This is a genomic window from Streptomyces sp. R11 (assembly GCF_041051905.1).
GTDB lineage: Bacteria > Actinomycetota > Actinomycetes > Streptomycetales > Streptomycetaceae > Streptomyces.
The window spans coordinates 5,625,802-5,681,420 of record NZ_CP163432.1; the positions used below are offsets into that span (position 1 = coordinate 5,625,802).

The 55,619-nt window shown below is 70.9% G+C and carries 55 protein-coding genes, 1 pseudogene and 1 riboswitch (2 of these 57 only partly in view); of the genes and pseudogenes, 29 read left to right on the forward strand and 27 right to left on the reverse strand.

Annotation, left to right across the window (positions count from 1 at the left end):
- Nucleotides 1-1,064 carry the 5' portion of a DUF3533 domain-containing protein gene (locus tag AB5J55_RS26130; protein ID WP_369272970.1) on the reverse strand. The gene continues 220 nt to the left of window position 1, outside the view, so 1,064 of the gene's 1,284 nt are visible here — the first part of the coding sequence; the start codon lies at nt 1,062-1,064; the stop codon falls past the left edge of the window.
- A 350-nt stretch (nt 1,065-1,414) separates the two neighbouring features.
- Here AB5J55_RS26130 and AB5J55_RS26135 point away from each other — a divergent pair, with 350 nt between their 5' ends.
- From AB5J55_RS26135 to AB5J55_RS26155, 5 genes are all read left to right on the forward strand, one after another.
- Complete coding sequence (locus AB5J55_RS26135) at nt 1,415-2,941, forward strand: aldehyde dehydrogenase family protein (protein ID WP_369272971.1); 1,527 nt, start codon at nt 1,415-1,417, stop codon at nt 2,939-2,941.
- A gap of 62 nt (nt 2,942-3,003) precedes the next feature.
- Nucleotides 3,004-4,533, forward strand: coding sequence for a GMC family oxidoreductase (locus tag AB5J55_RS26140; protein WP_369272972.1), 1,530 nt, complete (start codon nt 3,004-3,006; stop codon nt 4,531-4,533).
- Nucleotides 4,533-5,657: a glycine betaine/L-proline ABC transporter ATP-binding protein gene (locus AB5J55_RS26145; protein WP_369272973.1), complete on the forward strand. Its 1,125-nt coding sequence runs from the start codon at nt 4,533-4,535 to the stop codon at nt 5,655-5,657. Before AB5J55_RS26140 ends, AB5J55_RS26145 begins: the two co-directional genes overlap by 1 nt.
- Nucleotides 5,657-7,606: an ABC transporter permease gene (locus AB5J55_RS26150; protein ID WP_369272974.1), complete on the forward strand. Its 1,950-nt coding sequence runs from the start codon at nt 5,657-5,659 to the stop codon at nt 7,604-7,606. Before AB5J55_RS26145 ends, AB5J55_RS26150 begins: the two co-directional genes overlap by 1 nt.
- A gap of 58 nt (nt 7,607-7,664) precedes the next feature.
- The gene (locus AB5J55_RS26155) at nt 7,665-8,594 is read left to right on the forward strand and encodes an ABC transporter substrate-binding protein (RefSeq protein WP_369276296.1); all 930 of its coding nucleotides are present in this window, start codon (nt 7,665-7,667) and stop codon (nt 8,592-8,594) included.
- 3 nt (nt 8,595-8,597) lie between these two features.
- Here the strand turns inward: AB5J55_RS26155 and AB5J55_RS26160 are convergent, their stop codons facing one another.
- The 3 genes from AB5J55_RS26160 to AB5J55_RS26170 are packed head-to-tail and all read right to left on the reverse strand — an operon-like array spanning nt 8,598 to nt 10,380.
- Nucleotides 8,598-9,335, reverse strand: coding sequence for an isocitrate lyase/phosphoenolpyruvate mutase family protein (locus tag AB5J55_RS26160; protein ID WP_369276297.1), 738 nt, complete (start codon nt 9,333-9,335; stop codon nt 8,598-8,600).
- 20 nt (nt 9,336-9,355) lie between these two features.
- Nucleotides 9,356-9,796, reverse strand: coding sequence for a carboxymuconolactone decarboxylase family protein (locus AB5J55_RS26165; RefSeq protein ID WP_369276298.1), 441 nt, complete (start codon nt 9,794-9,796; stop codon nt 9,356-9,358).
- A 29-nt stretch (nt 9,797-9,825) separates the two neighbouring features.
- Nucleotides 9,826-10,380, reverse strand: coding sequence for a carboxymuconolactone decarboxylase family protein (locus AB5J55_RS26170; RefSeq protein ID WP_369272975.1), 555 nt, complete (start codon nt 10,378-10,380; stop codon nt 9,826-9,828).
- 47 nt (nt 10,381-10,427) lie between these two features.
- Here AB5J55_RS26170 and AB5J55_RS26175 point away from each other — a divergent pair, with 47 nt between their 5' ends.
- Nucleotides 10,428-11,936, forward strand: coding sequence for a PLP-dependent aminotransferase family protein (locus AB5J55_RS26175; RefSeq protein ID WP_369272976.1), 1,509 nt, complete (start codon nt 10,428-10,430; stop codon nt 11,934-11,936).
- Nucleotides 11,937-12,156: 220 nt separating this feature from the next.
- Here the strand turns inward: AB5J55_RS26175 and AB5J55_RS26180 are convergent.
- A pseudogene (locus AB5J55_RS26180) lies at nt 12,157-13,012 on the reverse strand (hypothetical protein).
- Nucleotides 13,013-13,190: 178 nt separating this feature from the next.
- Here AB5J55_RS26180 and AB5J55_RS26185 point away from each other — a divergent pair.
- From AB5J55_RS26185 to AB5J55_RS26195, 3 genes are all read left to right on the forward strand, one after another.
- On the forward strand, nt 13,191-13,553 hold the full coding sequence (locus AB5J55_RS26185) for a hypothetical protein (RefSeq protein WP_369272977.1): 363 nt from the start codon (nt 13,191-13,193) through the stop codon (nt 13,551-13,553).
- A 16-nt stretch (nt 13,554-13,569) separates the two neighbouring features.
- Nucleotides 13,570-14,772: a glutathionylspermidine synthase family protein gene (locus AB5J55_RS26190; RefSeq protein ID WP_369272978.1), complete on the forward strand. Its 1,203-nt coding sequence runs from the start codon at nt 13,570-13,572 to the stop codon at nt 14,770-14,772.
- 113 nt (nt 14,773-14,885) lie between these two features.
- Nucleotides 14,886-15,758: an alpha/beta fold hydrolase gene (locus AB5J55_RS26195; RefSeq protein ID WP_369272979.1), complete on the forward strand. Its 873-nt coding sequence runs from the start codon at nt 14,886-14,888 to the stop codon at nt 15,756-15,758.
- 24 nt (nt 15,759-15,782) lie between these two features.
- Here the strand turns inward: AB5J55_RS26195 and rocD are convergent, their stop codons facing one another.
- Nucleotides 15,783-16,997 carry an ornithine--oxo-acid transaminase gene (rocD, locus tag AB5J55_RS26200; protein WP_369272980.1) on the reverse strand — a complete coding sequence of 405 codons (1,215 nt, stop codon included), beginning with the start codon at nt 16,995-16,997 and terminating at the stop codon, nt 15,783-15,785.
- A gap of 162 nt (nt 16,998-17,159) precedes the next feature.
- Nucleotides 17,160-17,262, forward strand: a riboswitch (ZMP/ZTP riboswitch).
- A gap of 31 nt (nt 17,263-17,293) precedes the next feature.
- Between rocD and AB5J55_RS26205 the strand changes: the two genes are divergently transcribed.
- Complete coding sequence (locus AB5J55_RS26205) at nt 17,294-18,742, forward strand: glycine hydroxymethyltransferase (protein ID WP_369272981.1); 1,449 nt, start codon at nt 17,294-17,296, stop codon at nt 18,740-18,742.
- Between the two features lie 27 nt (nt 18,743-18,769).
- Here the strand turns inward: AB5J55_RS26205 and AB5J55_RS26210 are convergent, their stop codons facing one another.
- On the reverse strand, nt 18,770-19,426 hold the full coding sequence (locus AB5J55_RS26210) for a hypothetical protein (RefSeq protein WP_369276299.1): 657 nt from the start codon (nt 19,424-19,426) through the stop codon (nt 18,770-18,772).
- Nucleotides 19,427-19,458: 32 nt separating this feature from the next.
- Here AB5J55_RS26210 and AB5J55_RS26215 point away from each other — a divergent pair, with 32 nt between their 5' ends.
- Nucleotides 19,459-19,581, forward strand: coding sequence for a hypothetical protein (locus AB5J55_RS26215; RefSeq protein WP_369272982.1), 123 nt, complete (start codon nt 19,459-19,461; stop codon nt 19,579-19,581).
- Nucleotides 19,582-19,648: 67 nt separating this feature from the next.
- Here the strand turns inward: AB5J55_RS26215 and AB5J55_RS26220 are convergent, their stop codons facing one another.
- The 3 genes from AB5J55_RS26220 to AB5J55_RS26230 form a co-directional block, all read right to left on the reverse strand.
- Nucleotides 19,649-20,356 (reverse strand): hypothetical protein, encoded by a 708-nt coding sequence (locus tag AB5J55_RS26220; protein ID WP_369272983.1) that lies wholly within the window; start codon nt 20,354-20,356, stop codon nt 19,649-19,651.
- Nucleotides 20,357-20,812: 456 nt separating this feature from the next.
- A complete protein-coding gene (locus tag AB5J55_RS26225) occupies nt 20,813-21,814 on the reverse strand; it encodes a hypothetical protein (protein ID WP_369272984.1) in 1,002 nt (333 codons plus the stop codon).
- The gene (locus tag AB5J55_RS26230) at nt 21,801-22,361 is read right to left on the reverse strand and encodes an RNA polymerase sigma factor (protein ID WP_369272985.1); all 561 of its coding nucleotides are present in this window, start codon (nt 22,359-22,361) and stop codon (nt 21,801-21,803) included. The genes AB5J55_RS26225 and AB5J55_RS26230 overlap by 14 nt, the downstream gene beginning before the upstream one ends.
- 142 nt (nt 22,362-22,503) lie before the next feature.
- On the opposite strand from AB5J55_RS26230, the gene trpS reads away from it, so the two are divergent.
- Together trpS and AB5J55_RS26240 are read left to right on the forward strand one after the other, a co-directional pair.
- Nucleotides 22,504-23,517, forward strand: a complete 1,014-nt coding sequence (trpS, locus tag AB5J55_RS26235; protein WP_369272986.1) for a tryptophan--tRNA ligase — start codon at nt 22,504-22,506, stop codon at nt 23,515-23,517.
- A gap of 211 nt (nt 23,518-23,728) precedes the next feature.
- The gene (locus tag AB5J55_RS26240; RefSeq protein WP_369272987.1) at nt 23,729-24,307 is read left to right on the forward strand and encodes a 2'-5' RNA ligase family protein; all 579 of its coding nucleotides are present in this window, start codon (nt 23,729-23,731) and stop codon (nt 24,305-24,307) included.
- A gap of 323 nt (nt 24,308-24,630) precedes the next feature.
- Here AB5J55_RS26240 and AB5J55_RS26245 read toward each other — a convergent pair whose 3' ends face one another.
- Both AB5J55_RS26245 and AB5J55_RS26250 read right to left on the reverse strand, forming a co-directional pair.
- Entirely contained in the window at nt 24,631-25,386 is a 756-nt protein-coding gene (locus tag AB5J55_RS26245; RefSeq protein ID WP_369272988.1) for a decaprenylphospho-beta-D-erythro-pentofuranosid-2-ulose 2-reductase, read from the reverse strand.
- A 79-nt stretch (nt 25,387-25,465) separates the two neighbouring features.
- Nucleotides 25,466-26,821: an FAD-binding protein gene (locus AB5J55_RS26250; RefSeq protein ID WP_369272989.1), complete on the reverse strand. Its 1,356-nt coding sequence runs from the start codon at nt 26,819-26,821 to the stop codon at nt 25,466-25,468.
- 133 nt (nt 26,822-26,954) lie between these two features.
- Between AB5J55_RS26250 and AB5J55_RS26255 the strand changes: the two genes are divergently transcribed.
- The 4 genes from AB5J55_RS26255 (at nt 26,955) to AB5J55_RS26270 (ending at nt 30,077) form a co-directional block, all read left to right on the forward strand.
- Nucleotides 26,955-27,491: a phosphatase PAP2 family protein gene (locus AB5J55_RS26255; RefSeq protein WP_369272990.1), complete on the forward strand. Its 537-nt coding sequence runs from the start codon at nt 26,955-26,957 to the stop codon at nt 27,489-27,491.
- Entirely contained in the window at nt 27,484-28,476 is a 993-nt protein-coding gene (locus AB5J55_RS26260) for a decaprenyl-phosphate phosphoribosyltransferase (protein WP_369272991.1), read from the forward strand. The genes AB5J55_RS26255 and AB5J55_RS26260 overlap by 8 nt, the downstream gene beginning before the upstream one ends.
- Before the next feature lie 219 nt (nt 28,477-28,695).
- Nucleotides 28,696-29,121, forward strand: a complete 426-nt coding sequence (locus AB5J55_RS26265; RefSeq protein WP_369276300.1) for a GtrA family protein — start codon at nt 28,696-28,698, stop codon at nt 29,119-29,121.
- Nucleotides 29,109-30,077, forward strand: coding sequence for a YihY/virulence factor BrkB family protein (locus AB5J55_RS26270; protein ID WP_369272992.1), 969 nt, complete (start codon nt 29,109-29,111; stop codon nt 30,075-30,077). The genes AB5J55_RS26265 and AB5J55_RS26270 overlap by 13 nt, the downstream gene beginning before the upstream one ends.
- Here the strand turns inward: AB5J55_RS26270 and AB5J55_RS26275 are convergent.
- Complete coding sequence (locus AB5J55_RS26275; protein ID WP_369272993.1) at nt 30,025-31,311, reverse strand: D-alanyl-D-alanine carboxypeptidase family protein; 1,287 nt, start codon at nt 31,309-31,311, stop codon at nt 30,025-30,027. The two genes, AB5J55_RS26270 and AB5J55_RS26275, sit on opposite strands and share 53 nt — an antisense overlap.
- A 91-nt stretch (nt 31,312-31,402) precedes the next feature.
- Between AB5J55_RS26275 and AB5J55_RS26280 the strand changes: the two genes are divergently transcribed.
- From AB5J55_RS26280 to AB5J55_RS26295, 4 genes are all read left to right on the forward strand, one after another.
- A complete protein-coding gene (locus tag AB5J55_RS26280) occupies nt 31,403-31,642 on the forward strand; it encodes an SCO4848 family membrane protein (protein ID WP_062702372.1) in 240 nt (79 codons plus the stop codon).
- A gap of 57 nt (nt 31,643-31,699) precedes the next feature.
- Nucleotides 31,700-33,217: a metallophosphoesterase gene (locus AB5J55_RS26285; protein WP_369272994.1), complete on the forward strand. Its 1,518-nt coding sequence runs from the start codon at nt 31,700-31,702 to the stop codon at nt 33,215-33,217.
- Between the two features lie 237 nt (nt 33,218-33,454).
- Nucleotides 33,455-35,014: an ABC transporter substrate-binding protein gene (locus tag AB5J55_RS26290; protein WP_369272995.1), complete on the forward strand. Its 1,560-nt coding sequence runs from the start codon at nt 33,455-33,457 to the stop codon at nt 35,012-35,014.
- A gap of 151 nt (nt 35,015-35,165) precedes the next feature.
- The gene (locus AB5J55_RS26295) at nt 35,166-35,573 is read left to right on the forward strand and encodes an ATP-binding protein (protein WP_369272996.1); all 408 of its coding nucleotides are present in this window, start codon (nt 35,166-35,168) and stop codon (nt 35,571-35,573) included.
- Nucleotides 35,574-35,629: 56 nt separating this feature from the next.
- Here AB5J55_RS26295 and AB5J55_RS26300 read toward each other — a convergent pair whose 3' ends face one another.
- Together AB5J55_RS26300 and AB5J55_RS26305 are read right to left on the reverse strand one after the other, a co-directional pair.
- Nucleotides 35,630-37,087 (reverse strand): ATP-binding protein, encoded by a 1,458-nt coding sequence (locus tag AB5J55_RS26300; RefSeq protein WP_369272997.1) that lies wholly within the window; start codon nt 37,085-37,087, stop codon nt 35,630-35,632.
- Nucleotides 37,084-37,809, reverse strand: coding sequence for a response regulator transcription factor (locus tag AB5J55_RS26305; protein WP_369272998.1), 726 nt, complete (start codon nt 37,807-37,809; stop codon nt 37,084-37,086). The genes AB5J55_RS26300 and AB5J55_RS26305 overlap by 4 nt, the downstream gene beginning before the upstream one ends.
- Nucleotides 37,810-37,974: 165 nt before the next feature.
- Between AB5J55_RS26305 and AB5J55_RS26310 the strand changes: the two genes are divergently transcribed.
- The gene (locus tag AB5J55_RS26310) at nt 37,975-40,419 is read left to right on the forward strand and encodes an MMPL family transporter (protein WP_369276301.1); all 2,445 of its coding nucleotides are present in this window, start codon (nt 37,975-37,977) and stop codon (nt 40,417-40,419) included.
- A gap of 18 nt (nt 40,420-40,437) precedes the next feature.
- On the opposite strand, the gene AB5J55_RS26315 is transcribed toward AB5J55_RS26310, so the two are convergent.
- The 5 genes from AB5J55_RS26315 to AB5J55_RS26335 all read right to left on the reverse strand — a co-directional run bounded on the left by AB5J55_RS26315 (nt 40,438) and on the right by AB5J55_RS26335 (nt 43,961).
- Nucleotides 40,438-41,223 carry a TetR/AcrR family transcriptional regulator gene (locus AB5J55_RS26315; protein WP_369272999.1) on the reverse strand — a complete coding sequence of 262 codons (786 nt, stop codon included), beginning with the start codon at nt 41,221-41,223 and terminating at the stop codon, nt 40,438-40,440.
- Between the two features lie 35 nt (nt 41,224-41,258).
- The gene (locus AB5J55_RS26320; protein ID WP_369273000.1) at nt 41,259-42,275 is read right to left on the reverse strand and encodes a serine protease; all 1,017 of its coding nucleotides are present in this window, start codon (nt 42,273-42,275) and stop codon (nt 41,259-41,261) included.
- 196 nt (nt 42,276-42,471) lie between these two features.
- Nucleotides 42,472-42,972: a thiol-disulfide oxidoreductase DCC family protein gene (locus tag AB5J55_RS26325; protein WP_369273001.1), complete on the reverse strand. Its 501-nt coding sequence runs from the start codon at nt 42,970-42,972 to the stop codon at nt 42,472-42,474.
- 37 nt (nt 42,973-43,009) lie between these two features.
- Nucleotides 43,010-43,417: a hypothetical protein gene (locus tag AB5J55_RS26330; protein WP_369273002.1), complete on the reverse strand. Its 408-nt coding sequence runs from the start codon at nt 43,415-43,417 to the stop codon at nt 43,010-43,012.
- A 133-nt stretch (nt 43,418-43,550) separates the two neighbouring features.
- Nucleotides 43,551-43,961, reverse strand: coding sequence for a VOC family protein (locus tag AB5J55_RS26335; protein ID WP_369273003.1), 411 nt, complete (start codon nt 43,959-43,961; stop codon nt 43,551-43,553).
- A gap of 68 nt (nt 43,962-44,029) precedes the next feature.
- Between AB5J55_RS26335 and AB5J55_RS26340 the strand changes: the two genes are divergently transcribed.
- Complete coding sequence (locus AB5J55_RS26340) at nt 44,030-44,422, forward strand: hypothetical protein (protein ID WP_369273004.1); 393 nt, start codon at nt 44,030-44,032, stop codon at nt 44,420-44,422.
- A gap of 166 nt (nt 44,423-44,588) precedes the next feature.
- On the opposite strand, the gene AB5J55_RS26345 is transcribed toward AB5J55_RS26340, so the two are convergent.
- From AB5J55_RS26345 to AB5J55_RS26365, 5 genes are all read right to left on the reverse strand, one after another.
- Complete coding sequence (locus AB5J55_RS26345; RefSeq protein ID WP_369273005.1) at nt 44,589-45,350, reverse strand: succinate dehydrogenase iron-sulfur subunit; 762 nt, start codon at nt 45,348-45,350, stop codon at nt 44,589-44,591.
- Complete coding sequence (sdhA, locus tag AB5J55_RS26350) at nt 45,350-47,104, reverse strand: succinate dehydrogenase flavoprotein subunit (protein ID WP_369273006.1); 1,755 nt, start codon at nt 47,102-47,104, stop codon at nt 45,350-45,352. Before sdhA ends, AB5J55_RS26345 begins: the two co-directional genes overlap by 1 nt.
- 22 nt (nt 47,105-47,126) lie before the next feature.
- Nucleotides 47,127-47,609 carry a succinate dehydrogenase hydrophobic membrane anchor subunit gene (locus AB5J55_RS26355; RefSeq protein WP_328879757.1) on the reverse strand — a complete coding sequence of 161 codons (483 nt, stop codon included), beginning with the start codon at nt 47,607-47,609 and terminating at the stop codon, nt 47,127-47,129.
- 5 nt (nt 47,610-47,614) lie between these two features.
- Nucleotides 47,615-47,995, reverse strand: a complete 381-nt coding sequence (gene sdhC, locus AB5J55_RS26360) for a succinate dehydrogenase, cytochrome b556 subunit (RefSeq protein WP_079052045.1) — start codon at nt 47,993-47,995, stop codon at nt 47,615-47,617.
- Between the two features lie 253 nt (nt 47,996-48,248).
- Nucleotides 48,249-48,788, reverse strand: a complete 540-nt coding sequence (locus AB5J55_RS26365) for a 2-oxo-4-hydroxy-4-carboxy-5-ureidoimidazoline decarboxylase (protein ID WP_369273007.1) — start codon at nt 48,786-48,788, stop codon at nt 48,249-48,251.
- Between the two features lie 226 nt (nt 48,789-49,014).
- On the opposite strand from AB5J55_RS26365, the gene AB5J55_RS26370 reads away from it, so the two are divergent.
- The 3 genes from AB5J55_RS26370 to AB5J55_RS26380 all read left to right on the forward strand — a co-directional run bounded on the left by AB5J55_RS26370 (nt 49,015) and on the right by AB5J55_RS26380 (nt 51,956).
- On the forward strand, nt 49,015-50,625 hold the full coding sequence (locus tag AB5J55_RS26370; RefSeq protein ID WP_369276302.1) for a glycoside hydrolase family 20 protein: 1,611 nt from the start codon (nt 49,015-49,017) through the stop codon (nt 50,623-50,625).
- A gap of 89 nt (nt 50,626-50,714) precedes the next feature.
- Nucleotides 50,715-51,218: a hypothetical protein gene (locus AB5J55_RS26375; protein ID WP_369273008.1), complete on the forward strand. Its 504-nt coding sequence runs from the start codon at nt 50,715-50,717 to the stop codon at nt 51,216-51,218.
- 117 nt (nt 51,219-51,335) lie between these two features.
- Entirely contained in the window at nt 51,336-51,956 is a 621-nt protein-coding gene (locus AB5J55_RS26380; protein ID WP_369273009.1) for a hypothetical protein, read from the forward strand.
- A gap of 160 nt (nt 51,957-52,116) precedes the next feature.
- On the opposite strand, the gene AB5J55_RS26385 is transcribed toward AB5J55_RS26380, so the two are convergent.
- The gene (locus tag AB5J55_RS26385) at nt 52,117-52,578 is read right to left on the reverse strand and encodes a DUF1877 family protein (RefSeq protein ID WP_369273010.1); all 462 of its coding nucleotides are present in this window, start codon (nt 52,576-52,578) and stop codon (nt 52,117-52,119) included.
- Nucleotides 52,579-52,744: 166 nt separating this feature from the next.
- Between AB5J55_RS26385 and AB5J55_RS26390 the strand changes: the two genes are divergently transcribed.
- A complete protein-coding gene (locus tag AB5J55_RS26390; protein ID WP_369273011.1) occupies nt 52,745-53,128 on the forward strand; it encodes a hypothetical protein in 384 nt (127 codons plus the stop codon).
- A 69-nt stretch (nt 53,129-53,197) separates the two neighbouring features.
- Here the strand turns inward: AB5J55_RS26390 and AB5J55_RS26395 are convergent, their stop codons facing one another.
- Nucleotides 53,198-54,082 carry a septum formation family protein gene (locus AB5J55_RS26395; protein ID WP_369273012.1) on the reverse strand — a complete coding sequence of 295 codons (885 nt, stop codon included), beginning with the start codon at nt 54,080-54,082 and terminating at the stop codon, nt 53,198-53,200.
- Nucleotides 54,083-54,335: 253 nt separating this feature from the next.
- Here AB5J55_RS26395 and AB5J55_RS26400 point away from each other — a divergent pair, with 253 nt between their 5' ends.
- Nucleotides 54,336-54,953 (forward strand): RNA polymerase sigma factor, encoded by a 618-nt coding sequence (locus tag AB5J55_RS26400; protein ID WP_369273013.1) that lies wholly within the window; start codon nt 54,336-54,338, stop codon nt 54,951-54,953.
- Between the two features lie 254 nt (nt 54,954-55,207).
- Nucleotides 55,208-55,619, forward strand: partial view of a hypothetical protein gene (locus AB5J55_RS26405; RefSeq protein ID WP_369273014.1) — the 5' portion only. Its footprint extends 350 nt past the window's final position; 412 of the gene's 762 nt are visible here — the first part of the coding sequence; its start codon is at nt 55,208-55,210; its stop codon lies beyond the right edge, outside the window.

The following is a 55,619-nucleotide window of genomic DNA, read 5'->3' on the forward strand; positions in this document are numbered from 1 at the left end:
ACCGCCTGGAGGGGGATCGTCGCGCCCGAGGACGGCAGGGCCAGGGCGATGAACACGAACATGGACACCACCTGGCCGATTCCGCCGAAGGCCGCGTTGATGGCCTGCACGCCGAGGCCCACGGCCAGGCTGGCGCAGTACGAGAAGACCCACAGCAACGGCAGATGCGACGCGTCCATGCCCAGGATCGCGACCGTGGCGAGCATCGTCAGGCTGGTGGTGATCACAGCGATGCCGGCAGCCATGATCATTTTCAGCAGCAGCGTCTGCGTACGGCTGATCGGGACCGTCGGGCGTCGCGAGTGCCAGGGCCCGATCTCGTTGTCGGTGTAGCCCAGGCCGGCGTCGACACCGTTGTTGATGATGTTCCCGCCCACGAACGCGGTGAGCACCAGGAGCAGCGTGTAGTAGAAGGCGGTCAGTCCCAGGCCGCTGTGGCGGCCGATCGGGTGGCCCACCCGGGTGGTGACGGTGACCGGGTCGGCCAGGAGAGCGCGCAGCGTCGCGTCGGCGCCGCCAGCCCTTGCCCGGTCGGTCAGCTGACGACCGATCGTCAGGGAGCTCTGGTGAGCGGCGCGTTGGGAGATCTGGTTGGCCAGGGACGAACCGAGGCTTCCCAGACCGGGGTTGGTGAGGATGGTGAGGGTGGGGCGCGCCGTGGCGCGGGAGGTCGTCAGAGCCGCCACCGACGAGGTGAAGTCGGCCGGGATGACGAGGGCGCCGTAGATCTTGCCCGCCGCCAACTGCTCCTGCATCTGGGCCTGGTTCAGTCTGCGCCACTGCACCGCCTTCGCCGGAGTCGCCGCGATGACCTCCCGGCTCAACTGCGCCCCCACCGGCTGCCGCTGTCCCGGCAGAGGTGGGCCCTCGTCCGAATCGACCAAGGCGATCGGCAGATCACGCAGGCTGTCGTTCGGATTGACGATGCCGCCCATGTAGAGCAGCGACAGGAACAGCGCCACCAGCGCGGACAGGACGGTCGGTACAAGCCAGAGCTTTCCGTGCCGCGCGACGACGACTGCGCGTGCCTGCGCCGGCTGCTGCCCGGACCCCGCTGATGTCATGGCACTCCGTCCGGCTCCGATCCCACGTCGCGCCGGCCTCGCCGTGATGTCGACGGTCGGACCGCGGCCGCGCGCCAGGGTCGCAGCTCATCCCGGGAACGGCGCCGGCACCGGGGCGCTGCCGGCGACGATAGCTCCGCCGCTGCGGCCTTCCGCCACGACACGCTGCGTCGGAAAGGGGGAGGAGTCGGCCACCTTTTGTCGTATTTGTTCGCATCTTCCGTGACGCAGCGCACTTTCGACCGCGGATCGCGCATGCATTCGGAGGTCGGGGGCAGGCGCACTCGGTCCCGTGAGTGACACGTGTGTGACACAGGGGCTCTGAACAGGAACGGAAGGCAACACCGATCATGGCGGACAGTACGGAACTCCAGGCGCGCGGCACCCTCCACGTGGGAGGAGAGTGGCGGGCGGCTGTCTCCGGCGCGACGCGCGAGATCCTCGACCCCGCGGACGCCACGCCGTTCGCCGTGGTCGCCGAGGGCGACGAGAAGGACACCGATCTGGCGGTGGCGGCAGCCCACCGCGCCTTCGACGGCGGTCAGGGGGAGTGGCCGCGCACGCCCGTCGCCGAGCGCTCCGCCCTGCTGCGCCGCGTCGCCGACCTGCTGACGCGCGACCGCGAGAAGCTCGGCCTGCTGGAGAGCCGCGACGCCGGCAAGACCGTCGAGGAGGGCCGGGTCGACATCGACTGCGTCGCCGACGCCTTCCGCTACTTCGCCGACCTCGTCGCCGCCGAGGCCCCGGGCCGGGTCGTCGACGCGGGCTCGCCCGACCTGCACAGCGTCGTCGTCCATGAGCCGGTCGGTGTCTGTGCGCTGATCACCCCCTGGAACTACCCTCTCCTCCAGGCTAGTTGGAAGATCGCCCCGGCCCTCGCCGCCGGGAACACCTTCGTCGTCAAGCCCAGCGAGATCACCCCGCTGACGACCATCGCCCTGATCGAGCTGCTCGTCGAGGCGGGCCTGCCGGCCGGGGTCGCCAACATCGTGACCGGACCCGGCCACTCCGTCGGCGCCCGGCTCGCCGAGCACCCCGACGTCGACCTCGTCTCCTTCACCGGTGGCCTGGTCAGCGGCACGAAGGTGGCCCAGGCCGCGGCGCCCTCCGTCAAGAAGGTCGCCCTCGAACTCGGCGGCAAGAACCCCAACGTCGTCTTCGCCGACGCCTGCGCCACCGACGAGGCCTTCGACACCGCCGTCGACCAGGCCCTCAACGCCGCCTTCATCCACAGCGGCCAGGTCTGCTCGGCCGGCGGCCGCCTCATCATCGAGGAGTCCGTCAGGGACCGCTTCGTCGCCGAACTCGCCCGCAGGGCAGGCCGGATCCGGCTCGGCCGCGGCACCGCCGACGGCGTCGAGTGCGGACCGCTCGTCTCCGAGCAGCAGCGCGCCAAGGTCGAGGCGTACGTCGACTCCGCACTCAAGGAGGGCGCGGTGCTGCGCTCCGGCGGCAGGCGGCCCGAACCGTCCCCGGAGCGCCCGGCGAACGGCTACTTCTACGAGCCGACCGTCCTCGACCACTGCCACCGCGAGATGCGCGTAGTGCGCGAGGAGGTCTTCGGCCCGGTCCTCACCGTCGAGACCTTCCGCACGGAGGACGAGGCGATCGCCCTCGCCAACGACACCGAGTACGGCCTCGCCGGCGCCGTCTGGACCGCCGACGCGGGCCGCGCCCGTCGGGTCGCCGGCCGGCTGCGGCACGGCACCGTCTGGATCAACGACTTCCACCCCTACCTCCCGCAGGCGGAGTGGGGCGGCTTCGGCAAGAGCGGTGTGGGCCGCGAACTCGGCCCCGCCGGACTCGCCGAGTACCGCGAGAGCAAGCACGTCTACCAGAACCTCGCGCCGAAGCCGGTCCGCTGGTTCGCCGGCTGACCGGTCCGGTCCCGTCCCCTCAACCCCGTAAGACCTCGCACGCCCCTGGAGCCACCCCCACCATGTCCCAGAGCACCCATGTCTACGACTACGTCGTGATCGGCGGCGGCACGGCCGGCTCGGTCATCGCCTCCCGCCTCACCGAGAACCCCGACGTCACGGTCGCCGTGATCGAGGGCGGACCCAGCGACGTCGGCCGCGACGACGTCCTCACGCTGCGCCGCTGGATGGGCCTGCTCGGCGGCGAGCTGGACTACGACTACCCGACCACCGAGCAGCCACGCGGCAACTCGCACATCCGGCACAGCCGGGCCCGCGTCCTCGGCGGGTGTTCGAGCCACAACACCCTCATAGCCTTCAAGCCGCTGCCGTCCGACTGGGACGAGTGGGAGGAGGCCGGCGCCACGGGCTGGGGCGCGGTGCCGATGGAGGCGTACTACGCCCGGCTGAAGAACAACGTCGTCCCGGTCGACGAGAAGGACCGCAACGCCATCGCCCGCGACTTCGTCGACGCCGCCCAGGGCGCACTCGGCGTCCCACGCGTCGAGGGCTTCAACAAGCAGCCCTTCACCGAGGGCGTCGGCTTCTTCGACCTCGCCTACCACCCCGAGAACAACAAGCGTTCGTCGGCGTCGGTGGCGTATCTGCACCCGGTGATGGACGAGCGCGAGAACCTGACGATCCTGCTGGAGACCTGGGCGTACAAGCTGGAGCTCGACGGCACCCGCGCCGAGGGCGTCCACGTGCGCACCAAGGACGGCGAGGAACTCCTCGTCCGCGCCCGGCGCGAGGTCGTCCTGTGCGCCGGCGCCGTCGACTCGCCGCGGCTGCTGATGCATTCCGGCATCGGTCCCAAGGAGGACCTCACCGAGCTGGGCATCCCGGTGGTCCACGACCTGCCGGGCGTCGGCGAGAACCTGCTCGACCACCCCGAGTCGGTGATCGTCTGGGAGACCGAGGGCCCGATCCCGGACAACTCCGCGATGGACTCCGACGCGGGCCTGTTCGTCCGCCGCGACCCCGAACACCAGGGTCCGGACCTGATGTTCCACTTCTACCAGATCCCGTTCACGGACAACCCGGAGCGACTGGGCTACAAGCGGCCGGAGTTCGGGGTGTCCATGACGCCGAACATCCCCAAGCCGAAGAGCCGCGGCCGGCTCTACCTCACCAGCGCCGACCCGGCCGTGAAGCCCGCGCTCGACTTCCGCTACTTCACCGACGAGGACGACTACGACGGCCGCACCCTCGTCGACGGCATCCGCATCGCCCGCGAGATCGCCAAGACCGAACCGCTGGCGAACTGGCTCAAGCGCGAGGTGTGCCCCGGCCCGGACGTCACGGGCGACGAGGAGCTGAGCGAGTACGCCCGCAAGGTCGCGCACACCGTGTACCACCCGGCCGGTACCTGCCGTATGGGCGCCGCCGACGACGAACTGGCCGTGGTGGACCCGCAGTTGCGGATCCGCGGCCTGGACGGAATTCGTATCGCCGACGCCTCCGTCTTCCCGACCATGACCGCCGTGAACCCGATGATCGGAGTGCTCATGGTCGGGGAGAAGGCCGTCGACCTGATGGGAAGTGAGGCGTGATGAGTACTGCGACGCCCGAGAACGTGACGAGTACGACGACTGCTACGACTGCGGCGACGGCCGAGGACACGCCGGTCTTCTCCGTCGAGGGCCTGTGGAAGGTCTTCGGCTCGAAGGCGCACCGCGTCCCCGCCGACCCGGAGCTGGCCTCGCTCGCGCCCGCCGAGCTGCGCGAGCGAACCGGCTGCACGGCGGCGGTGCGGGACGTGTCCTTCGACGTGCGCAAGGGCGAGGTCTTCGTCGTCATGGGCCTGTCCGGCTCCGGCAAGTCCACGCTGGTGCGCTGTCTGACCCGGCTCATCGAGCCGACGGCGGGCTCCATAGCCATCGACGGCGAGGACGTCCGCGCCATGGACAAGACCCGGCTGCGCGAACTGCGCCGCCACCGCGCCGCGATGGTCTTCCAGCACTTCGGCCTGCTGCCGCACCGCACGGTCCTGGACAACGTGGCGTACGGCCTGGAGATCCAGGGCGTCGGCAAGGCGGAGCGCCGTGAGCGGGCCGCCGAGGTGGTGGCCAAGGTCGGCCTGGAGGGCATGGAGCACCGCAGGCCGGGCCAGCTGTCCGGGGGGCAGCGTCAGCGCGTGGGCCTGGCGCGGGCGCTGGCGGTGGACCCGGAGGTGCTGCTCTTCGACGAGCCGTTCAGTGCGCTGGACCCGCTGATCCGTCGGGACATGCAGGAGGAGGTCGTGCGCCTGCACCGCGAGGAGGGCCGCACGATGGTCTTCATCACCCATGACCTCAGCGAGGCCCTGAAGCTCGGCGACCGCATCGCCCTGATGCGCGACGGGAGCGTCGTCCAGCTGGGCACGCCGGAGGAGATCGTGGGCTCCCCGGCCGACGACTACGTCCGCGAGTTCGTCCGGGACGTCCCGCGCGAGCAGGTCATGACCGTACGTTCGGCCATGCGGGCCGCGTCGGCGGACGAGACCGGAAACGGCCCGGCGATCGCGCCGGACGCGACGGTGTCCGAGGCGATCGAGGCCGTGGCGCGCACCGGTTCCCCGGCCCGCGTCATGGAAGGCGGACGATGCCTGGGCGTCGTCGACCACGAGCGGCTTCTCGGTGTCGTGGCGGGGACGCAGCAGGGTGCGGGCGTGGAGAAGAGTAAGGAGGTGGCTTGATGGCCGCCGTCACAGCCGCCGCCCCCAGGGCCACCGCGCCCGGCTTCCTCAAACGCCCGGTCGTCCGCAAGCTCCTGCTGCTGGCGCTCGTCGCCGCGATCCTCGTCCCGCTGGCGAACGCCCGCTGGGCGAGCGGCACCTGGCCCTCCGCGCTCACCGTCGACTTCTCCGAGCCGCTCACCAGGACCAGCGACTGGATCATCGACAACCGGGACAGCCACCCGCTGTTCCTCTACTTCTTCGGCCACATCAGCAACGCGGTCGTGATCTGCGTACGCGCCGTGTACCTGGTGCTGCTCGCCGCCGGCTGGGCCGGCGTCACGGCCGCCGCGTCCCTGATCGCCTGGCGCGTCGCGGGCCTGCGGCTCGCCACCGGCACGGCTGCCGCGTTCCTGGCCTGCGGGTTCCTCGGCATGTGGATCCCGACCATGCAGACCCTCGCGCTGATGATCGTGGCGGTCCTCGCCTCGGTCGTCGTGGGCATGCTGCTGGGTCTCGCCGCCGGGCTGTCCGACCGTATGGACCGGGTCCTGCGTCCCGTCCTGGACACCATGCAGGTGCTCCCGGCCTTCGCCTACCTGCTCCCCGTCGTCCTGGTCTTCGGCATCGGTGTGCCCGCGGCCGTCCTGGCCACCGTCGTCTACGCCGCCCCGCCGATGGCCCGCCTCACCGCCCTCGGCCTGCGCGGCGCCGACAAGGAGGTGCTGGAAGCCGTCGAGTCGCTGGGCGCCACCGCACGGCAGCGCCTGCTGACCGCCCGCATCCCGCTGGCCCGCAAGGAACTCCTGCTCGGTCTCAACCAGACGATCATGATGGCGCTGTCGATGGCGGTCATCGCCTCCGTCATCGGCGCCGGCGGCCTCGGTGACCGCGTCTACCAGGCGCTGGCCTCGGTCGACGTCGGCGCGGCGCTCGCGGCCGGCATCCCGATCGTGCTCCTCGCCGTCGTACTGGACCGGGTGACCTGCGCGGCCGGGGAGAGCCTCGGTGACGAGCCCCAGCCGAACGGCCGGGCGCGCTGGCTGTACGCCCTGGTCGCCGCCGTCGCCGTAGCCGTCGCCGGACGTCTCCTGGGCCGCCTCGACTGGCCCGACGCCTGGACCCTGAACATCGCCGAGCCGGTCAACCGCGCCGTCGACTGGATGACCGCCCACCTCTACTCCGGCGTCCCCGTGATCGGCGGCACCGCCGACTGGGCGGCCCACTTCACCACCTGGGTCCTCGACCCCGTTCGCGACGGCCTGCAGTGGCTGCCCTGGTGGTCGGTCCTGCTGATCGTCGCCACCCTCGCCTGGCTGATCGGCACCTGGCGCACCGCGCTGACCGCCGTGCTCGCCATGGCCGCGATCGGCGTACTGGGCGTGTGGGGGCCGTCGCTCGACACCCTCTCCCAGGTCCTCGCGGCCGTCGCCGTCACGCTGGTCCTGGGCTTCGCGACCGGCATCGCGGCGGCCCGCAGTGACCGCTTCGAACGCCTGCTGCGGCCTGTCCTGGACGTCTTCCAGACGATGCCGCAGTTCGTGTACCTGATCCCGGTGGTCGCGCTGTTCGGCGTCGGCCGCGCACCCGCGGTCGCCGCAGCCGTCGTCTACGCCCTGCCCGCCGTGGTCCGCATCACCACCCAGGGCCTGCGCCAGGTCGACCCGGCCGCCCTGGAGTCGTCCCGCTCACTCGGCGCGACCCCGGCCCAGCAGCTGCGGCAGGTCCAGCTCCCGCTCGCCCGCCCGGCGTTGCTGCTCGCCGTCAACCAGGGCGTGGTCCTGGTCCTCGCCGTCGTCATCATCGGCGGTCTGGTCGGCGGTGGCGCGCTCGGCTACGACGTCGTCTTCGGCCTCGCACAGGGCGACCTCGCGACCGGTCTGGTGGCCGGCGCGGCGATCGTCTGCCTGGGCCTGATGCTGGACCGCGTGACCCAGCCGACTGGACGCCGCGCGAAGAAGGGAGCGTGACATGCGACTTCGTACGCGTAGTACCCGTGCGTTTCGTACGACTGCCGTGGTGGCCGGCATGTCCTCGCTGGCCCTGCTGACCCTGACCGGCTGCGGCGCCGCCGACATGACCAAGCAGGCCTCGCCGTTCGCCAACGCGCAGGGCGCCAGGACCGTGACGCTGTCCGTCCAGTCCTGGGTCGGCGCGCAGGCCAACGTGGCCGTCGTGCAGTACCTGCTGGAGAAGAAGCTCGACTATCGCGTCGACACCGTCCAGATCGACGAGGTGCCCGCCTGGGACGCCCTCAGCCAGGGCCGGGTCGACGCGCTCCTGGAGGACTGGGGCCACCCGGAGGAGGAGCAGCGGTACGTCAAGGACAAGAAGACGATCGTGCCCGGCGGCGACCTCGGGGTCACGGGGCACATCGGCTGGTACGTCCCGACGTACTTCGCCAAGCAGCACCCGGACGTCACCGACTGGAAGAACCTCAACAAGTACGCCGAGCAGATGCGCACCGCCGAGAGCGGCGGCAAGGGCCAGCTGATGGACGGCTCGCCCTCCTACGTCACCAACGACAAGGCGCTGGTGAAGAATCTCGACCTGGACTACCAGGTCGTGTTCGCCGGTTCGGAGGCCGCGCAGATCACGCAGATCAACCAGTTCGCCAAGGAGAAGAAGCCCTTCCTGACGTACTGGTACTCGCCGCAGTGGCTGTTCAAGAAGGTCCCGATGACCGAGGTGAAGCTGCCGGCGTACAAGGAGGGCTGCGACGCGGACCCGGAGAAGGTCGCCTGCGCCTATCCGCACACCCCGCTGCAGAAGTACCTCAACGCCGACTTCTCCAAGAACGGCGGCGAGGCGGCGGCCCTGCTGAAGAAGTTCAAGTGGACGACCGAGGACCAGAACGAGGTCTCCCTGATGATCGCCGACCAGAAGCTGTCGCCCGAGGAGGCGGCGAAGAAGTGGGTGGACAGCCACGAGTCCACATGGAAGGCGTGGCTGTCCTGACGTTCACGTGGTGAGGTCGGCGGCGATGCCGCGCAGCGCCTGAGTGGCGGTGCGGTGGAGTCCCGGCCCGAACGTGATGCGGGTGGCCCCGAGTTCGCCGAGTTCGGCGGGCGAGGGGCCGCCGGTCACGGTGCCGTGCACGTTGATCGGCCCCTGGATGCCGGACCGCAGCAGTGGCAGTACGTTCACGGGGGCGCCGATCGGATAGACGCAGTCGGCGCCGGCGGCGACGTACCGGGCGGCGCGCTCGATGGCCTGTTCGGCGGCCTGCTTGGGGTCGGCGTCCTGGCCCGCCCGGATGAACGTGTCGATCCTGGCGTTGACGAAGAGCCGGTCGGCGGCGGCGTGCCGCACCTCGGCGAGCCACTCGGCGTGCCGGCGCGGATCCTTCAGGACCCCGCCCTCGGAGTCCTCCAAGTTGCACCCCACGGCCCCGGTCTCCAGCAGCCTTTCCACCAGCTCCTTCGGCGCGATCCCGTACCCGCCCTCGATGTCCGCCGACACCGGCACGCCGACCGCCCGCACGATCCGCGCGACCGCCGCGAACATCTCGTCGGCCGGGGTCCGCCCGTCCTCGTGACCGAGGGAGGCGGCGATCCCCGCACTCGGCGTGGCGAGCGCTGGGAAACCCGCCTCGACGAAGACGCGGGCGCTGGCGGCGTCCCAGGGACCGGGCAGGACCAGCGGGTCGCCGGGGGAGCGGCGCCGGTGCAGTGCGCGTAAGGCGTCGACCTTGCTCACGGTTTCCGTCCGTCGTTCGGTCACGTCGGGTATCCCCCTGGTGGAATGCGGCGGGCGACCATCACCCGGTTCCAGTTGTTGATGGCGACGACCAGCCCGATGAGATGGGCGAGTTCGGAGTCGTCGAAGTGCGCGGCGGCCCGCTCGTACACATCGTCGGGCACGAAGCCGTCCGTGAGGACCGTGACCGCCTCGGTCAGCGCGAGCGCGGCCCGCTCCCGCTCGTCGTAGACGTCCTCGGCCTCCTCCCAGGCGGCCAGCAGATCGAGCTGCCGCTCGCTCACGCCGCACTTGCGGGCGATCGTGAGATGCATGTCCAGGCAGAAGGCGCAGTGGTTGAGCTGCGAGGCCCGGATCACGACGAGCTCGGCGAGCGCGGGGTCGCCGAGCCCTTTCTTCGCGGTGGCGCTGAGGGAGGACATGGCCTGCCCGACCGCTGGGTCGAGAAACCGGGTCCGGATCGTTCGGGCCGTTCGGGCCGTTCGGGCCGTCACTTGTGCCCGCCCGCGTGCTGTGCGGGATGGTGGTGGCCGGGCGCCATGCGGAAGGTCACGCCGAACCGGTTCCAGGCGTTGATCACTGCGATCGCCGAGATCAACTGAGCCAGCTCGGCCGCCTCGAAGTGCTTGGCGGCCCGCTCGTACACCTCGTCCGGCACGAAGCCGTCCGTCAGGACCGTCACCGCCTCGGTCAGCTCCAGGGCGGCGACCTCCTTCTCGGTGTAGAAGTGCCGCGACTCGTCCCAGGCACTGAGCTGGATGATCCGCTCGACGCTCTCACCCGCCGCGAGCGCGTCCTTGCTGTGCATGTCGACGCAGAACGCGCAGTGGTTGATCTGCGACGCACGGATCTTCACCAGCTCGTACAGCCTGTGGTCGAGGCCCTGCTTGGCGGCGGTGTCGAGCCGGATCATCGCCTTGTAGACGTCGGGGGCGAGCAGGGCCCACTGCAGGCGGGCGGGGCGTTCGGGGGCGTACTCGATCGTCGAGGCTGAGGTCGAGGTGCTGGTAGCGGTCGAGGTCGTGGTCGTGTCTGTCGTCGTCATGATCTCGACCCTAGGAGCGAAGCAGCCCAGGAGTATGGTCCACTTCCATGCCGAAACCTTGGGCCACTCTGGGCGTCGACCTCCACCTGGAACCGGCGGGAGGGGGCCTGCGCCGGGGCCTGACAGCCGCCCTGCGCGAAGCGGTCCGCACCGGCCGCCTCGCCCCGGGCACCCGCCTGCCCTCCTCCCGCTCCCTCGCCGCCGACCTGGGCATCGCCCGCAACACGGTCGCCGAGGCCTACGCCGAACTGGTCGCGGAGGGCTGGCTCACCGCCCGCCAGGGGTCGGGCACGAGGGTGGCCGACCGGGAGGTGATCCCGCCGGGGGACGGGGTGACGGCATCCGGCGCCACGACCGCGGCCGGCGCCAGGTCGGCATCCGGCGGGGCCACCGCGCCCGGCGCCGGCACCGCACCCCGCGCCATCGCCCCACCTCACGCCCCCGCCCGACCCTCCACGGGTCCCCGTCCGGAGCGCCCCCGCCCCGCCTACGACCTGGTCCCAGGCACCCCCGACCTCTCCGCGTTCCCCCGCACGGAGTGGCTCAAGGCGGCCCGCCGCGCGTTCCTCGCCGCCCCGAACCATGCCCTCGGCTACGGCGACCCGCGCGGCCGTGTCGAGCTGCGTACCGCCCTCGCCGGCTACCTCTCCCGAGCCCGCGGGGTACGCGCCGACCCCGATCACATCATCGTGTGCGCCGGGTTCGCACACGGCCTGCACCTGCTCGCCACCGTGCTACGGGCGCGCGGGCTGAAGACGGTGGCCGTGGAGTCGTACGGCCTGCCACCGCACTGGAGGCAGCTGACGAGAGCGGGTCTGTCCACGACCCCGCTGCCCTTCGACGAACTGGGCACGAACCCGGGCCGGTTGAGCGATGAGGGGGCGGTCCTCCTCACCCCCGCCCACCAGTTCCCGATGGGCGTGCCCCTGCACCGCGACCGCCGGGCGACGGTGGTCGACTGGGCGCGCCGCACCGGCGGTGTGGTCCTGGAGGACGACTACGACGGCGAGTTCCGCTACGACCGCCAGCCCGTCGGCGCACTTCAGGGCCTGGATCCCGACCGCGTCGTCTACCTCGGCACGGCCAGCAAGTCCCTCGCCCCCGGCCTGCGCCTGGGCTGGATGGTGTTGCCGCCGACCTTGCTGGAGGAGGTGACGGAGGCGAAGGGAGGCGTGGACACCTGCGGCACCCCGGACCAGCTGACCCTGGCGGAGTTCCTCACCTCCGGCGCCTACGACCGCCACGTCCGCGCCGCCCGCCTGCGCTACCGCCGCCGCAGAGACGCCCTGGTCCGCACCCTCGCCACCTACGCCCCCCACCTAGAGGTCACCGGCATCGCCGCCGGCCTCCACGCCGTCCTCCGCCTCCCACCCGGCACGGAACAGTCCGTCACCCAGGCGGCAACCTGGCAGGGCCTGGCCCTCCACGGCCTGACGGCCTACCGCCACGAGTCGGCCACGGTTCCGCCGCTGGACGCCTTGGTCGTGGGATACGGGACACCGCCGGACCATGCGTGGGCGGGGGCGTTGGAGGCGTTGGGGAGGGTGTTGCCGTGAGGGGGTGCGGGCGTGGCGCCTGTTCTGCGGGGCCGGGGCTTGCACGGCCCCTTCTCGGCGCCGGTCCAGGCACTTCAGCCCGTCCGGCGTTTGAGGACGAGGCCGTTCAGGCCGATGGCGGGGGTCTGGGGGCGGCAGCCCCCAGGTCTGGGGTCGAAGGGCCGGGAGCCCCTTCAAGGACGGGAAGGGTAGGGGCGGCGGGGGCGCAGCCAACGGCCCCTCAGTCGGCCACCCGAGCCTCCCCCTCCTCGCCGGAGGCAACCGGCGCCTCTCCGAACCGCGCCAACGCCAACGCCCCCACCACCGACACCACAAACCCCAGCACCGCCAGCCAGGCCAACCCCTCCCGCGTACGATCCCCCAACCACACCACCCCCACCAGCGCCGGCCCAACCGTCTCCCCGATCACCATCGCCGCCGTCGCAGTCGTCACAGACCCCCGCTGCAACGCCGACGTCAATGCCAGAAACGCAGCCCCGCCCCCCAACAACAGCGCATACGTCGCCGGGTTGGCCAACAGCTCCGGCACAGCCACCGAGTCGATCAACCGCACCGCCACCTCGACCACCCCGAACCCGAACCCCGCGGCCAACCCCAGCACCAACCCCCGCCCCCGCTCCGGCAACCGCCCACCCGCCAGCCCGATCCCAGCACACCCCCAGAGCCACCCCGAGCATCGCGAACCTGAGCGCGTCCGACCCCTCCCGATCCCCCTCCGCCCCCGAAGCGAGCCCGAGCATCGCGAGCCCGGCACACACCACCACCACCGCGGCCCACTCGCTGCGCCGCAACCGCACCCGCAGCAACCGCGCCGCGACGACCGCCGTCACCGCGAGACTGGACGCCAGCGCCGCCCCGACGGCGTAGATGGGAAGCGACCGCAGGGCGACGACCTGCAAGCCGAACCCCAGCCCGTCCAGGGCCAGCCCGGCCAGATAGCGCCACTGCCGAAGCGCCCGCAGCAGCACCCCCGCCTCGCCGCCCCGGCCGCCCTGCGCACTCGCCGCCCGCGCGGCCATCGCCTGCAGGACGGTGGCCGTACCGAAACAGACCGCCGCACCCAGCGCACACACCATCCCAAACAGCACAAAGCGACTGTAGGTGAGCAACGAATGGGCAGCCCCCCGACAGCTCCATACGAAACGATCTCTAGGCTGTCCGCCGGACGAGGAACAACCGGACCATCAGATTCAGTCGGTCGGTCAGCTTCATCGGAACCATCGCGGACCATCGGGCACATCGGGGGAGACACACATGGCGGAAACACGACGCAGGCTGCGCTCCAGCACCGTCGTCCTCGGCGGCATGGGCGTCATAGCCGCGGCCCTCACCTCCTGCGGCTCGGATCCGGACCGCCGCTGCGTCGACCGCGACAGCTACACCTACGAGGGCTACAAGGTCGTCGCGGACAAGAACTGCAAGTCCGGTACGGGTTCGAGCACCTCGTACGGCAAGAGCGGCACGGGCGGCAAGAAGAAGACCGGCAGCGCGGACGCCGCCTGGTACTACGACGCCGACGTCTCCGGCGGCCGCGCCGACTACGGCACCTTCAGCCGCAGCGAGGCCGTCGACCGCGGCGGATTCGGCTGCTCGGGCTCAGGCAGCAGCGGCGGCTGAGCAGGACCCGTAGACGATGGAGCGCCGCACGACCACCCCCCGCCCCGGCTGGCAGCAGACCGTCGAGGAGCAGGGGCTCGTCTATCCCCTCACCCGCCACCCCGACAACTCCCTGCGCCCGTACTGGGACGAGAGCGCCTACTACGTCTTCTCCCTGGCGGAGGTCGAGGCGCTGGAGGAGGTCGTCGAAGAACTGCACCACATGTGCCTGACGGCGGCCGAGCACATCGTCGCGGAGAACCGCTTCGCCGACCTCGGCATGACCGACCCGCGCATCGTGCACGCGGTCACCGACGCCTGGCACCGACGCGCCGAACTCCCCTCCGTCTACGGCCGCTTCGACCTGCGCTACGACGGCACCGGCCCGGCGAAACTCCTGGAGTACAACGCCGACACCCCCACGTCCCTCGTCGAGGCGGCCTCGCCCCAGTGGTTCTGGATGGAGGAACGCTTCCCCGGTGCCGACCAGTGGAACTCCCTCCACGAACGCCTCGTCGCCGCCTGGAAGAAGCAGTCCGCCCTGCTCCCGCCCGGCAGCCCCCTGTACTTCGCGTACTCCTCCGCCGACGAACTCGGCGAGGACATGATGACCGTCGCCTATCTGAAGGAGACCGCGGAGCAGGCGGGGCTGGACACCGGCTGGATCTCCATGGAGGAGATCGGCTGGGACCGCCTGTCCGGCCGCTTCGTCGACACCCGACTGCGCTTCATCCGCAGCTGCTTCAAGCTCTACCCCTGGGAGTGGCTCACCACCGACCGCTTCGCCGACCACGTCCTCGGCACCCTGGACAACGGCGGCGGCACCGGCTCGACCCTGTGGATCGAGCCCGCCTGGAAGATGCTCCTCAGCAACAAGGCCCTCCTCGCCATCCTCTGGGAGCTCTACCCGGACCACCCGAACCTGCTCGCCGCCCATCTCGACGGGCCACGGGAGCTGGCGAGGACGACGGGCTACGTCGCCAAGCCCCTGCTGGGCCGGGAAGGCGCCGGGGTGACCGTGCACGAGCCGACGTCCTCGAACACCACCGGAGCCGACCCCGTCGTCCGCGAAGCACCTTGCTGCTACCAGCAGTTGGCCCCCCTCCCCGCCTTCGACGGCAATCACGTCGTCCTCGGCGCGTGGGTCGTCGAGGGCGAGTCGGCGGGCCTGGGCATCCGCGAGTCGTCCGGCCTGATCACGGACGAGTACGCGCGCTTCCTTCCGCACGTGATCCTCTGAAAGCGCCGGCCGGCGCACCAAGCCCAGGAGCCTGAGGACGGCATGACCGACCGGGAGCGGCAGCGGCGGTGATGCGATACGATACGTATCGTCTCGCACTCCAAGGGGGCCACATGGAACATGTCATCGACGCAGAACCCGGCATCCACCTCTGGGCAGAAGACCGCGGCGCCCCCGACGCGCCCCCGCTCCTGCTGATCATGGGCGCACAGGCCTCCGGCCTCGGCTGGCCGGACGAGCTGGTCGACCTCCTCGCCGCACAGCACCGCGTCATCCGCTACGACCATCGCGACACCGGCCGCTCCACCTGGGCATTCGACAGCCACCCCTACCCCCTCACAACCCTCGCCGACGACGCCCTCGCGGTCCTGGACGGACTTGGCGTCGCACGTGCCCATGTCGTCGGCATGTCACTGGGCGGCATGCTCACCCAGCTCCTGATCGCCGATCACCCCGACCGCCTGTTCAGTGCGACCCTGATCGGCACGGGGGCCCTCAGCGACGTCCCGTACCTCCACCCGGACGGCACCCGCACCCCGCCGCAGGAACTCCCCGGCGTCGACCCCCGCATCATCGAACTGTGGTCCCAGCCGTGGACGGACCAGGGCCAGGAGGCAGAGCTGGACCGGCGGGTCGAACACTGGCGGGCCCTGTCCGGCGACCAACTCCCCTTCGACACGGACTACTTCCGCACCCTGGAACGCAAGGTCATCGCCCACACCGGCCACCACAGGCCAGGCGACGCCCATGCCCGCGCCGACACCTCCGGCATGCTCCGCACCGAGCAGCTCGCCCGGACCACCGTCCCCACCCTCGTCATCTCAGCCCCCGCCGAACCCGTCTACCCCCTCCCGCACGCCCACCACCTGACCCAGACGATCCACGGTGCCGACCTCGTGGAGCTCCCCGGCATGGCCCACTCCCTTCCGCCGGAGATCCACAAGCCCCTCGCCCGCGCGATCCTCGACCACACCGCACACAGCTGAAGCCGGACGGCCGCCGACGCCGGTTCACATCCCGAGCACACCCCGCAACTGGCCGAGCCCCCAGTCCAGATCCTCCTTCCCGATCACCAGCGGCGGCGCGATGCGGATCGTCGCGCCATGGGTGTCCTTCACCAGCACACCCCGTTCCATCAGCTTCTCCGACACCTCCCGCCCCGTGCCGTACATCCGGGCGATGTCGACCCCCGCCCACAGCCCGCGTCCCCGCACCGCCGTCACCCGCCCCGTCCCGGCCAACAGGCCCAGCTCCCGGAGCAGATGCGCGCCGAGCTGCGTCGCCCGCTCCTGGAACTCGCCCGTCCGCAGCATCGCGATCACCTCCAGCGCCACCGCACAGGCCAGCGGATTCCCGCCGAACGTCGACCCGTGCTCCCCGGGCCGGAAAACGCCGAGCACATCGGCCGACGACACCACCGCCGACACCGGCACGACCCCGCCCCCGAGCGCCTTCCCGAGCACATACACATCCGGCACCACCCCCTCGTGCTCGCACGCGAACGTCCGCCCCGTGCGCCCCAGCCCCGACTGGATCTCGTCCGCCATGAACAGCACGTTCCGCTCCCGCGTCAGCTCCCGCACCGCCGGCAGATAGCCGGCCGGCGGCACGAGCACCCCCGCCTCGCCCTGGATCGGCTCCAGCAACACCGCCACCGTGTTCTCCGTCAACGCCTCCCGCATCGCCGTCAGATCCCCGTACGGCACGATCTCGAAGCCCGGCGTGTACGGCCCGAAGTCCGCCCGCGCCTCCGGGTCGGTGGAGAAGCTGATGATCGTCGTCGTACGGCCGTGGAAGTTGTTGCCCGCGACGACGACCTTCGCCATCTCCGCCGGCACCCCCTTGACCCGGTAACCCCACTTCCGGGCGGTCTTCACCGCCGTCTCCACCGCCTCCGCCCCGGTGTTCATCGGCAGCACCATCTCCATCCCGCACAGCTCGGCGAGCTGCTCGCAGAACGCGGCGAACCGGTCGTGATGAAACGCCCGCGACGTCAGCGTCACCCGCTCCAGCTGCGCCTTCGCAGCGTCCAGGATCCGCCGGTTGCCGTGCCCGAAGTTGAGCGCCGAATACCCGGCCAGCAGATCCAGATACCGCCGCCCCTCCACATCCGTCATCCACGCCCCGTCCGCCGTCGCCACCACGACCGGCAGCGGGTGGTAGTTGTGGGCGCTGTGCGCGTCGACCGCGGCGATCAGGGATTCGGTGGTGCTCGACGTACTCACGGGGCTCTCCGTTTCCGCCGCCACGAGGGCTCGCGCTCCGCCAGTCACGAGGCTCGTGGCCACTGTCCATTTCTGGCCGTTCGAGTGCTTTGCGGCCCCTTCCTATCGTTGCTCGCATGGCGGACGCGGGACCATGCCGCGTCGGCGCGCCCGGTAGGCTGATCGACGGGCCGTGACTGGCGCGCTGGGATGGGACCGACCATCGGGGAGCGGCCCACTGGACCTCGTCGTCCAGTACCGAGTGCCGTGCGCCTGGGCCGAACCGTGAACGCTGCACACGACGTCCGGAGGTCCCCATGCCAGCCGAGCCCCTTTCCACCGAGTCCACCGCCTTCCGCTCCGCCCTCGACGTGATCCGCGCCGTTGAGCCGCGCGTGGCCGACGCCATCGGCCAGGAGGTCGCCGACCAGCGCGAGATGCTCAAGCTGATCGCCTCCGAGAACTACGCCTCCCCGGCCACCCTCCTGGCGATGGGCAACTGGTTCAGCGACAAGTACGCCGAGGGCACAGTCGGCCGCCGCTTCTACGCCGGCTGCCGCAACGTCGACACCGTCGAGTCCCTCGCCGCCGAGCACGCCCGCGAGCTCTTCGGCGCCCGCCACGCCTACGTCCAGCCCCACTCCGGCATCGACGCCAACCTCGTCGCCTTCTGGGCCGTCCTCGCCGCCCGCGTCGAGGCCCCCGCCCTGGAGAAGGCCGGTGTCCGCCAGGTCAACGACCTCACCGAGGCCGACTGGGCCGAGCTCCGCCAGGCCTTCGGCAACCAGCGCATGCTCGGCATGTCCCTGGACGCCGGCGGCCACCTCACCCACGGCTTCCGCCCGAACATCTCCGGCAAGATGTTCAACCAGCGCTCCTACGGCACCGACCCCGCCACGGGCCTGATCGACTACGAGGCCCTGCGTGCCTCCGCCCGCGAGTTCAAGCCGCTGATCATCGTCGCCGGCTACTCCGCCTACCCCCGTCTCGTGAACTTCCGGATCATGCGCGAAATCGCCGACGAGGTCGGCGCCACGCTCATGGTCGACATGGCCCACTTCGCGGGTCTCGTCGCCGGCAAGGTCCTCACCGGCGACTTCGACCCGATCCCGCACGCCCAGATCGTCACCACCACCACCCACAAGTCGCTGCGCGGCCCGCGCGGCGGCATGGTCCTGTGCGACGACTCACTCAAGGACCAGGTCGACCGCGGCTGCCCGATGGTTCTCGGCGGCCCGCTCCCGCATGTCATGGCCGCCAAGGCCGTCGCCCTGGCCGAGGCCCGCCAGGAGTCCTTCCGCGACTACGCCCAGCGCATCGTGGACAACTCCCGGGCGCTGGCCGAAGGCCTGATGCGCCGCGGCGCGACCCTCGTGACCGGCGGCACCGACAACCACCTCAACCTGATCGACGTCGCGTCCTCCTACGGCCTCACCGGCCGCCAGGCCGAGGCCGCGCTCCTCGAGTCCGGCATCGTCACCAACCGCAACGCCATCCCGGCCGACCCCAACGGCGCCTGGTACACCTCCGGCATCCGCATCGGCACCCCCGCGCTCACCACCCGTGGCCTGGGCACCGCGGAGATGGACGAGGTCGCCGCCCTCATCGACCGCGTCCTCACCACCACCGAGCCCGGCACCACCAGCAAGGGCGCTCCCTCAAAGGCGCAGCACATCCTGGACCCGAAGGTCGCCGACGAGATCTCCCACCGCGCCACCGACCTCGTGGCGGGCTTCCCGCTGTACCCGGAGGTCGACCTGGGCTGACGCCTCTGGGGCATCTTCCTGGCGTTCTCAGAGATCCAGGTCGATCAACTCATGGCGTGGCTCCTCCCGCGGCGGTCCGGCTCCCGGCCGGGCCGCCGCGCGGCGTATCAGCAGCGTGCCGCCCACTCCGGTCGCGAACCCGAGGGCCAGCCCGGCCACCGCCCACCCGGCATCACCCTTCGCCAGGCCGGGCCGCTCCCCGGCGTCGGAGGCCTCGACGAGCCGGTCCTCCGTCTCGCCGAGGAGCCCTGCCAGGTCCAGCCGCTCGAAGACGGAGCGGGGCGCCCGGTGCCAGCGGATGTCGTCGTCCTCCACGTCGGGAGCGAGATCCGAGCGCACCCAGGGCGTGCCGTCCCCGGCCACGAACAGCTGGTCCTGCCGCTGGATGGCCACGTCTCCGTCCGGTGGCCGGTTCGTGCGAGGCCAGCCATCGACCCCGGTCAGTCCCCAGATCACCGTGATGCGCATCGACGGATGCCGCCCCTCGGCCCACGCCTCGGACACCCGCTCCGTCCCGACGTATGTCGGCTGCATCAGCTGCCAGAGGCGGGCGAAAGCCGATTCGCCGGAGCGCAGGGTCGTCGTCCGTCCCGTGCCACCCCCGACGACCACCGCCACATCGGGGACGTCCCGCCCCTGCGCCGGCACCGCCGCGGCGGTCGTCGCTGCTCCGCACAGGACCAGAGCAGCCGACACCGGGACGAGCAGCGCGAGCCATGCCCGTTCATACCCAGCTGCTCTCCACGCTGCTCTCCACCCTTTCCGCCCTCTCCGCCTTCCGCCATGTGCCCCCACTGCTCCCCCTCGTGTCTCATCAGCCCCACCAGTTCGCCCGCTGACCGTGTCGGTCCTTGCCGGCATGACCTCCAGTCCCGCCCGGTACGTTGTTCGCTTCTCAGGCCGTCATCACACGTCGCGCAGCTCCTGCCTGGGCCCCGGTTCACCGCGCAAGCGCTTCAGAGGCAGCCGAGTGGCAAAGGGCCGCAGTACCAGCGCAAGCACCGCTCCGGCTGCCGCGCCCGCCATTGCCCACCACCAGTCGGTGCCATCACCCGAACCGGTTGATTGGGCCAGCGGCGCCTCGGTCGCCGTGTCCGTGATGTCGGTCGCAATGCCGGACGCGTCCTGCGCGCCCTCGCCGTCTCCGGGGGCCTCCGACGCCGGTGGGACGGCTGCCGCGCTCCCCCCGGCCGAGGTCTTGCTCATCAGGCCCAGGTCTTTGAACAGGGTGCGCAGCTGGGCCGGCTGCTCGGCGCGATGCCAGGTGCCGTTCGTCGGCTGGTTGCGGCCCACAGCGGTGTGTATCCAGACGTTCCGTCCGTCGTCCATCTCATAGACCCGGTCGAGGCGCCACGGCGTCACGTCATGGGCCATCCATGTGACGCTGATCTGGTGGGACGCCATCAGGTCGGCCTCGGGCGGCTTGTCCCGCGTGCCCCTGGCCCCCGGGCCGAGCAACCGGTCCAGCTCGCCGTACTCCTCGTCCGAGTAGTACAGCGAAGCCGTTTCCTGGCTCTCCGGTGAGGCCAGGAAGACGCTTGTCGATCCTCCGGCCGAGGCGGGAGCCGCACCCCACAGCAGTAGGGCGATCGTGGCACCCAACGCCCCGGTCATGGCCGTGAGTTCACGACACCTGCTCCTCCAGCCGCCCCCGCCCCCAGGCGGCCGAGCTCCCGAGCGGCCGGCCTCCCGCCCCGGCAACCGGCCTTCGAAGCGGCCGATCTCATGTCCCCACATCCGAACCCCCAAGTCGAGCGATCCCCGTGTGGCCCGTCCCCGAGCCGCATGTCACTTCTGGTACACCGCCCGACCCGCCGGGGTTCCCACCCCAGGTCCACTATTTCCGGACCGGCTCCTTCAAGGGGTCGTCCCGATCAGGGGTCTGGTCCCGATCATGGACTCGTCCCGGCCATGGGTTGGCCCCGGCCACGGGTTGGTCCCGACCGTGGTTGGTCCCGACCGTGGTTGGTCCGGCCAAGGGTTGGCTCCGGCCATGGGTTGGCCCCGGCCACGGGTTGGTCCCGACCGTGGTTGGTCCCGACCGTGGTTGGTCCGGCCAAGGGTTGGTGCCTAGTTCGAGGACACCTCGGCCGGCCTCTCGAGCGACCGTGCGATCTCCACCGCTCGGTCCTTCGACGCCACGCCCTCCAGCCGCAGGGTCACGATCTCGCCCCCGGCCTTGTGGGTCCACAGCAAGGTCGGCCCGGCCGTGCGCTCCTCTTGGGCATAGCGCCGGCCGCTCGCGTCGACGAGCCAGAAGTTCAGCAGGTGCGGTCGGGCGAACCACAGGGCCGGGTCGGTCGTGCCGCTGGTCGAGGTGTCGGTGCCCAGGGAGATCCATTCCGGCGACTCGCGCACCGTCTTGGCGAAGCCGGCGTCCAGGCTCGCCCGCCGCTCGTCCAGCCGTATCGTGCGCCCGTCCTCGCGCCAGCACAGGCTCACCACGATCCGTCCCTGCGGCTCACCCGTCACCGCGACCGCGTCCGGCATGCCCAGTTCCTCCGGCACCGGTGGCTCGAACCCGGCCCGGCGCTCCGCTTCGGCGAGCGACACCGATCGGCCGCAGCCGGGGACCTCGGCTCCGGGCGTGGGGACCGCCGACGGGTCGTACCTCACCTCCACCCCGGCGAAGTCGAACCAGTCGAACACCGCAGCCCGCACCGGGGGCGTGAGCACGAGCACCGCCAGCAGGCCGCACAGCGCCGCGGTCAGCGAACGCCACCGCACCCGCGTCCAGCGCCGCAGCGCCCGCAGCCGCTCGGTGGCGCCCGGTGGCTCGGCCACCGGAACCGGTACCCGCTCGGCGAGTATCTGCCCCAGCACCCGCTCGACCATCGTCTCGGCGCCGTCCGCCGCGCCCGGCGTGTCCAGCGAACGCCCGAGGGCCCGCAGCTCCTCGGGCAGCCCTGCGGCGGCGTCGCGCCGGCCGCGATCACCGGCGCCCGTGCTGCCGGATCCTCCACCGCGCCGACCGGCGCCGTCACGCCCGTACGCACGCCGTCCGTCGCCCTCACCCTCGTAGGCCCCCTGACCGTCGCCCCGGTAGGGCTTGCGTCCGTCACTCATGCTCATCACCCCCTTCCCGAGGCTGAAAATCGGGCAGCAACCGCCCCAGCTTCCGCAGCGCGCGGTTCAGCCGGGATTTCACCGTGCCCCTGGGCCAGCCCAGCGCCTGGGCCGTCTCGGACTCGTCCATCTCCAGGAGATAGCGGTAGGTCACGACCAGGCGATGCTCCTCGCTCAGCTTCTCCAGGGCGGACTGCAGCGCGGCACGACGCTCTATCTCCAGCGCGGCCACCGCCGGGTCCGCCGACTCCGGTATCAGGGGCTCCGCCTCCACGAACGCCGCCTCGCGCCCGGCGAGCGAGCGCTGTCGGGCCGCCGTGCGCACTGTGTTCCTCGTCTCATTGGCCACGATCGCGAGAAGCCACGGCTTGAACGCCGAGCCGTCCTTGAACCGTCCCAGCGAGCAGTACGCCTTGACGAAGGCCTGCTGCACCACGTCCTCCGCGTCCGCACCCGCCCCCAGCGCGGCGGCCGCCCTGAGCGCGATGCCCGTATGGGCCCGCACCAGCTGCGCATACGCCTCCGGCTCTCCGGCGCGTACGCGTGCGATCACCGCGGCCTCATCGACGATGCGGCCCCCCTCCCGCGTTCTCACATTCTTGGTACACCGCCCGGACCGGATCGGTTCCCACCCGTGTCGGATCTGTTCCCGTGCCGTTCCGGATCGGCCCCCGACACCTGAGAGAATGGTGAGCATGGCCTCTGATCGACCCCGCGTGCTCTCCGGAATCCAGCCCACCGCAGGCTCGTTCCACCTCGGCAACTACCTCGGCGCCGTCCGCCAGTGGGTGGCCCTGCAGGAGACCCACGACGCGTTCTACATGGTCGTCGACCTGCACGCGATCACGCTCCCGCAGGACCCCGCGGACCTGCGCGCCAACACCCGGCTCGCCGCCGCTCAGCTCCTCGCCGCCGGCCTCGACCCCGAGCGCTGCACGCTCTTCGTCCAGAGCCACGTCCCCGAGCACGCCCAGCTCGCCTGGGTCATGAACTGCCTCACCGGCTTCGGCGAGGCCTCCCGCATGACCCAGTTCAAGGACAAGTCCGCCAAGCAGGGCGCGGACCGGGCGTCGGTCGGCCTGTTCACGTACCCGATCCTGCAGGTCGCGGACATCCTGCTGTACCAGGCCAACGAGGTCCCGGTCGGTGAGGACCAGCGCCAGCACATCGAGCTCACCCGCGACCTCGCAGAGCGCTTCAACGGCCGCTTCGGCCAGACCTTCACCGTCCCGAAGCCGTACATCCTCAAGGAGACGGCGAAGATCTACGACCTTCAGGACCCGTCGATCAAGATGAGCAAGTCGGCGTCCACGCCGAAGGGCCTCATCAACCTGCTCGACGAGCCCAAGGCCACCGCCAAGAAGGTCAAGAGCGCGGTCACCGACACCGACACCGTCATCCGCTACGACGTCGCGAACAAGCCGGGCGTCAGCAACCTGCTCACGATCTACTCGACCCTCACCGGGACGGGAATCGCGGAACTGGAGCAGAAGTACGACGGCAAGGGCTACGGTGCGCTCAAGACGGACCTAGCCGAGGTCATGGTCGAGTTCGTGACGCCGTTCCGGGAGCGCACCCAGCAGTACCTGGACGACCCGGAGACGCTGGACTCGATCCTGGCCAAGGGCGCGGAGAAGGCGCGTGCCGTCGCCGCGGAGACGCTCTCCCAGGCGTACGACAAGGTGGGCTTCCTGCCCGCCAAGCACTGAGCCCGCACCACGGCAGGCGGCCGGAATACGGCCGTACCACCGCACAGCGCTGCACATCACTACGGTTGCGCCTGCCCGCAGCACTGCCGTGGCCGTACAGTCGATAGCCGGGTGGCCGCATCGGCGGCCGCTCACGCTCACCAACAGGGCACGAGCTCACAACAGGACGAGCCTCGCGATGCGAGCTCACCGACAGACGACAGGAGACGACGTGGGGACCGTAACGATCGGCGTGTCGATCGCGGTCCCGGAGCCTCACGGCAGCCTGCTCCAGGAGCGGCGCGCGGGCTTCGGCGACGCCGCGGCTCACGGCATCCCCACGCACGTCACGCTGCTGCCGCCGACAGAGGTCGACGCCTCGCTGCTGCCCGCGATCGAGGTGCATCTCGTCGAGGTCGCGGCCGCCGGCCGCCCCTTCCCGATGAGGCTGTCCGGCACCGGCACCTTCCGGCCCCTCTCGCCGGTCGTCTTCGTCCAGGTCGTCGAGGGCGCCGCGGCCTGCACCTGGCTGCAGAAGCAGGTCCGCCACGCCTCCGGGCCGGTCGCCCGCGAACTGCAGTTCCCGTACCACCCGCATGTCACCGTCGCGCACGGCATCGACGAGGCCTCGATGGACCGCGCCTTCGAGGAGCTGGCCGACTACCAGGCCGCGTGGTCATGCAACGGCTTCGCCCTCTACGAGCAGGGCGCCGACGGCGTGTGGCGCAGGCTGAGGGACTTCGCCTTCGGCGGCTCGGTGGTGCCGCCGCAGGCGGGCTCGGTGGAACGTGGGTCGATCCCGGCGGGGTAGCTCCGCTGGTGGGTCGGGGGCGGTCGTTGGTCGGCTGCGGGTTCGTGGTGGATGATCGCGCAGTTCCCCGCGCCCCTGGGGGTGTCGGGGCGCGGCGTTGATGCGGCAGCTCATTCTTGGCTTCGCTGGTGGTGCCGGGATCGGTCGTGGGCCGGCTGGGGGTGCGTTGTGGCTGGGCGCGCAGCGTCCCGCGCCCCTGACGGGTTGTCGGGGCGCGGCGTTGATGCGACACCCCGTGCCCGCGCCACAGGGGGGCGGCACCATGGCGACGAGTTCGTCGCGCGGGGCGTTGCGGCGTTGATGTGGCGCCTGTGCAGCGGGATCTAGATCGGCAGGCGGCGGAACATCGCTCGCGGCATGTGCCGCAGCGCTGACATCACCAGCCTGAGTGCGCCCGGGACCCACACCGTCTCCGAGCGGCGCCGTAGGCCTGCTTCGATGGCCGTGGCGACGGCCTCCGGGGTGGTCGCGAGCGGGGTTTCCTCCAGGTCGGCGGTCATCTTGGACCGTACGAACCCGGGGCGGACGATCATGACGTGGACGCCGGTGCCGTGCAGGGCGTCGCCCAGGCCCTGGGTGAAGGTGTCGAGGCCGGCCTTGCTGGAGCCGTAGATGAAGTTGGCGCGCCGGGCACGCTCGCCGGCGACCGAGGACAGGACGACCAGGGAGCCGTGCCCCTGGTTCTGGAGGGCGCTCGCGGTGACCAGGGTCGCCGACACGGCGCCCGTGTAGTTGGTCTGGGCGACCCGCACCGCGCTCAGCGGCTCGCGCTCGTCGTGGGCCTGGTCGCCGAGGATTCCGAAGGCGAGCAGCACCATGTCGATGTCGCCCTCCGCGAAGACCTTGCCGAGCACCGTCTCGTGGGATTCGGGGTCGAGCGCGTCGAACGCCACCGTGTGCACGTCGGCTCCCAGAGCGCGCAGATCGGCCGCGGACTGCTCCAGGGCGGGTGACGGGCGGCCCGCCAGCCAGACCGTGCGGGTACGGCGCGCGATCAGGCGGCGTGCGGTGGCCAGCGCGATCTCGGACGTACCGCCGAGGACGAGCAGGGACTGGGGGAGGCCGAAGGCGTCCTTCACGACAGCTCCTAGGGATCTGAGGGTCGAGAGATGGTCGAGAGATGAGGGGTTGACGGTGCGAGAGGTCCGCCGGCCGGTGCTACAGGCCCAGGCGGCGGGCCAGGTCCGAGACGAACACCCCGCGCGGGTCCGCCTCCGCGCGCAGCGCGCGGAAGGCGTCCAGCCGGGGGTACATCGCGGCGAGCAACTCGGGCCGCAGCCGGGAGTCCTTGGCGAGGTACACGCGCCCGCCCGCCGCGGCCACCTCCTCGTCCAGCGTGTCGAGGAGGGTGGCCAGGCCGGGCAGGCCGGCCGGGATGTCCAGGGCCAGGGTCCAGCCGGGCGCGGGGAAGGAGAGCCAGCCCGGGCCGGCTTCCCCGAAGCGTTTGAGGACGGCCAGGAAGGACGGGCAGCGGCGCTCGGAGATGCGCCGCACGATCCGGCGCAGCGTCTCCTCCTGGCCGTGTCCGACGACGAACTGGTACTGCACGAAGCCGCCCCGGCCGTAGATCCGGTTCCAGTGCGGGACGCCGTCCAGCGGGTGGAAGAAGGCGGAGAGCCGCTGCAGTTCGCCGTTACGCGCGCGTGGAGCCTTGCGATACCACAGCTCGTTGAACCAGCCCACCGTGCGGCGGTTCAGCAGTCCTTCCGGCAGGAACGCGGGCGCGGCCGGCAGGCGGGCGGGGCGGAAGGCGAGCGGCTCTGTCCACGCGCGTGTGCCTGCGCGCAGCGCCTCCAGGGGCGCGTGGTCGCCGCGGGTCAGCACCGCGCGCCCCGTGGCCGCGCCGCGTGCCAACAGGTCGATCCACGCCACCGAGTAGCGGTAGTGGTCGTCGGTGGCCGCCATGCGTGACATGAGGTCGTCGAGGTCCCGCGCGCGTTCCGTGTCGACCGACATCAGCGAGGTCTGCACCGGCTGGAGTTGGAGCGTGGCCGTCAGGATCACGCCGGTCAGGCCCATGCCGCCGGTGGTCGCGTCGAACAGGGGCGTGCCTCGGCGGACGGTACGGATCTCGCCGTCGGCGGTGAGGAGTTCCAGCGACAGGACGTGACGGGAGAACGCGCCCGACACGTGGTGGTTCTTGCCGTGGATGTCGGCCCCGATGGCGCCGCCGACCGTCACATAGCGGGTGCCCGGCGTCACCGGCACGAACCAGCCGAGCGGGAGCAGCACCTCCATCAGCCGGTGCAGGGAGACACCCGCGTCGCAGGCCACCGTGCCGCCGTCGGCGTCGATCGCGTGGATGCGGTCCAGGCCGGTCATGTCGAACACCGCACCCCCGGCGTTCTGCGCCGCGTCCCCGTACGCCCGCCCCAGGCCCCTCGGGATGCCTCCGCGAGCCCCGCAGCCCCGGACGGCGGACGCCGCCTCCTCGTACGTCCTGGGGCGGATCAGAAGGGCTGTGGTGGGGGCGGTGCGGCCCCATCCCGTGACGGAGACGGTGTCGGCAGGCATGTCGGCGACCGTAGCGCCCGTATCTGAGGGATTACTTCTGAAACATCCAGCTTCTCCCCGAAATGGGTGATTAATGGGATGTCGCTCAATATTGCCGTAATTCTGGCTCTGTGGGCGTGAAAAGTGAGTCCACATGGACCACCTCGACGACATCGATCAGCGGAGCCTTCGGGGCGCGGACCGCCGAATCCTTTCCGCACTCCATGCCCGCGGCCGTGACCCACGGGTCGCCGCCGCCGCTCGTGTCCTCTCCCGGGCGGGCGAGCACGGCGCGCTGTGGCTGGCGGCCGGCGTCGCGGGGGCCGCCGTGGACGGTGGGCGACGCGGCGCATGGTTGCGCGGTACAGCGCTCACCGCGGGTGCGCACCTCGTCAGCATGGGTGTGAAGAGGGTGGTGCGCCGCCCGCGCCCGGCGCATGTCGAGCCCCTGGTGCGCACCCTCGGCCGGCACTCCTTCCCCAGCTCCCACGCGGCCTCCGCGGCGGCTGCCGCCGTCGCCTACGGCGCGCTCGGCGCGCACACGATCGTGCCGCTCGCCGCCGCGATGTGCGTGTCGCGCCTGGTCGTCGGTGTGCACTACCCCTCGGACGTGGTGGCGGGCGTGGCGCTCGGGGCGCTCACGGCGCGCGCCGGGTCGCGGTGGATGAGCGCAGGGGGCGCCCGTGCCTGAGACCGCGCACCTGACAAGCGCCGCGCGCATCAGACAGGCAGCGCTCCACGAGCAGCGCACGCCCCCGCGACGAGCCACGCCACCGCCCCGCGAAGGCGGCCCTCTCGCGCTGCTGAAAGGCCTGCTCAAGACCGCGCGTCCCAAGCAGTGGATCAAGAACATCCTGGTCATCGCCGCTCCGGCGGCCGCCGGTCGGCTCTTCTCTGCCCATGCCCTGACCCAACTCGCGCTCGTCTTCGTCCTCTTCACCGCCAGTGCCGCCGCCGTCTACCTGATCAACGACGCCCGCGACGCCGAGGCGGACCGCGCGCACCCCACCAAGCGCCACCGGCCGGTCGCCGCCGGTCAGGTCCCCGTGCCGGTCGCCTACGCCGTCGGAGGCGCCCTGGCCGCCCTCACGCCGGCCGCCGCGGCCTGGCTGACCTCACCGGTCGTCGCGGCCCTGCTCGCGGCGTACATCGGCATGCAACTGGCGTACTGCGTCAGCCTCAAGCACGTCCTGGTCGTCGACCTCGCCGTCGTCACGACCGGGTTCCTGATGCGGGCGATGATCGGCGGGCTCGCGCTCGGCATCCCGCTGTCGCGCTGGTTCCTGATCACGACCGGGTTCGGTGCGCTGTTCATGGTGTCGGCCAAGCGCTACTCCGAGGCCGTGCAGATGGCCGGGAAAGCGGGCGCCACGCGCGCGTTGCTCACCGAGTACACCACCGGCTACCTGCGCTTCGTCTGGCAGCTGGCGGCCGGGGTCGCCGTCCTCGCCTACTGCTTGTGGGCCCTGGAGGAGGGCGGCGTCCCGGACACGAGCGTGCTGCCCTGGCGCCAGCTGTCCGTGGTCGCCTTCATCCTCGCCATCCTGCGCTACGCCGTCTTCGCCGACCGCGGCACCGCGGGCGAACCCGAGGACGTCGTCCTGCGCGACCGGGCGCTCGCCCTCATCGGCATGGTGTGGCTGGCCATGTACGGGTTGGCGGTGGCCAATTGGTAGGCACGCGCGCGTGGCGGGGCCGAAGTGAAGTGGTGGGCACGCGTGCCTGGCGCGGCGGGGGTGGGGTGCGGCACGCCTGTGGGGGAGGGCGGAGTTGACGGGGACGGCTCGCGTGCGTGGGAGGCGGAGGCGAGGGGGATGGCTCGCGTGTGCGGGAGCAGGGGCGAGGGGGTGTCACGCGTGTGTGGACGCGTGACGGGCGAGGCGGGGGGTGCGCGCGTGTGGGGTGACCGGCGTGAACTCCTCGGCTTCGCCACCGTCGGCCTGCTCGCCTACGCCGTCGACCTCGCCCTCTTCACCTGGCTGCGAGGCCCGGCTGCACACGGCCCCCTCACCGCCAAGGCTCTCTCCTTCGTCGCCGCCTGCACGGTCGCGTACGCGGGGAACGCTCTCGGCACCTACCGCCACACCCAGCCGACGGGTCTGCGCCCCTACGCGGTCTTCCTCGTGGTGAACATCGCCGGAGCGGCCGTACAGCTGCTGTGCCTCACCGTGAGCCACTACGGGCTCGGCTTCACCTCCCAGCGCGCGGACACGGTCTCCGGAGCCGGAATCGGGATGGTGCTGGCTACGGTCCTGCGGTTTTGGGGCACTCGCACATTGGTCTTCCGGAGGGAGGGCAGAGTCGGATCATGGACTGGCTGAAGAAGCTCCCCGTCGTCGGGTCCGCGGTGACCCGGCTGATGACCACGCACGCGTGGCGGTCGTACGAGCGCATGGACCGGGTGCATTGGACACGGCTGGCCGCCGCGATGACGTTCACCAGCTTCGTGGCGCTGTTCCCGCTGCTCACCGTGGCCGCCGCGATCGCTGCCGCGACGCTGAGCACGGAGCAGCAGAACAAGCTCGAGGACAAGATCGCCGATCAGGTGCCCGGCATCTCCGACCAGCTCAACATCGAAGCGCTGGTGCAGAACGCCGGCACCATCGGCCTCATCGCCGGTGCCGCCCTGCTGTTCACCGGCATCGGCTGGGTCACCGCCACGCGCGAGTGCCTGCGCGCGGTGTGGGAGCTGCCCGACGAGGAGGAGAACCCCGTCCTGCACAGGGCGAAGGACGCGGGCGTCCTCCTCGGCTTCGGCGGCGCCTTGCTCGTGACGATCGCGGCCTCCACGGTCGCCTCCGCCCTGGTCGGCTGGATCACCCGGCAGCTGGGCATCGACGAGGGCGGCTGGGGCGGGATCCTGCTGCAGATCGCCGCGATCCTGGTCGCCGTACTCGCCAACTTCCTGCTGCTGCTGTACGTGCTGACCCTGCTGCCCGGCGTCGAACCGCCGCGCCGCCGGCTGATGGTGGCCGCACTGATCGGCGCGATCGGATTCGAACTGCTGAAGCTCCTGCTCAGCGGCTATATGCAGGGCGTGGCCACGAAGAGCATGTACGGAGCGTTCGGCGTGCCCGTCGCCCTGCTGCTGTGGATCAACTTCACCTCGAAGCTGGTGGTGTTCTGCGCCGCCTGGACGGCGACGCAGAGCAAGGAGGTCGAGCTCGCCGACGAGTCCGAAAACCCCAGTGAGGCCGACACAAGTGAGCCCGGGAAGTCCGAGGTCAGGAACGACCCCGACGCCGCACCAGGTCGGGCAGCGGCCACCGGCGGTTGATCAGGAACGCGCCCGCCGCGAGCAGCACCAGCGCCCCGCCGGTGATCCCGAGCGCGACGCCGACGCCGCTCGAGCCGTCCGCGGCCGAGGCACCCACCGCCGGCTTCGAGGACTTCTCGGAGTCCCCGGTACCGCCGGCCTCTCCGGCGTCGTTCGCACCCGGCTGGGCGGTGGCCTGCGCCGCGCTCTTCGGCGGCACCAGCTCACCCACCGGCTGCACCTTGCCGACCGCCTGGAAGCCCCAGTCGAAGAGCCTCGCGGTCTCCTTGTAGACCTCGTTGTGCTCGCTCTTCTCCGGGTTCATGACGGTGACGAGCAGCACCTTGCCGTTGCGCTCGGCGACGCCCGTGAAGGTGGAGCCGGCGTTCGTGGTGTTGCCGTTCTTGACGCCCGCGATGCCCTGGTAGACGGAGATGTCGGAGTCGCCGCTGAGCAGCCGGTTGGTGTTCTGGATCTCGAAGGTCCCCCGGACGGACTTGCCCTTCTTGTTCTTCTTCGTCTCGCCCGGGAACTTGGCGCTGACGGTCGAGCAGTACTCCCGGAAGTCCTTCTTCTGCAGCCCGGAGCGGGCGATCAGCGTCAGGTCGTACGCCGACGAGACCTGGCCCGGAGCGTCGTAGCCGTCGGGGGACACCGCGTGCGTGTCGAGGGCCTGCAGCTCCTCGGCGTGCTCGTTCATCTCCTTGACGGTCTTGTCGATTCCGTCGTTCATCTTCGACAGCACGTGCACGGCGTCGTTGCCGGAGCGCAGGAAGACCCCCAGCCACAGGTCGTGGACGCTGTACGTCTCGCCCTCCTTTATCCCGACCATGCTGGAGCCGGACCCGACGTCCGCCAGGTCGGACGGGACGACCTCGTGCTCCATGGTCTTCGGGAACTTCGGCAGCAGCGTGTCGGCGAACAGCATCTTCATGGTGCTCGCGGGCGCCAGCCGCCAGTGCGCGTTGTGCGCGGCGAGCACATCGCCGGACTCGGCGTCGGCGACGACCCAGGAGCGGGCGGTCAGGTCCTTGGGCAGGACGGGGACGCCGCCCGCGAGGTTCACCTGGGTGCCGGCCTGCCCCAGCCGCTCGCCGCCCACGGTCGACATGTTCGCCGGGGGAGTGGCCGAGGGGCTCGTACTCGGCGACGGCTTCGGAGCCGCGTAGGAGACGGGCGCGGTCAGCGCGAGGGAGGACACGACGGCTGAAGTGACCAGCAGGGCTCGCCCGGTGGTCTTCTTGGGTGCGGACACGAGCGAGAACGTACATGCCGTTCCCATGGAAGTCCCGCTTCTGTCCCCACCCCGCTCGGACGGCCGGACACGCGACGGCGATACTGAACGCATGAAGCTCAGCCGCCCCGTCTCCTGGTTCCTGCTCGCCTTCGGGGTGTGGAGCTGGGTCATCTGGGTCACTTTCGTCAAAAACCTGATCAAGGACAGCAGCGGGCTCGCGTTCGACGACGGTCACCCCACGGCGTACTTCTGGGTGCATCTGCTGCTCGCCGTCGTCTCCTTCGTATTGGGGACGGTCGTCGGAGTCATCGGGTTGCGTGGAGTGCGCGCACTGCGCCGGACGTCATAGGAACTCGGCCATCGCGTCGGGCGTTCACTCAGCACGCAACGGAAAGGGAACGTCGGCGTGGTCATCGTCTTCGCGCTTGTCGCACTGCTGGTGCTGTCCGTCCTGGTGGCGGGCAACTGGTGGCTGTGGCGCCGTCTGTTCCGCGACACGACCCGCGGCCCCGGCTTCGTGCGCCGCGCGGGCGTGGTGGTCATCGCCGGTGGCTGGGCGCTGACGATCGGGGCCCTCGTCGCCGAGCGCTCGGGCGCGCCCTTCTGGCTCCAGCAGGTCCTGGCCTGGCCGGGCTTCCTGTGGCTGGCCCTGTCGATGCACCTGATGCTGGGTGTGCTGGCGGGTGAGGTCGTACGACCACTGCTGCGACGGTGGCTCGAACGGCGGGCGCGCGCGGGCGAGCCGGAGCCGGTGCCGGTGGGTGTGACCCCGGCCACGTCACCCGACGCGGGGGCAGCCGACCGCCAGACCCTCACCCACGCGTCCGGCCCGGCGCCGACGCGTACGGCCCTCCGGGACTCTGCGCCCACGACCGTCCCGACCGGGGCGCCCACGGCGGGCTCCACCGCGGCGCCCACGGCCGGCTCGGCGACGGCCCCTGCGGCAGGCTCGGCCGCGGCGCCCTCGACGGGCGTCACCGCGGCGACCAGGGCCGGTTCGGCCTCGGCCCTCACGACCGACCCGTCCCCAGCGTCCGCGCCCGCCCCGGCCCTGGCCCCCGACCCCGACCCCGCAGCCCCCTCCCGCCCCCTGGCCACCCCCACCCGCCGCCTCTTCGTCTCCAGAGTCGTCGCCGGTGCCGCCGCCGCGGCTGCCGTGGGGACCGTCGGTTACGGCTCGTACGGCGTGCTGCGCGGCCCCAAGGTGAAGCGGGTCACCGTCCCGCTGGCCAAGCTCCCGCGCGCGGCGCACGGTTACCGGATCGCCGTCGTCAGCGACGTCCACCTGGGCCCGGTCCTGGGCCGCGGTTTCGCGCAGAAGGTCGTCGACACGATCAACGGCACGCAGCCCGACATGATCGCGGTGGTCGGCGACCTGGTGGACGGCAGCGTGAAGGACCTCGGCCCGGCCGCGGCCCCGCTCGCCGGGCTCCGGGCGAGACATGGCGCGTTCTTCGTCACCGGCAACCACGAGTACTTCTCGGGCGCCGAGCAGTGGGTCGAGGAGGTACGCCGCCTGGGCCTGCGCCCCCTGGAGAACGCCCGCACCGAACTGCCCCACTTCGACCTGGCCGGCGTCAACGACGTCGCGGGCGAGAGCGAGGGCCAGGGCCCCGACTTCGCCAAGGCCCTCGGCGACCGGGACACGGCACGCGCGTGCGTGCTCCTCGCCCACCAGCCGATCCAGATCCACGACGCCGTCGACCACGGCGTCGACCTCCAGCTCTCCGGTCACACCCACGGCGGCCAGCTCTGGCCGGGCAATCTCGTCGCGGAGCTGGCGAACCCGACCCTGGCCGGCCTGGAGCGGTACGGCGACACCCAGCTGTACGTCAGCCGGGGCGCGGGCGCCTGGGGCCCTCCGACGCGCGTGGGTGCCCCGTCGGACATCACGGTGATCGAGCTGGCGTCCCGTCAGGCCTGACGAGGGCCGCCCGGTCGGCGCGAGGCCCGCCCAACTCGCCGCACCCTGCCTGTGAATGAACTACGGACCACCTGTGAAACACGGCCGAAACGCCCGTAGGTAAGTTCTTTCCCATGTCACCAGAATCCTCTTCCCCCTGCTGAAACACGTGTGATTAGGTGTGCGCGCCGCCAAGGGGAGGCGGCGCAATTCACTGCTCATGCGGGGCCCGTCGAGGGCCGGGGAGAGGGCACACCCATGCGTTCGGTTCGCATGCGGATTCTCGCGACGCTGCTCGTGCTGGCGGCCGTGGGAGTGGGCGGCTGGCAGCTTTTGCCGTCGCAGCGGGACGAGAACAGGACCATCACGGTCGGCACGACGGACGCCGTCACGTCGCTCGACCCGGCCGGCGCCTATGACGCCGGCTCGTGGGCGCTGTTCAACAACGTCTTCCAGTCATTGCTGACCTTCGAGCCGGGCGGCGTCACACCCGTGCCGGACGCGGCCCAGAGCTGCGAGTTCGTCGGCAGCGACCTGAGTACGTACCGCTGCGAGCTGCGCGAGGGGCTCACCTTCCCGAGCGGGCGCGCCATGACCGCGCAGGACGTCAAGTACTCCTTCGACCGGGTCAAGCGGATCAAGTCGGACGTCGGCCCGTCCTCCCTGTTTGACACCCTCGGCTCGGTGAGCGCCGGCGGCCGTACCGTCACCTTCCAACTGTCTTCGCCCGATGCCACGTTCCCGCTCAAGGTGGCCACCGGGGCGGGCGCCATCGTCGACCGCGAGAAGTATCCGGCCGACGCGCTGCGCACCGACAACGGTGTCGACGGCACCGGCCCGTACACCCTGACCGCGTATACGAAGGACAGCAAGGCCGTCCTCGCGCCCAACTCCCTCTACAAGGGCGCCCTGAAGGAAACCGGCCGCCCGGTCGAACTGCGCTACTACTCCGACGCGGACGCCCTCGACAGCGCGTGGAAGGCGAAGCGGATCGACGTCGCCACCCGCACGCTGCCGCCCGAGGTCCTCGCCGGTCTGAACTCCGCCGACCCGGACCAGCGCGTCTCCGAGGCCGACAGCTCCGAGATCCGCAATCTGTACTTCAACACCCGCACGGGCTCGCCCCTGCACGACGTCCGGGTCCGGCAGGCCCTGGCCTGGCTGATCGACCGCGAGCGGCTGGCGGCCACGGTCTACAAGGGGACCGTGGACCCGCTGTTCTCGCTGATCCCGACGGGCATCACCGGCCACACCACCTCGTTCTTCGACAGCTATCCCAACCTGAGCCCCGCCAAGGCACGCGCCCTGCTCGACGACGCCGGCGTCAGCCTGCCCGTCCGCTTCACCTACGGCTACGCCACCGGCCGGGGCGCCGCGACCGCCGAGGAGGCCGCGGAGATCAAGCGGCAGCTGGAGGCGAGCGGACTGTTCAAGGTGACGGTCAAGGGCTACGAGTGGACCGACTTCCAGAAGCGCTGGGCGAGCGGAAGACTCGACTCGTACGCCGTCGGCTGGGTCGCCGACTTCCCCGACCCGGACACCTACGGTGGCCCGCTCGTGGGCACCAAGAGCACCATGAACACCGGCTACAGCGACAAGGCCGTCGACCGGCTGATCACGGCCAGCCAGCAGTACGCCGACCGCAGCGAGGCCACGAAGGACTTCCGCTCGCTCCAGGAGGCCGTCGCCCGCGACGTCCCGGTGATCCCGCTGTGGCAGGCCAAGGAGTACGTGGTCACCAGCGAGGACGTCGGCGGTGGTCAGTATCTGTCGGACGGCACCGGCCTCTTCCGGCTCTGGAGCCTCACCTGGATCTGACGTCTCGCCCGAACCCTGACGTCCCATCCCAGCACTGACGTCTCACCCGGATCTGACGCGATCTCGCGGCCTTGACATTCGCCCGGTGATGCCAAGGGACCGCTCCGCGCTGCACCATGTGTCGAAGGTGTGCGCGGGGTGAGGAGCAAACGTGCTGAGACGCAACGCCTTCCGGCTGCCCCGGCATCCGGCGTCGGTAGGTCTCGCCCGGCACCGCGTCCGGGACCACCTGGCCGACTGGGGGCACGGGCCGCGGGACCCGGCGCTGGAGGACGCGGTGCTGCTCGTCTCCGAGCTGGCCACCAACGTCGTACGGCACGGCCCGCTGCTGGAGCGCGAGTTCGAGGTCGCCGTGACCGCACTCGCCGACGGCTCCTGTCTGATCGAGGTTTCGGACGAGGGCCAACTCACGCTACGCCTGCGGTCGGTGGGGGAGTCGGAGGAGACCGGCCGCGGCCTGCATCTCGTGGAGAACCTGGCCGCGGCGTGGGGCGTGTGGAGCCGGGGGCGGCACGGGAAGACGGTGTGGGCACTCGTCCTCGCCCCCGCCAACCCATGAGACCCGGCAAGCTCTACGAGCGTCAAGGCGCGCCCGAAGGGTAGCGGCGCGCCCTGTCACCTCGACGGCAGCGTCACCGTCACCGCCAGCCCGTCGCCCGGCGCGGTCCGCACCGCCACCTCCCCGCAGTGCGCCTCCACCACCCCCTGCACGATCGCCATCCCCAGTCCGCTGCGCGCGCCCCCGCCGGTCCGGAAGAACCGGTCGAAGACGCGTGCCGCGTCCTCCTCGCACAGCCCCGGCCCCTTGTCCGCGACACACAGCCGTACGACCCCGTCCGCCCGCTCCACACCCAGCCGCACCGGCACGTCGGCGGGCGTGTGCGTGCGGACGTTGCTCAGCAGATTGCCCAGCACCTGCCGCAGCCCCGACTCGTCGGCGTGCACGAGCAGTGTGCCGTCGGCGTCGACGGCGATGGGCCGCTCGGGCTGCTGCACCCGCAGATCCTCCGCGGCCTCGCGCACGAGGCGGCTCAAGTCGACGTTGCGGAACCGCAGTTCGGGCCGCTGGTCGAGGCGGGCCAGGGTGAGCAGCTCGTCGACGAGACGCCCCATGCGGTCGACCTCGCCGTTCATCCGGTCCCAGGCCCGTCTGCGTTCGGCCGGGCCGGTGAGCATCCCCTTGTCGTACAGCTGGAGGTAGCCGCGTATCGCGGACAGCGGGGTGCGCAGTTCGTGCGAGGCGTCGCCGACGAACTGGCGCAACTGGGCCGCGCTGCGCTCGCGCGTGCGGTAGGCCGACTCGACCTGGTGGAGCATGGAGTTGAGGGCGACCCGGAGCTGTTCCACCTCCAGGGTCGAGTCGCGGCTGGAGGGGATCCGCCGGGTCAGATCGCCGTCGGCGATGGCCGACGAGGTCTCCACCATGCTCTCCAGCGGCCGCATCCAGCGCAGCACGCTGATCATGGTCAGGCAGGCGAGCAGCGCCAGCAGCAGGGCGCCGACGGCGAGGTCCATCCGCAGTGCCTTGCCCATGCCCTCGTGCAGGCCCTCGGTCGGCATGGCGATCAGCACGACGGTGCCGTCCGACAGCCGTGCGCCGACCATCCGGTGGCGGTCACCCTCGACCCGTACGTCCCGGGGCTCCTCGTCGACGGCGAAGACGACCGGGTCCTTCGCGGCGGCGGCGAGGGCGTGCTGCCGGGGTGTCGGCTGCAAGGGGCCCAGGGCCACCGGCTTACCGCCGGAGTCGACCGCGACGTACACCATGCTCGGGCTCGGCAGCGGGTCGGTGTCCGTGGCTCCGCCGCCGTTGAACCTGTCCAGCGCGATGCCCAGTTCGCTCAGCGACTCGATCTGCCGCAGGGTGAACCCGGCGCTCTGCAGTGCGGTCCGCGCCCCCTGGAGTTCGGTGTCCACCTTGTCGAGCAGGTAGAACCGCGCGGTCATGAGGCTGACCGCGGTCGCCACGACGATGCCGACGGCCAGCAGCGCGACGTTCGCCAGCGTCAGCTTGCCGCGCAGCGAGTGGATGCCGCGCCGGCGGCAGACGTCGAGGATCCCGGCGAGCCTCATGCCAGCCCGTATCCGACGCCCCGCCGGGTGGTGATCACCGGCGGTCCCAGGGTGTCCAGCTTGCGCCGCAGATAGCTGATGTAGGTCTCCACGACGGTCGACTCGGGCGGCGTGTGCTCGTACTGCCAGACGTGGCGCAGGAGTTGCTCCTTGGGCACGATCCGGCCGCCGTTGCGCACCAGGAAGCGCAGCAGGGCGTACTCGGTCGGGGTGAGTTCGACGGTGCGGCCCGCGCGGTGGACCGAGTACGTCGTCTCGTCCAGCTCCAGGTCGCCGTACCGCAGGGGCGGTCGCTGCGGCAGGACGTCGGCCGGGCGGGTGCGGCGCAGGACCGCCGTGACGCGGGCTATGACCTCGTCGATGTTGAACGGCTTGGTGATGTAGTCGTCGCCGAAGCCGAGGGCGCCGACGATCTCGGCGGGGGAGTCGCGCGCGGTGAGGAAGACGAGCGCCAGGTCGGGCCGCCGCTCGCGCAGTTCCCGCCCGAGCGCCCGGCCGTCCCCGTCCGGGAGCATGACGTCGAGCAGCGCCGCGTCGATGGGGGTCCCCCCGCGCGAGCCTGTTCGAGCGTGGGGGAGGGTGCGCTCTACCAGCGTGAGCGCCTCGCGGACCGTGCCCGCGGTCATGACCTCGAAGCGGTGGTAGCGCAGGGCGATCGCGAGGACGTCCGCGATGCTCTCCTCGTCCTCCACGATCAGCACGGTGCCTGAAGCCGTCGTCATGCCCCCAGTATCGGCTGCGCCACTGACAGTCGGGTGGGCCGGCCGCTTTGGAGTTCCTTGAGAGTCATGGCCATCGCCTGCCACGCGCGCGCGGCGCCGCCAATCCTGTTGCCCAGGACCTGGGGGACCGACCGAACCGAATAAGGAGCGTTGAGCGTGGCGGCATTGGCACGGTGGTGCTATCGGCACTGGCTGGTGGTCCTGTTGCTGTGGTTGGGGGCACTGTTCGGCCTGGGGGCGGCGAGTTCGGCCGCGGGCACGAACTACGCGAACGTTTTCTCCCTCCCGAACACGGACTCCACGACCGCGTACGACCTGATGGAGAAGGCCTTCCCGGAGCGCGCGGGCGACACCGACACGGTGGTGTGGAAGGTGGACGGGGACGGCGGGACGTCCGTCCGGGACGAGTCCGTACGGTCCCGGATCGAGCCCGCGCTCGAGGAGATCGGGCGGATGAAGGGCGTCGGTGAGGTCACCGACCCGTACGCGGCGCAGGGAGCCGCGCAGATCAGCCGGGACGGGCGGATCGCGTACGCCCAGATCACCTTCACCGAGCAGGCGAACGCCATCCCGAAGGAGCTGATCGAGGACGTCGTCGACACGGCGCAGGCCGCCGAACGCGACGGACTCCAGGTCGAGCTGGGCGGCCAGGCGATCGCCCGCACCCAGGAGCCGCCGCAGGGCACGGCGGAGGCGGTCGGCATCCTCGCCGCCGCGGTCGTGCTGTTCCTGGCGTTCGGCTCGCTCTTCGCGATGCTGCTGCCGATCGTCGTGGCGATCGCGGGCGTCGGCACCGGCCTGATCGGGACGATGCTGCTCAGCCATGTCACGGACGTGCCCGAAGTGGCCCCGCTGCTCGGCTCGTTGATCGGCCTCGGCGTCGGCATCGACTACGCCCTGTTCATCGTCACCCGGCACCGCCGCGGCATCCTGCGCGGGATGAAGCCGGAGGAGTCGGCGGCGACGGCCCTCAACACCTCCGGGCGCGCCGTGCTGTTCGCGGGCGGCACCGTGTGCATCGCGCTCGCCGGCATGCTGGTGATGAACATGCGGTTCCTGGACGGCGTGGTCGTCGCGACCTCCCTGACGGTCGTCCTGAGCGTGCTGGCCGCGATCACCCTGCTGCCCGCCCTTCTCGGCCTGCTCGGCATGCGCGTCCTCAGCCGCCGGCAGCGGCGCCGGCTCGCCGCCGCGGGACCGGAGCCGGAGGACGCGAGCGGCCTCGCGGCGCGCTGGTCGGCGTACGTCCAAAGGCGCCCGCGTCGGCTCGCGGCGCTGGCCGTCGTGGTCATGGCGGTTCTCGCGATCCCGGTGCTGTCGCTCCGCCTCGGCGCCACCGACCAGGGCAACCACCAGGAGTCGACCACGACCCGGCAGGCCTACGACCTGCTCGCCGAGGGCTTCGGGCCCGGCGTCAACGGCCCGCTCCAGGTGGTCGTCGAGGGCGACGCCCCCGCCGGGCTGGTCGACGGCATCCGGTCGACCGAGGGCGTCGCCCAGGTGGCCGCCGCCCCGCCCGCGAACGGCGTCACGGTCATCCAGGTCGTACCGACCACATCACCCCAGTCCGAGCAGACGGACCAACTGATCGACCGGCTGCGCGACGACGTGATCCCGAAGTCCGGGGCCGAGGCCCATGTCGGCGGAGTGACGGCGGTCTTCAAGGACTTCGCCGCGGTGACCGGCGATCGGCTGCCGTACTTCGTCGCCACCATCATCGCGCTCGGCTTCCTGTTGCTGATGGTGGCCTTCCGCTCGCTGGTGGTGCCGCTGACGGCCGCCCTGATGAACCTGATCGCGGCGGCGGCGTCCTTCGGCGTCCTGGTGGCGATCTTCCAGTGGGGCTGGGGAACCGAACTGATCGGCGTCGGCAAGGAGGGGCCGATCACGTCCTTCCTGCCGGTCATCATGCTGTCCCTGCTGTTCGGCCTCTCCATGGACTACCAGGTGTTCCTGGTGAGCCGGATGCACGAGGAGTGGGTGCACACGAGGGACAACGCGCGCGCGGTGCGCGTCGGCCTCGCGGAGACCAGCCGGGTCATCAACTCGGCCGCCCTGATCATGATCTGTGTGTTCAGCGCGTTCGTGCTGAGCGGCGACATGGAGGGCGCCATGGCGGGCATCGGCCTCGCGGCCGCCGTCGCCCTGGACGCGTTCATCCTGCGTACGGCCCTGGTGCCGGCCGCGATGCACCTGCTCGGCAAGTCCAACTGGTGGCTGCCGGACTGGATGGAGAAGCGGCTGCCGCACCTGGCGGTCGAGCCGAAGGAGGAGGCGGTCGCGCCGGCGGCCGAGGAGGAGCCGGCCGGGGCGGGCCGGGCCTCGGTCGTGCACGGGTACGTCCGCGCCGCCGACGGTGAGCCGGTCGACGGCGCGGCGGTGACACTGCTGACGAAGGGCGGGCGCCAGGTGGACCGGGTGACGTCGCTGGCGGACGGCTCGTACATCGTGTCCGTGCCGGCGCCCGGGACGTATCTGCTGGCGACGACCGCCCCGTCGTACGGGTCGCGGGCGGGGCAGGTCGTCGTGACGGACGGGCCGCTCGTGCACGACGTCGAGCTGACCGAGGGCGAGGTGGACGCCGCGCCGCGCGGGGGCGGCGTCAACTGACGGGCGCGGACGGAGGCTTCAGGGGCGCTCGTCCTCGACGGGCGCCTCCTTGCCCTTCGTACTGTCCTTCGCCCTGCCCTTCGCCGGGTCCGGCAGTGCGTTCGTCATCCCGGGCAGGAAGTCCGTGAACAGCTCGTGCACGTCACGCACCAGCGGCCGCAGCACCCGGAACCGCGCCAGCGCCACACCCCGGGCGGTCAGCCGGGCGGACCGCTCGGCCAGCCGATAGCTGCGCTCGCGCCCCTCGGTCCGGTCGAAGATCCAGTACAGGACGAGCCCCATCTGGCCGAGCCACATCATCTCGGGCAGTACGTCCCTGAGGTCCTCGGGCACCTTGGTCTTCGCCGAGCCCGCAAGCACCTGCCGGTGGATGTCGATGGCCTCCTCGCGCGCGTGCTCCGACTCGGCGGAGAAGGGGCTGAGCGGGCTGTCGGGATCGGCGGCGTTCTTGAAGAACTGCACCGCGAACTCGTGGTACGGCGTGGCGATGTCCAACCACACCTTCAGCACGCCCGCGAGCCGCGCCTCCAGGTCGGTCTCGCGGGCCAGGACGTCCCGGATCGCCGCTCGGTGCTCGGCGGCGATCCGGTCGTAGAAGCCCTGGATCAGATGTTCCTTGCCCGCGAAGTAGTAGTACGCGTTGCCGACGGAGACCCCGGCCTCCTGGGCGATCGCCCGCATCGTCGTCTTGTCGTAGCCGCGCTCCTGGAACAGCCGCATGGCCGTCTCCAGGATGAGCGCACGGGTCTGCTCGGACTTGCTGGGCGCATCGCCCTGTTCAGGGCTGTCGTTCTTCGAGGACACGGAAGGAGCCTAACGAGTGGCGTTTCGGCCGCCGGTCAGGAGGCCTGCGCCGCCTGGTAGAGGTTCTGGGCGTCGGCGCCGAAGTACGGGCCGTACATCCGGTTCGGCAGGAAGTTGTACTTGAAGCTGTTCACCGAGGACAGCAGGCCGGTGCCCGTGGCCTCGTTGAACTGCGTGAACCAGGGGCCGCCACTGGAGCCGCCGGTCATGTTGCAGTTCATGCCGTGGTCGTCGGACAGCAGGAAGTCCCGGTTGGTGTTGCCGCTGCAGTAGATGAACTTCTCGCCGTCGTACGGGGCCGCGGCCGGGAAGCCGAACGCGTACATGCGCAGGTTGTAGCCGGTGTTGAAGGCCAGCCCCTGTCCGCCGACGGCGTCGGTGAGCAGCTTGCCGTCCAGCGGGGCGACGACCGCCGCGCCGACGTCGTAGTTGATGTCCTCGCTCGCCGTCCACTGCGGGGTGGACAGGGTCTTCGACGCGGTCCAGCGGCCATGGGGAGCCTGTCCGTCGTGGTAGCCGGGCACGAAGACCCAGTTGGTGTGCCAGGCGCCCTCCAGCTTCACGCAGTGGCCCGCCGTGATCACGGTGCTCTTGTTGGCGCTGGTGACGGCGTTGCCGGAGCAGGACGCCGTACGGCCCTGGTACGTGAAGAACACGCGGCCCGCGGTGGACACGACCGCTCCGCCGCCGGTCCACTGGCCGCCGCTGTTCGGGAAGGCCAGGAGGCCGATGTCGGAGGCGGTGCGGCCGGCCGGCGCGCTGGGCGCGACGGTGGTCGCCGTGCCCTTGCGGGGCGCCGAGCCGCCGTCGATGTGCCCGTTCACGGTCACCAGGTCGAGCGGGGTGGCCGCGCGCATCCGTTCCGATGTCCAGAACTCACGGGCCTGCTGCTGTGCGCCGGCCGAGACCGGGCTGACGCCGGTCGGGGTGTCGGACCTCGGCGCGGCGCCCGCGGGTGTGGCGAGGGCGCCGGCGGTGAGCAGCGCGGTGAAGCCGACCAGAGCGCCGAGGAGGGGGCGGGGTATGCGGGTGACGCGGGGTATGCCTCTCACGCGTACTCCTTCTGCGATGGGGGGACCGGGCGACCGGGTGGGGCGCCGCCCGGCGGACGACAGACAGTCGGTGCGAGTGCGCAGTGGTGAACCGGGGGCAGCGTGCCAACCCCAGCACGGTTTTGGAAGGGTGCATGCCAAACCGGTGTCCCAAAACGTGCCGTTCAGGACGAGTTGGGCCCGCTCGGCACCCGCGTCAGCGCGTGGCGCAGGTGCCGCTCTCGCAGCCCGGCGGCTCGTACGTCCAGCCCCGGCTCGTGTCGTACGACCACCCGTCCGCACGCCGGTAGGTCCGCCCGCCCCGGCGTGTCCCGTCCCACTGCCCCCCTCGCCACTTGGCGGCGGCGAGCACGGCCCCCTTGGCGAGCCGTGCCCCCGACGGGGTGCTGAGGCGATGCGCGAGCGGCCGGTGCTCGCGCAGGGCCCACAGGGTGACGATCCAGGCGGCGCCGCCCCGGTAGACCTGCCCCGCGTCGCCGACGACGGTGATCTCGGCGAGAGTGGCGCTGTGGTCGAGCCCGGGGTAGCGCCGCCGCGCCTCGTCGGACCCGGCGGCCACGAAGTCCAGCGGCACCAGCTGGGGCTGCCGTACGAGCCAGTCGTGCAGGAAGGTGCACAGGGAGCACTGGGCGTCGTAGAGGACGGTCAGACGGCGGACCTGAGCCCCGGGCGTGTCGGTCGCGACGCGGTCCGCCACGGCGTCCGTCCTGCCGGTCGCCTCGCCGGGCATCCGCTCACGCCCCGGCCGTCGGAGCTACCCAGTCCTGCGGCGCGACCGGCGGCGTCTGCTCCCGCTCCATGACACTGCGCCGCCGGATCTTGTTGAGCACGTAGACGTTGCCCAGGTGCATCACGCCGAGCACCAGGAGCACCACGCCGAGCTTGGTCGACAGGGCCTCGAAGACCCCGCGAGTGTCCACGACGGTGTCGTCGTCGCTCAGGTACAGGGCGACGAAGCCGAGGTTGACGAGGTAGAAGCCGACCACCAGCAGGTGGTTCACGGCGTCGGCGAGCTTCTCGTTCCCGCGCAGCACGTCGGCGAGGAAGATCCGTCCGTTGCGGCTGAGAGTGCGGGCCACCCAGATGGTCAGGGCGATGCTGACGACCAGGTAGATGACGTAGGCGATGACCGTGCGGTCCATGACGCCTCCCCCTCCTTGAACACGTTCAAAATGCTGACAGTGAAGACTCTAGAGCTGTCTTTGAACGTGTTCAACTCGATTGCGTGAGGCCTGCGTCACGTACCTCTCCAGTGCGCGGTCCGCCGTGCTTCGGTCAGGGCCTGCGCCCGAGCATCGGCCGTTTGGAGTAGTCCGTGAACCCGACGACGTTCCCCCAGGGATCGGCGATCTCGACCGTCCAGCCGGTGGCCACGGAGGCGGGCTCGTCGAGCAGCACGATGCCCGCCTCGGTCAACGCCCGCCCCGCCGCACGCGCGTCCGGCACCTCCAGCCATACGCGCGTGGTGGGCCAGGGGGGCGGCCGGTACCCCAGCCCTTCCTCGGTGCGCAGCAGGATCCCCGGCGTCTCGCCGCCGACCTTCAGCCCCGCGATCCCGGCCTCGTCGAGCCGGAACCCGACCGCGAACCCGGCGCGCTCGTAGAACGCGAGGGCCTCGCCGAGGTCGCCGACGGGCAGCAGCACGTTGTCGAACCCGAGCAGTTCGTACGACTCGTCATCTGACATACCGTCAGGGTAAGGCGATGATCGGCGGGAACCGGTGATTGTCAGTGGTGGCTCGTACTGTCGTCGTCATGGGAATCGTGACGTTCGTCGACGAGACGACAAGCGGGGGCCGTAGCGACGGCTGGGGGCTCGAGATCGCCGAGGAGCGTCTCACCGTGCGCGAGTTGATCCGGCGTCGGGTCTTCCAGGAGGTCGCCGAGTACAACGCGCGCACACCGGAGGTCTTCCAGGGGCTGGTGCAGCCAACGGACGCGGAGCGCGCGCTGAACGGCCGGGCGGTGCGCACCCGCCGCCGGACGGACCCCGAGGCCCAGACCGAGCAGGCGCTCAAGGCCTTCGCCGGCAACGGATTCCTCGTGCTCGTCGGCGACCGTCAGGTCACCGACCTCGACGACGAGATCGAGCTCGGGCGCGACACCGAGATCACGTTCCTGAAGCTCGTACCGCTGGTGGGTGGCTGATGACCGAGTCGCTCACGTTCGCCGAGATGGCCGACGGCCACTGGGGTCACGAGCTGTAAAAGGGCGCACGCGCGCGACGCAGCGTGTTCTGCCGTGCGTACCTGAACACCACAGGGCCCCGTTCCCGAAGTGACGGAAACGGGGCCCTGATGTGGACCTGGGAGGGTCAGAACCGCCGAGTGATCAGCGCCTTCTTGACCTCCGCGATCGCCTTCGTGACCTCAATGCCGCGCGGGCAGGCGTCCGTGCAGTTGAACGTCGTGCGGCAGCGCCACACGCCGTCCTTGTCGTTGAGGATCTCCAGGCGCTGCTCGCCGGCCTCGTCGCGCGAGTCGAAGATGAAGCGGTGCGCGTTGACGATGGCGGCCGGCCCGAAGTACTGGCCGTCGTTCCAGAAGACCGGGCACGAGGAGGTGCAGGCGGCGCACAGGATGCACTTCGTCGTGTCGTCGAAGCGCTCACGGTCCTCGGCCGTCTGGAAGCGCTCGCGCGTCGGCTCGTTCGTGTCCTTCGTGATGAGGAAGGGCATGACGTCGCGGTACGCCTGGAAGAACGGCTCCATGTCGACCACGAGGTCCTTCAGGACCGTCAGGCCCTTGATGGGCTCGACCGTGATCGGCTTCTCGGGGTTGATGTCCTTGATCAGCGTCTTGCACGCGAGGCGGTTCTTGCCGTTGATCCGCATCGCGTCCGAACCGCAGATGCCGTGGGCGCACGAGCGGCGGAAGGTCAGCGTGCCGTCGATGTCCCACTTGATCTTGTGGAGACCGTCGAGGACGCGCTCCTTGGGGTCGATCTCCAGCTCGAAGTCTTCCCACACAGCCTCTGCGGAGACTTCCGGGTTGAAGCGGCGGACCCGGAACGTGACCGTGATGTACGGGGAGGCCGTGGACTCCGCCTCGACCTTGTCCATAACGGGGGTTGCCATCAGTACTTACGCTCCATCGGCTGGTAGCGGGTCTGGACGACCGGCTTGTAGTCGAGACGAATGGACTCCGTGCCGTCGTCGCCGACCTCGCGGTACGCCATGGTGTGGCGCATGAAGTTGACGTCGTCGCGGTTCGGGTAGTCCTCGCGGTAGTGACCGCCGCGGGACTCCTTGCGGGCCAGGGCCGAAACCGCCATGACCTCGGCGAGGTCCAGGAGGTTGCCGAGCTCGATGGCCTCCAGCAGGTCCGTGTTGAACCGCTTGCCCTTGTCCTGGATCGAGACGTTCTTGTAGCGCTCGCGCAGCTCCGCGATCTTCTCGACCGCCGTCTTGATCGTCTGCTCGGTACGGAACACCATGACGTTGGCGTCCATGGTCTCCTGCAGCTCCTTGCGGAGCGTGGCCACCCGCTCGGTGCCGGTGGACGTGCGCAGGCGCTCCACCTGGCTGACCACCAGCTCCGCCGGGTTCTCCGGCAGCTCGACGAAGTCCGCCTTCTGGCTGTACTCAGCCGCCGCGATGCCGGCCCGGCGGCCGAACACGTTGATGTCCAGGAGGCTGTTCGTGCCCAGCCGGTTCGCGCCGTGGACGGACACGCAGGCGACCTCGCCGGCCGCGTACAGCCCCGGGACGACGGTCGTGTTGTCGCTGAGGACCTCACCCTCGACGTTCGTCGGGATGCCGCCCATGGCGTAGTGCGCGGTGGGCTGGATCGGGATCGGGTCCGTGTACGGCTCGATACCGAGGTAGGTGCGCGCGAACTCCGTGATGTCGGGCAGCTTCGCGTCCAGCTGCTCCGGCGGGAGGTGCGTGAGGTCCAGGAAGACGTGGTCGCCCTCGGGACCGCAGCCACGGCCCTCGCGGATCTCCGTGTAGATGGAGCGGGACACGACGTCTCGGGACGCGAGGTCCTTCATGACCGGCGCGTACTTCTCCATGAAGCGCTCGCCGTCCTTGTTGCGGAGGATGCCGCCCTCACCACGGGCGCCCTCCGTCAGCAGGATGCCCATGCGCCAGATGCCGGTCGGGTGGAACTGGAAGAACTCCATGTCCTCCAGCGGCAGACCCCGGCGGTACACGGCCGCCTGGCCGTCACCGGTCAGCGTGTGCGCGTTCGACGTCACCTTGAAGAACTTGCCGGTGCCGCCGGACGCGTAGATCACGGCCTTCGCCTGGAAGACGTGGATCTCGCCGGTCGCCAGTTCGTAGGCGACCACACCGGCGGACCTCTTGACGCCGTCCACCTCGGTGATCAGCTGGTCGAGGACGTAGAACTCGTTGAAGAACTCCACGCCGTGCTTGACGCAGTTCTGGTACAGCGTCTGGAGGATCATGTGGCCGGTGCGGTCGGCCGCGTAGCAGGACCGGCGGACCGGGGCCTCGCCGTGGTTACGGCTGTGACCGCCGAAGCGGCGCTGGTCGATGGTGCCGTTCGGGGTGCGGTTGAACGGCAGGCCCATCTTCTCCAGGTCGAGGACCGAGTCGATGGCCTCCTTCGCCAGGATCTCGGCGGCGTCCTGGTCGACCAGGTAGTCACCGCCCTTGACCGTGTCGAAGGTGTGCCACTCCCAGTTGTCCTCCTCCACGTTGGCCAGCGCGGCGGCCATGCCGCCCTGCGCGGCGCCCGTGTGGGAGCGGGTGGGGTACAGCTTGGTCAGCACGGCGGTGCGGCTGCGCTTCGTGGACTCGATGGCCGCGCGCATGCCCGCGCCACCGGCGCCGACGATGACGGTGTCGTACTTGTGGATCTTCATGGTGGTTGCCTCAGCCCCGTGCCTAGCGGATGTTCGGGTCGAAGGTGAAGATCACCAGCGTGCCCAGCAGGATGGTGAACACCGTGGCGGTGTAGAGCAGGCCCTTCAGCCACAGCCGGGTGTTCGCGCGCTCCGCGTAGTCGTTGATGACCGTGCGCAGGCCGTTGGCGCCGTGCAGCATCGCGAGCCACAGCATCAGCAGGTCCCAGACCTGCCAGAACGGGGACGCCCAGCGGCCCGCGACGAACGCGAACCCGATCTTGGACACGCCGCCGTCCAGCACGAGCTGGATCAGCAGGTGGCCGATGACCAGGACGACCAGCACGACGCCGGACAGGCGCATGAACAGCCAGGCGGCCATCTCGAAGTTGCCCCGCGTGGACTTCGGGGTCTTCTTGGTGCGCTGGCGCGGTGCCTCGATGTAGGGGGCCGGGTTGTCGACGTTGTAGAGGGACTCGCCCTCGACCGGGCCGATACCGGTGGCGGTCTTCTCAGTGGTGGACATGCGCGTCAGCTCCCGAACAGTTCACGAGCGGCGTGGCCGAGGACGGGGTAGATCGCCCCGAGCATCAGCACGACCCACAGGCCGACGACGGACCAGAGCATCTGCTTCTGGTAGCGCGGGCCCTTCGACCAGAAGTCGACAGCGATGACACGCAGGCCGTTGAGCGCGTGGAACAGGATGGCGGCGACGAGGCCGTACTCCAGCAGCGCGACGATCGGCGTCTTGTACGTGGCTACGACCTTGTCGTAGTCCTCGGGGGAGACACGCACGAGAGCGGTGTCCAGCACGTGAACGAACAGGAAGAAGAAAATGAGGACGCCGGTGACTCGATGAGCCACCCAGGACCACATTCCTTCCCGGCCGCGGTACAGCGTTCCAGCCGGCACGGAAGTTCCTCCGGGAGCGGGGATTGGGGCCGCGCCGGCTTGTGCTGTCGGTCGGGCCCGGCCGGGTACGGTCCACCGGCCCTCAGCATCGTATCCACGTGGCGCCGCGCAGCTGAGCGGGGGGCTGCGTATGTGATCAAAGTGGCACGCGGATGGGGTATTGGCGGCCAATGGGATGGAATGTTCGGTTATCCATCGGGTGTGGCGCCATTGACGCTGGTCGCGCGCCCGCGCGGCCGTGGCCGCGCATCGATTACAGCCCCGCGCCCCTGAGGGAATCCAGCAACCGCCCCTTCGCCAGGCGGCGCAGTTCCTCCGCCGCGACGACCCGTTCCTCCTCAGGATCGTTCGTCAAACGTGACCGGATTCCCGCCAGTGCCTGGTCCAGGGCCTCGTTCGGCGACAGGTTGTCCACGCAGATCACGAACGCGTGGCCGAATTTCGCCTCGTATGCGGCATGCGCGGCGCTGAGTGCCGTATGGGCCGCCCCGTACACACCCTCCGGCAGCACCGGCAACGTTTCTCCAGCCAGGGCCTGCGCCAGATCGCCCGGAGCCAGGTCGTAGGCCGCCTCGTCGGACGCGGCCAGCAGGGACTCGACGTCGGGATACGGGCGGTGGTCGGCGAGGCGGTCGGCCCAGCGGGGGCTGTGCAGGCAGGCCAGAAGGGCGCGCCGGACCGTGTCGGCAGGGGCGGCGTTGAACGCCTCCAGCGCGTCCGGGGACGGTGGAGTGCGGGTCTGCTCGGGCAGCGACGGTATGGCGACTCGGCCAGGAAGGTGTGTGGGCGTCACGTGGTTTCGACTGGAGATTTTGGGGGAGGAGTGGCGCCACGTTACCGAGTGTGGACGTGAGGTGTCCGACGGATGCCCGAATTTCAGTCGAACGGGAGAGTTTCGGAACGCTCGCTGGACGGCCCGTCGGACGGCGGGCCGAGCCCGAAGGGCCTAGGTTGGCGATGTGAGCCAGCACAAGCACAGGCGCCGGGCACCGGCCAGGAGGGCACTGAAGCAGACGTGGGTGCTGATCGTCGCGGTGGTCCTCGTGACGGTCGGGGCCGGGGTGGGCATCGGGCTCCTGGCCACCGGCGACGACGGATCGTCGGCCCGGTCGGAGCAGCGGCGGTCGGGGCCGGGCACCGGCGAGGCCGTCTCACCCACCGCCCCGAGACAGGCGGCTCCGACTCCTGCGCCAACCCGGTCCTATCCGCTCTCGAAGGCTCCCAGCACCATCCCGTCCGTGACCTCCCACACCGCCGCCCGTGGGCCCGGCTGGCGTCCCGCGCAGGGCGAGCGGGTCGTCGTCAGCGACGCGGGCCTGGCCGACGAGGGCCGGCTCATCGCCGGTGAGCTGGGGCTCAAGTACGCCGGCGAGAAGGACGACGTGCGGGCCGGGGACGTGCGGCTGGCCCTGAACGACGACGAGGGCGCGGACCCGGAGTCGTACGCCATGACCGTGCGCGGCGGGCGGGTGACCATCAGCGGGCCCGGTGAGGCGGGGGTCTTCTACGGGACCCGGACGCTCAAGCAGGAGGTCCACGACGGGGGTACGGCGCCGGAGGGCGTCGTGCGGGACGAGCCCGCCAAGCCGGTGCGCGGATTCATGCTCGACATGGCCCGCAAGTACTTCACCGCGGACTGGATCGAGGACCGGGTGCGGGAGCTCGGCGACCTGAAGTACAACCAGCTGGGGCTGCATTTCTCCGACGACCAGGGATTCCGCATCGAGTCCGAGTCGCATCCCGAGATCGTGTCCCAGCAGCATCTGACCAAGGCGCAGGTCCAGAAGATCGTCAAACTGGCCCAGAGCCGGCACATCCAGATCGTGCCCGAGATCGACTCGCCGGGGCATCTGGGCGCCGTCATCGCCGCGCACCCCGATCTTCAGCTGCGCAACGTCAACGGGGTGGCGACCCGGGGCGCCATCGACATCTCCAAGCCCGAGTCCGCCCAGATCGTCGACGACCTGCTCAACGAGTACGCCGGCCTCTTCCCCGGCAACCAGTGGCACCTCGGCGGTGACGAGTACCAGGCGCTGGTCGTCTCGAATCCCGAGGCGTCCTACCCGCAGCTCGCCGCCGCCGCCCGCAAGGCCTACGGCTCCGGCGCCACCGTCGCCGACCTCGCCACGGGGTGGCTCAACGGCCGCGCAGCCACCGTCCGCGCCGACGACCGCACGCCGCGGGCGTGGAACGACGGGTTCTTCCGGGACACCTCCGTCCAGCCGGACAAGGACATCCAGGTGGCGTACTGGACGGGCAAGGAGATCGGCGCCCGGCTGCCCGTGGAGTACCTGAGTACGGGTCGAAAGGTCATCAACTACAACGACGAGTTCCTCTACTACGTGCTCGGGGAGCCGCAGACCTTCGTCTATCCGACGGGGCAGCGGATCTACGAGCAGTGGACGCCGCGGGTCCTGCGCGGCACGACGCCCGTGCCGGCCAAGTACGACGACCAGATCCTCGGCGGGTCCTTCGCCGTGTGGTGCGACCTCGCGAACTCGCAGACACAGGAGCAGGTCGCGGCCGGGATCCGGATGCCGCTGCGGGCGACGGTGCAGAAGCTGTGGGACGCGGGTGAGCCGGAACTGTCCTGGGCCGAGTTCAGGGCGCTCGCCGACCGGCTGAACTGAGCCCCGGATTTGGCCGATACGGCTGCGAACCCCCGTGCGACTGTGGTGTATTCGGCCCGAGCCGTACCGAACAGCCAGGGGGAACCGGAATGGGGTACTGGGGGTACTTCGTCGTGGGCCGCGGGGAGCGGCCGCTGGCGGAGCTGGACGCGCTGGCGGGCGCCGAGGGGATGACCCTGCGGGCGGAGGCGCCCGGCGGGTGGCAGGTGTGGGAGTACCCGAGCAGCGGCGCTGACGTCGGGAGCATGAACGCCTTGGCCCTGGAGACAGGGGCGCCCGCGCTCTTCGGATACGTCATGGACAGCGACTGCGTGGTGGTGGAGGCGGCTGCGCCGGAGAGCGGGGCCTGGACGACGTGTCTCGCGCGCGGCGCGATGGCCGGGTACCTCGGCGCCGGAACCGAGGGGCTCACGCTCGAGGACTACTTCCTCGAACCCCCCGAGGCCGCCGAGCGGGCCGTCGCCTGGGCCGCCGAAGCCGGGCACGAAGTGAACACCGAGTCGCTTGTCGCCGTACTCACCGCTGATGCGGACCCTTTGGCCGAAAACCTCTTCTTCCGGCTGCTCGACCGGCTGGGCGTCGTGCCCCTGTGACACTCCCGGGCCGTCGCACGCAGTAAGGGGAAGTGCGGGCTCCGTAAAGGACGGCGCTCGCCAGGGTTCTGTGCGGGGACCCAGACCCTCAGGAATGACCCGCTTAGGGAGGCGTGGATGAGCCTGGTGGAACTGATCGCTCAGGCCGACGAACGCGGACTGGCCGCCAGCGGGTTGGCTTGTTTGGATCGGTGCGTGCCGCTGCTCGGCGGTGACGACGAGGTGCTGCGGCCGCTGTGGGCGAACCTCGCGGACGGCGGGGACTCCGCCGCGTGGGGTGAACTGCTGGAGCAGGTGCGCGCGAAGCTGGGCGTCGCCGACGTCATGGACGACGCGGACGTCGAGGACGAGGCCGCCCTGCTCGCCCGACGGATGCTGGCCGCCGCCCCGGCCGTGCGGTCCGCCGCCGAGGCACGGATCTGGGCCGACGCCTGTTCCGTCGCCTCGCTGCAGATCCACCGGCTCCTCGACCCCGCGGAGGACGACGCGTCCTCGGCCGCCGCCCTCCCCGAGGCGCTCAGCTCGGCCCGCACGGAGGGGGCCTCGGCCTCCGCCGAGGGCCGGACGCAGGGCATGTCGCCGCTCGTCGCCGCCGAACTGCGCCGCCAGATCAGCGTCCTGGAGATTCTGGCCGGGCATGGCGCGAGCGGGTTGCGCCGGGCGCTGGAGGTGTCGACGGAGGGGCGGCGGGTGCTGCGGGCGGTGGTTTCCCGGCGTGCGCGGACGCTTCGCGGGTAGTGCCGGGTGCGAGGCGCTCCGCGAGTAGTGCCGGGTGTGCCAAAGGGGGCGCCGTGGGGAGTTCTCGGGCGGGTGCGGGTGCGGGTGCGGGTGCGGGTGCGCTGGGGCTTGTCGCGGAGTTCCCCGCGCCCCTTCTTGCGGCGTTGGAGGAAGGGGACCTCTATTGCAGGAGGCACTTCACCACCGCGTCGCCGCACTCCGCGGTTCGGGTGTAGAAGGCCGTCAGGTCGCGGTGGGCCGCCGCGAGGATGGTGTGCACTTCCGGTTCGGGAGGGGCTGTGGCCCGCAGCGGGCGCCACAGTGCCTCGAAGTCGGTCGAGCCGAGGTAGTCGGCCACGCGGGTGACCTGTGCCGCGGTGAGGATCAGGAACGGCGGGTGTTCCGGCACCGGGTGGTACACCGGCCGGCCGCCCAGGACCACGTCGGCCCGCGGGCCGTCCTGCGCCTGCCCCGCGTAGAGGGCGTGCTGGTCGGCGTACCGCTGGTCCAGCATCTCCTCGCGGTGCCGGTCGAGCCGTAGGCGCACAGTGTCCCAGTCGTCCTCGAACAGGCGCTGGAACCAGGTCGCGCTGTTGCGCAGTGCCGAGGGCGGCACCGCTCGGAGATGGAAGTACAGGCTCATCAGTGACTGGAGCGCACGGGAGCGGCGAAGTGTCACTCCCGGGTAAACCTGGTTCGTGGGGGAGTCGTGTGACTGTCGTGGGAGCGAGGTGGGGCGGTCCTGCGCCGGTCCCGGGAAGTCGCCGGATCCGGGTGACGAATCCCAGTTCGGACACGCTTTCCAGGGTGTGACGACTCAGCAGGAAACCAGGCCCGCAGCCGCTACCAAGCCGGTGCGGTGGGCGGCGGACGCGGTGGCGACGATGCGCGAGGGGGCGCGGTTGCGACTCGACTACTCGGCGCAGAGCCTGTGGCGGGTCGACCGGATGATCGAGGAGCTGCGCCGGGAACGGACGCCGTATGCCGCCGTGGAGAACACGCTGCGAGGTCTCGGCGCGTACGCCGGTGAGGTGATCGCCCGTCAGACCGGCGCCGAGTGGTGGGCGACGGGCGGCGACCACTGGATCCGTACGCCCGATGGGCGGCTGTGGGACCCCATCGACGAGGCGCGGCGGTGTTTCGCGGGCGACGGGTCGCTGCGGTTGCTGTGCCGGGACGCCGTACAGCGGTAGGCGACGGACGGAGATGGCCCGGCCGGGGCGCCCTGAAAGGGCGGGGTTCCGGCCGGGCCCGAGGGAGCGTCAGCTCGCCCAGACCTCCGCCTCGTCGGCCGGGACGGTGGTGGCCAGGCCCAGTTCCTTGCGGGCGGCGACCGTCTTGTTCGGGTCGATACCGGTGAACGCCGGGTCGTAGGCGATGTAGAACGCGTCCGTGTCGGCGGCGTTCGCGGCCTTCCTCCAGTGCGCGGCCGTCTTCGTCAGGTCCGCGCGGAGCTTGCCGACCTCCGTGCCGTCGATGTCCTTCAGGCCCTTCACGTGCGCGTCGAGGGCGGCCGCCACGGCCTTGGCCTGCGCCTTGTAGCCGGCGAAGTCCGCCTCGACGGTGTCCTTTTCGGACTGGTTGGCCCACAGCGCCTCGTAGACGGCGTTCGAACCGTTCAGGTACGCGCTCTGCTCGGGCTTCAGGGACTTCGCGTTCAGCGCGCCGGTGAACGTGCCCGAGTCCTTGGTGTAGCTGCAGCTCACGGCGCGGTCGCCGGTCGCCCAGCTCTCCTGGGTCGGGGTGTAGTGGGTCAGTCCGACACCCTTGGGGAGCGCCCAGGTGTCCGGGGCGAACTTCCCGGCCTCGACCGGGCACCGCTCGTCGGCGACGGCGGCGACCGCGTCGGTGCCGGGGTACTTCGAGCCTTCCTCGATCTTGAAGTCGCCGACGACCTGACCCGTGTGCGCCTCGGCACAGGGCACGATCTCGACGAGGATCTCCGTGCCGTCGCCCTTGTTGTTCGGGTTGTAGCAGTCCCCGACGTTCAGCGAGAACACCGATCTCTGGCGGGCCGCCTTCTTCGCCCCGTCCTTGGCGCTGTCGACGGCATCCGAGATGTCCGAGCATCCCACTGCGCCGACCGCGAGCAGGGCAACGACGGAGGATATGCCGCGAAGGGAGCGAAAGGGACTGCGAACTGACATGACGTTACATCCTCTTATGCGAACTTTATGTGGATCACGCCGCATCGTATGCCATCCCTGTGATGGGGCTGTGTGCAGGTCGCGGCGTATCTGACTCCCGATGAGCGGCAATGGTTGTAGCGACCGGCCGCAGGCGCTGCCCCTGTGACACTTCTGTGAGGCCGGGCGCTGTTGACCGTGGAGGGGCGTGGGAAAGGGTGGCCGCACCGCGGGGTGCGAATCCGCCGCGAACCGGTACGGACGAGGACAGTTCTTGGGCCAGGGAGGGGAACCCCGCCGCGGGCACGCGCACGACGGGGAGTTGAGCGCGGCCGTCGCGCGGGCTCAGGAAGGTGACGAGGCCGCCTTCGCGGTCGCGTACCGGCTGGTGCACCCGGGACTGCTCGGGTACCTGCGGGGGCTGGTCGGGGACGACGCGGAGGACGTGGCGTCCGACGCCTGGCTGGAGATAGCCCGGGACCTCGGCCGGTTCAAGGGCGACGGCGCCGGATTCCGGGGCTGGACCGCGACCATCGGCCGGCACCGGGCGCTGGACCATCTGCGTCGGCAGAAGGTACGGCCCCGGTCGTCGGCGCTGGAGCACGACGTACTGGACCTGCCCGGTCTGCAGAACACGCACGACCAGGCCCTGGAGTCGATCTCCACCGAGCGCGCCCTGCAGCTGGTCCGCGGGCTGCCGAAGGACCAGGCCGAGGCCGTGCTGCTCCGGGTCGTCGTAGGCCTGGACGCCCCCGCCGCCGCACGCGTCCTCGGCAAGCGCCCGGGCGCGGTCCGCACGGCTGCCTACCGGGGGCTGAAGCGCCTGGCGGAGCAGCTGGGCGTCGCAGGTGTGACGGATGACGGCCCCCAGACGCTGGGGGAATCGAAATGAACAGTGAGGGTGTCGGCGGCTGACGGGCGGTGCATCGACGCATCGCGCACGGTGCCACGGCGCTTCGATGAAGCGAGGCGACGTGCGCGGTGAGTCGTACGGGGCGCGACGGACGTACAGGCTCTAGAAGCTGGTGAGTCACAGCAGCAACGACAGCCACAGCAGCTACATGGGCCACGCAGGTCGCAGCGGTTGCGCAGCCAAAGGGTGGCGAAAGCCAACCAAGCAGGTCGGACAGGGACGGGAAAACGGACATGGGTGAACGGCAGAGCCACGGCGGAGAACCCGGCCGTCGGCATGCGCACCCTGAGGACGGGTCCGCGGGTTGCGCCTCCGGCCCGTCCGTGGCCCTCGACGACGCCGAACTGGAGGCGCTGCTCTCCGCCGCCGTACTGCGCGGGCATCCCGTGGACACCGAGGGCGAGCAGCGTGCCGTGGCGGCCTTCCGGGCCGCCCGTGCCGCGGGGGCGCACCAGGCACGCACCCGGCGCCGGGACGACTGGCGGCCGCGCGAGCCGCGCCGACTGCCGCTGTCGGTGAAGACCACGCTCTCCCTGTTCCTCGCGAGCCTCACGCTGGGCGGCGTGGCAGTCGCCGCGATCGGCTCGTCCGGCCCCTCGGAGGCCACGGGCGAGGACAGGGCCAGGCCCACCTCGTCGGCCGGAT

Bases quoted from the DNA above. Each gene is read 5' to 3' on its own strand.
- AB5J55_RS26290 (WP_369272995.1), top strand. From the start codon at position 33,455: ATGCGTTCGGTTCGCATGCGGATTCTCGCGACGCTGCTCGTGCTGGCG.
- AB5J55_RS26135 (WP_369272971.1), top strand. From the start codon at position 1,415: ATGGCGGACAGTACGGAACTCCAGGCGCGCGGCACCCTCCACGTGGGA.
- AB5J55_RS26305 (WP_369272998.1), bottom strand. From the start codon at position 37,809: ATGACGACGGCTTCAGGCACCGTGCTGATCGTGGAGGACGAGGAGAGC.
- AB5J55_RS26195 (WP_369272979.1), top strand. From the start codon at position 14,886: ATGGAACATGTCATCGACGCAGAACCCGGCATCCACCTCTGGGCAGAA.
- AB5J55_RS26345 (WP_369273005.1), bottom strand. From the start codon at position 45,350: ATGGCAACCCCCGTTATGGACAAGGTCGAGGCGGAGTCCACGGCCTCC.
- AB5J55_RS26155 (WP_369276296.1), top strand. From the start codon at position 7,665: ATGTCCTCGCTGGCCCTGCTGACCCTGACCGGCTGCGGCGCCGCCGAC.
- sdhA (WP_369273006.1), bottom strand. From the start codon at position 47,104: ATGAAGATCCACAAGTACGACACCGTCATCGTCGGCGCCGGTGGCGCG.
- AB5J55_RS26170 (WP_369272975.1), bottom strand. From the start codon at position 10,380: ATGACGACGACAGACACGACCACGACCTCGACCGCTACCAGCACCTCG.
- AB5J55_RS26185 (WP_369272977.1), top strand. From the start codon at position 13,191: ATGGCGGAAACACGACGCAGGCTGCGCTCCAGCACCGTCGTCCTCGGC.
- AB5J55_RS26395 (WP_369273012.1), bottom strand. From the start codon at position 54,082: ATGTCAGTTCGCAGTCCCTTTCGCTCCCTTCGCGGCATATCCTCCGTC.
- AB5J55_RS26215 (WP_369272982.1), top strand. From the start codon at position 19,459: ATGCCCGTTCATACCCAGCTGCTCTCCACGCTGCTCTCCACCCTTTCC.
- AB5J55_RS26280 (WP_062702372.1), top strand. From the start codon at position 31,403: ATGAAGCTCAGCCGCCCCGTCTCCTGGTTCCTGCTCGCCTTCGGGGTG.
- AB5J55_RS26380 (WP_369273009.1), top strand. From the start codon at position 51,336: ATGAGCCTGGTGGAACTGATCGCTCAGGCCGACGAACGCGGACTGGCC.
- AB5J55_RS26385 (WP_369273010.1), bottom strand. From the start codon at position 52,578: ATGAGCCTGTACTTCCATCTCCGAGCGGTGCCGCCCTCGGCACTGCGC.
- AB5J55_RS26330 (WP_369273002.1), bottom strand. From the start codon at position 43,417: ATGGACCGCACGGTCATCGCCTACGTCATCTACCTGGTCGTCAGCATC.
- AB5J55_RS26375 (WP_369273008.1), top strand. From the start codon at position 50,715: ATGGGGTACTGGGGGTACTTCGTCGTGGGCCGCGGGGAGCGGCCGCTG.
- AB5J55_RS26340 (WP_369273004.1), top strand. From the start codon at position 44,030: ATGGGAATCGTGACGTTCGTCGACGAGACGACAAGCGGGGGCCGTAGC.
- AB5J55_RS26145 (WP_369272973.1), top strand. From the start codon at position 4,533: ATGAGTACTGCGACGCCCGAGAACGTGACGAGTACGACGACTGCTACG.
- AB5J55_RS26270 (WP_369272992.1), top strand. From the start codon at position 29,109: ATGGACTGGCTGAAGAAGCTCCCCGTCGTCGGGTCCGCGGTGACCCGG.
- AB5J55_RS26355 (WP_328879757.1), bottom strand. From the start codon at position 47,609: ATGTCCACCACTGAGAAGACCGCCACCGGTATCGGCCCGGTCGAGGGC.
- AB5J55_RS26205 (WP_369272981.1), top strand. From the start codon at position 17,294: ATGCCAGCCGAGCCCCTTTCCACCGAGTCCACCGCCTTCCGCTCCGCC.
- AB5J55_RS26335 (WP_369273003.1), bottom strand. From the start codon at position 43,961: ATGTCAGATGACGAGTCGTACGAACTGCTCGGGTTCGACAACGTGCTG.
- AB5J55_RS26255 (WP_369272990.1), top strand. From the start codon at position 26,955: ATGGACCACCTCGACGACATCGATCAGCGGAGCCTTCGGGGCGCGGAC.
- AB5J55_RS26150 (WP_369272974.1), top strand. From the start codon at position 5,657: ATGGCCGCCGTCACAGCCGCCGCCCCCAGGGCCACCGCGCCCGGCTTC.
- AB5J55_RS26300 (WP_369272997.1), bottom strand. From the start codon at position 37,087: ATGAGGCTCGCCGGGATCCTCGACGTCTGCCGCCGGCGCGGCATCCAC.
- AB5J55_RS26175 (WP_369272976.1), top strand. From the start codon at position 10,428: ATGCCGAAACCTTGGGCCACTCTGGGCGTCGACCTCCACCTGGAACCG.
- AB5J55_RS26140 (WP_369272972.1), top strand. From the start codon at position 3,004: ATGTCCCAGAGCACCCATGTCTACGACTACGTCGTGATCGGCGGCGGC.
- AB5J55_RS26190 (WP_369272978.1), top strand. From the start codon at position 13,570: ATGGAGCGCCGCACGACCACCCCCCGCCCCGGCTGGCAGCAGACCGTC.
- AB5J55_RS26220 (WP_369272983.1), bottom strand. From the start codon at position 20,356: ATGACCGGGGCGTTGGGTGCCACGATCGCCCTACTGCTGTGGGGTGCG.
- trpS (WP_369272986.1), top strand. From the start codon at position 22,504: ATGGCCTCTGATCGACCCCGCGTGCTCTCCGGAATCCAGCCCACCGCA.
- AB5J55_RS26250 (WP_369272989.1), bottom strand. From the start codon at position 26,821: ATGCCTGCCGACACCGTCTCCGTCACGGGATGGGGCCGCACCGCCCCC.
- AB5J55_RS26225 (WP_369272984.1), bottom strand. From the start codon at position 21,814: ATGAGCATGAGTGACGGACGCAAGCCCTACCGGGGCGACGGTCAGGGG.